At 40.2% G+C, this 57,671-nt stretch carries 54 protein-coding genes (2 of these 54 cut by a window edge); 44 read left to right on the top strand and 10 right to left on the bottom strand.

The genetic code is table 11. The features are described 5' to 3' along the window. Positions 1-1,227: the 3' portion of a sensor domain-containing diguanylate cyclase gene (locus IMZ31_RS14340; protein WP_242705570.1), read on the top strand. 663 nt of this gene lie to the left of the window's left edge; 1,227 of the gene's 1,890 nt are visible here — the last part of the coding sequence; the start codon falls outside the window, past its left edge; it ends in the stop codon at positions 1,225-1,227. A 142-nt stretch (positions 1,228-1,369) separates the two neighbouring features. Here IMZ31_RS14340 and IMZ31_RS14335 read toward each other — a convergent pair whose 3' ends face one another. Then, complete coding sequence (locus IMZ31_RS14335) at positions 1,370-1,849, bottom strand: GAF domain-containing protein (protein WP_207527997.1); 480 nt, start codon at positions 1,847-1,849, stop codon at positions 1,370-1,372. A 118-nt stretch (positions 1,850-1,967) separates the two neighbouring features. Here IMZ31_RS14335 and refZ point away from each other — a divergent pair, with 118 nt between their 5' ends. Beyond that, positions 1,968-2,606 (top strand): forespore capture DNA-binding protein RefZ, encoded by a 639-nt coding sequence (gene refZ / locus IMZ31_RS14330; RefSeq protein ID WP_207527996.1) that lies wholly within the window; start codon positions 1,968-1,970, stop codon positions 2,604-2,606. 90 nt (positions 2,607-2,696) lie between these two features. On the opposite strand, the gene hisJ is transcribed toward refZ, so the two are convergent. Further along, the gene (gene hisJ / locus IMZ31_RS14325) at positions 2,697-3,506 is read right to left on the bottom strand and encodes a histidinol-phosphatase HisJ (protein ID WP_207527995.1); all 810 of its coding nucleotides are present in this window, start codon (positions 3,504-3,506) and stop codon (positions 2,697-2,699) included. Between the two features lie 166 nt (positions 3,507-3,672). Between hisJ and ezrA the strand changes: the two genes are divergently transcribed. From ezrA to IMZ31_RS14295, 6 genes are all read left to right on the top strand, one after another. Further along, positions 3,673-5,370 carry a septation ring formation regulator EzrA gene (gene ezrA, locus IMZ31_RS14320; protein ID WP_207527994.1) on the top strand — a complete coding sequence of 566 codons (1,698 nt, stop codon included), beginning with the start codon at positions 3,673-3,675 and terminating at the stop codon, positions 5,368-5,370. Between the two features lie 9 nt (positions 5,371-5,379). Then, entirely contained in the window at positions 5,380-5,700 is a 321-nt protein-coding gene (locus IMZ31_RS14315; RefSeq protein WP_207527993.1) for a hypothetical protein, read from the top strand. Between the two features lie 715 nt (positions 5,701-6,415). Continuing rightward, complete coding sequence (locus IMZ31_RS14310) at positions 6,416-7,549, top strand: cysteine desulfurase family protein (protein ID WP_207527992.1); 1,134 nt, start codon at positions 6,416-6,418, stop codon at positions 7,547-7,549. 5 nt (positions 7,550-7,554) lie between these two features. After that, positions 7,555-8,760 carry a tRNA uracil 4-sulfurtransferase ThiI gene (gene thiI, locus IMZ31_RS14305; protein WP_207527991.1) on the top strand — a complete coding sequence of 402 codons (1,206 nt, stop codon included), beginning with the start codon at positions 7,555-7,557 and terminating at the stop codon, positions 8,758-8,760. Between the two features lie 89 nt (positions 8,761-8,849). Then, on the top strand, positions 8,850-9,053 hold the full coding sequence (locus IMZ31_RS14300; RefSeq protein ID WP_036786461.1) for an alpha/beta-type small acid-soluble spore protein: 204 nt from the start codon (positions 8,850-8,852) through the stop codon (positions 9,051-9,053). A 403-nt stretch (positions 9,054-9,456) separates the two neighbouring features. Continuing rightward, positions 9,457-11,043 carry an amidohydrolase gene (locus IMZ31_RS14295; protein WP_207527990.1) on the top strand — a complete coding sequence of 529 codons (1,587 nt, stop codon included), beginning with the start codon at positions 9,457-9,459 and terminating at the stop codon, positions 11,041-11,043. Positions 11,044-11,096: 53 nt separating this feature from the next. Here the strand turns inward: IMZ31_RS14295 and IMZ31_RS14290 are convergent, their stop codons facing one another. Continuing rightward, complete coding sequence (locus tag IMZ31_RS14290) at positions 11,097-11,900, bottom strand: NAD kinase (RefSeq protein WP_207530409.1); 804 nt, start codon at positions 11,898-11,900, stop codon at positions 11,097-11,099. 162 nt (positions 11,901-12,062) lie between these two features. On the opposite strand from IMZ31_RS14290, the gene IMZ31_RS14285 reads away from it, so the two are divergent. The 6 genes from IMZ31_RS14285 (at position 12,063) to IMZ31_RS14260 (ending at position 17,538) form a co-directional block, all read left to right on the top strand. Continuing rightward, positions 12,063-12,716: a DUF2953 domain-containing protein gene (locus tag IMZ31_RS14285; RefSeq protein ID WP_207527989.1), complete on the top strand. Its 654-nt coding sequence runs from the start codon at positions 12,063-12,065 to the stop codon at positions 12,714-12,716. A 21-nt stretch (positions 12,717-12,737) separates the two neighbouring features. Next, positions 12,738-13,292: a GerW family sporulation protein gene (gene ytfJ, locus IMZ31_RS14280; protein ID WP_207527988.1), complete on the top strand. Its 555-nt coding sequence runs from the start codon at positions 12,738-12,740 to the stop codon at positions 13,290-13,292. A 122-nt stretch (positions 13,293-13,414) separates the two neighbouring features. Next, positions 13,415-13,912: a thiol peroxidase gene (gene tpx / locus IMZ31_RS14275; RefSeq protein ID WP_207527987.1), complete on the top strand. Its 498-nt coding sequence runs from the start codon at positions 13,415-13,417 to the stop codon at positions 13,910-13,912. Positions 13,913-14,142: 230 nt separating this feature from the next. After that, the gene (locus IMZ31_RS14270; protein WP_207527986.1) at positions 14,143-15,129 is read left to right on the top strand and encodes a class I SAM-dependent methyltransferase; all 987 of its coding nucleotides are present in this window, start codon (positions 14,143-14,145) and stop codon (positions 15,127-15,129) included. 127 nt (positions 15,130-15,256) lie between these two features. After that, the gene (locus tag IMZ31_RS14265; protein WP_207527985.1) at positions 15,257-16,447 is read left to right on the top strand and encodes an acetate kinase; all 1,191 of its coding nucleotides are present in this window, start codon (positions 15,257-15,259) and stop codon (positions 16,445-16,447) included. A gap of 260 nt (positions 16,448-16,707) precedes the next feature. Next, positions 16,708-17,538 (top strand): EcsC family protein, encoded by an 831-nt coding sequence (locus IMZ31_RS14260; RefSeq protein WP_207527984.1) that lies wholly within the window; start codon positions 16,708-16,710, stop codon positions 17,536-17,538. A 68-nt stretch (positions 17,539-17,606) separates the two neighbouring features. On the opposite strand, the gene IMZ31_RS14255 is transcribed toward IMZ31_RS14260, so the two are convergent. After that, positions 17,607-18,053, bottom strand: coding sequence for a universal stress protein (locus tag IMZ31_RS14255; protein ID WP_207527983.1), 447 nt, complete (start codon positions 18,051-18,053; stop codon positions 17,607-17,609). 115 nt (positions 18,054-18,168) lie between these two features. Between IMZ31_RS14255 and IMZ31_RS14250 the strand changes: the two genes are divergently transcribed. After that, positions 18,169-18,327: a hypothetical protein gene (locus tag IMZ31_RS14250; RefSeq protein ID WP_156969168.1), complete on the top strand. Its 159-nt coding sequence runs from the start codon at positions 18,169-18,171 to the stop codon at positions 18,325-18,327. A gap of 20 nt (positions 18,328-18,347) precedes the next feature. Here the strand turns inward: IMZ31_RS14250 and IMZ31_RS14245 are convergent, their stop codons facing one another. Beyond that, complete coding sequence (locus IMZ31_RS14245; RefSeq protein ID WP_207527982.1) at positions 18,348-19,682, bottom strand: purine-cytosine permease family protein; 1,335 nt, start codon at positions 19,680-19,682, stop codon at positions 18,348-18,350. 77 nt (positions 19,683-19,759) lie between these two features. Here IMZ31_RS14245 and IMZ31_RS14240 point away from each other — a divergent pair, with 77 nt between their 5' ends. From IMZ31_RS14240 to IMZ31_RS14195, 10 genes are all read left to right on the top strand, one after another. Then, positions 19,760-20,527, top strand: a complete 768-nt coding sequence (locus IMZ31_RS14240) for an SDR family oxidoreductase (RefSeq protein WP_207527981.1) — start codon at positions 19,760-19,762, stop codon at positions 20,525-20,527. 169 nt (positions 20,528-20,696) lie between these two features. Further along, positions 20,697-21,815, top strand: coding sequence for an alanine dehydrogenase (ald, locus tag IMZ31_RS14235; protein ID WP_207527980.1), 1,119 nt, complete (start codon positions 20,697-20,699; stop codon positions 21,813-21,815). A 166-nt stretch (positions 21,816-21,981) separates the two neighbouring features. Continuing rightward, on the top strand, positions 21,982-22,491 hold the full coding sequence (locus tag IMZ31_RS14230) for a DUF4178 domain-containing protein (RefSeq protein WP_207527979.1): 510 nt from the start codon (positions 21,982-21,984) through the stop codon (positions 22,489-22,491). A gap of 19 nt (positions 22,492-22,510) precedes the next feature. Next, positions 22,511-23,179, top strand: coding sequence for a PspA/IM30 family protein (locus IMZ31_RS14225; RefSeq protein ID WP_207527978.1), 669 nt, complete (start codon positions 22,511-22,513; stop codon positions 23,177-23,179). Between the two features lie 81 nt (positions 23,180-23,260). Further along, positions 23,261-23,935 (top strand): DUF4247 domain-containing protein, encoded by a 675-nt coding sequence (locus IMZ31_RS14220; RefSeq protein ID WP_207527977.1) that lies wholly within the window; start codon positions 23,261-23,263, stop codon positions 23,933-23,935. 20 nt (positions 23,936-23,955) lie between these two features. Then, on the top strand, positions 23,956-24,351 hold the full coding sequence (locus tag IMZ31_RS14215) for a DUF350 domain-containing protein (RefSeq protein ID WP_036784388.1): 396 nt from the start codon (positions 23,956-23,958) through the stop codon (positions 24,349-24,351). A gap of 250 nt (positions 24,352-24,601) precedes the next feature. Continuing rightward, entirely contained in the window at positions 24,602-26,137 is a 1,536-nt protein-coding gene (locus IMZ31_RS14210) for a polyamine aminopropyltransferase (RefSeq protein ID WP_207527976.1), read from the top strand. Positions 26,138-26,192: 55 nt separating this feature from the next. Beyond that, positions 26,193-26,873 carry a metal-dependent hydrolase gene (locus tag IMZ31_RS14205; protein ID WP_207527975.1) on the top strand — a complete coding sequence of 227 codons (681 nt, stop codon included), beginning with the start codon at positions 26,193-26,195 and terminating at the stop codon, positions 26,871-26,873. 135 nt (positions 26,874-27,008) lie between these two features. Continuing rightward, entirely contained in the window at positions 27,009-27,245 is a 237-nt protein-coding gene (locus IMZ31_RS14200) for a hypothetical protein (protein ID WP_207527974.1), read from the top strand. A gap of 86 nt (positions 27,246-27,331) precedes the next feature. After that, positions 27,332-28,645 carry a DRTGG domain-containing protein gene (locus tag IMZ31_RS14195; RefSeq protein WP_207527973.1) on the top strand — a complete coding sequence of 438 codons (1,314 nt, stop codon included), beginning with the start codon at positions 27,332-27,334 and terminating at the stop codon, positions 28,643-28,645. 50 nt (positions 28,646-28,695) lie between these two features. On the opposite strand, the gene IMZ31_RS14190 is transcribed toward IMZ31_RS14195, so the two are convergent. Beyond that, positions 28,696-28,989 carry a YtpI family protein gene (locus tag IMZ31_RS14190; protein WP_207527972.1) on the bottom strand — a complete coding sequence of 98 codons (294 nt, stop codon included), beginning with the start codon at positions 28,987-28,989 and terminating at the stop codon, positions 28,696-28,698. 128 nt (positions 28,990-29,117) lie between these two features. On the opposite strand from IMZ31_RS14190, the gene IMZ31_RS14185 reads away from it, so the two are divergent. Further along, positions 29,118-30,071 (top strand): DHH family phosphoesterase, encoded by a 954-nt coding sequence (locus tag IMZ31_RS14185; RefSeq protein ID WP_207527971.1) that lies wholly within the window; start codon positions 29,118-29,120, stop codon positions 30,069-30,071. A gap of 260 nt (positions 30,072-30,331) precedes the next feature. Here the strand turns inward: IMZ31_RS14185 and IMZ31_RS14180 are convergent, their stop codons facing one another. The 3 genes from IMZ31_RS14180 to IMZ31_RS14170 all read right to left on the bottom strand — a co-directional run bounded on the left by IMZ31_RS14180 (position 30,332) and on the right by IMZ31_RS14170 (position 31,503). Beyond that, a complete protein-coding gene (locus tag IMZ31_RS14180) occupies positions 30,332-30,553 on the bottom strand; it encodes a YtzJ family protein (RefSeq protein WP_207527970.1) in 222 nt (73 codons plus the stop codon). A 99-nt stretch (positions 30,554-30,652) separates the two neighbouring features. Further along, the gene (gene ytrI / locus IMZ31_RS14175; RefSeq protein ID WP_207527969.1) at positions 30,653-31,171 is read right to left on the bottom strand and encodes a sporulation membrane protein YtrI; all 519 of its coding nucleotides are present in this window, start codon (positions 31,169-31,171) and stop codon (positions 30,653-30,655) included. Then, positions 31,171-31,503, bottom strand: coding sequence for a sporulation membrane protein YtrH (locus IMZ31_RS14170; protein WP_036784409.1), 333 nt, complete (start codon positions 31,501-31,503; stop codon positions 31,171-31,173). Before IMZ31_RS14170 ends, ytrI begins: the two co-directional genes overlap by 1 nt. Before the next feature lie 140 nt (positions 31,504-31,643). On the opposite strand from IMZ31_RS14170, the gene dnaE reads away from it, so the two are divergent. The 8 genes from dnaE to IMZ31_RS14130 all read left to right on the top strand — a co-directional run bounded on the left by dnaE (position 31,644) and on the right by IMZ31_RS14130 (position 43,486). Next, positions 31,644-34,976, top strand: a complete 3,333-nt coding sequence (dnaE, locus tag IMZ31_RS14165; RefSeq protein WP_207527968.1) for a DNA polymerase III subunit alpha — start codon at positions 31,644-31,646, stop codon at positions 34,974-34,976. Between the two features lie 818 nt (positions 34,977-35,794). After that, positions 35,795-37,039, top strand: a complete 1,245-nt coding sequence (locus tag IMZ31_RS14160) for an NADP-dependent malic enzyme (protein WP_207527967.1) — start codon at positions 35,795-35,797, stop codon at positions 37,037-37,039. Positions 37,040-37,094: 55 nt separating this feature from the next. Next, positions 37,095-37,724 (top strand): FadR/GntR family transcriptional regulator, encoded by a 630-nt coding sequence (locus IMZ31_RS14155; protein WP_207527966.1) that lies wholly within the window; start codon positions 37,095-37,097, stop codon positions 37,722-37,724. An 88-nt stretch (positions 37,725-37,812) separates the two neighbouring features. Beyond that, complete coding sequence (gene accD, locus IMZ31_RS14150; RefSeq protein ID WP_207527965.1) at positions 37,813-38,673, top strand: acetyl-CoA carboxylase, carboxyltransferase subunit beta; 861 nt, start codon at positions 37,813-37,815, stop codon at positions 38,671-38,673. Continuing rightward, complete coding sequence (gene accA, locus IMZ31_RS14145; protein ID WP_207527964.1) at positions 38,670-39,626, top strand: acetyl-CoA carboxylase carboxyl transferase subunit alpha; 957 nt, start codon at positions 38,670-38,672, stop codon at positions 39,624-39,626. Before accD ends, accA begins: the two co-directional genes overlap by 4 nt. Positions 39,627-40,097: 471 nt before the next feature. Further along, positions 40,098-41,057: a 6-phosphofructokinase gene (pfkA, locus tag IMZ31_RS14140; RefSeq protein WP_188654363.1), complete on the top strand. Its 960-nt coding sequence runs from the start codon at positions 40,098-40,100 to the stop codon at positions 41,055-41,057. A 74-nt stretch (positions 41,058-41,131) separates the two neighbouring features. Beyond that, complete coding sequence (gene pyk / locus IMZ31_RS14135; protein WP_207527963.1) at positions 41,132-42,898, top strand: pyruvate kinase; 1,767 nt, start codon at positions 41,132-41,134, stop codon at positions 42,896-42,898. Positions 42,899-43,093: 195 nt separating this feature from the next. After that, positions 43,094-43,486: an FxsA family protein gene (locus IMZ31_RS14130; protein ID WP_207527962.1), complete on the top strand. Its 393-nt coding sequence runs from the start codon at positions 43,094-43,096 to the stop codon at positions 43,484-43,486. Positions 43,487-43,564: 78 nt separating this feature from the next. Here the strand turns inward: IMZ31_RS14130 and ytvI are convergent, their stop codons facing one another. Continuing rightward, complete coding sequence (gene ytvI, locus IMZ31_RS14125) at positions 43,565-44,698, bottom strand: sporulation integral membrane protein YtvI (protein ID WP_207527961.1); 1,134 nt, start codon at positions 44,696-44,698, stop codon at positions 43,565-43,567. Between the two features lie 136 nt (positions 44,699-44,834). Between ytvI and IMZ31_RS14120 the strand changes: the two genes are divergently transcribed. The 10 genes from IMZ31_RS14120 to polA all read left to right on the top strand — a co-directional run. Then, positions 44,835-45,308 (top strand): DUF441 domain-containing protein, encoded by a 474-nt coding sequence (locus IMZ31_RS14120; RefSeq protein WP_036784426.1) that lies wholly within the window; start codon positions 44,835-44,837, stop codon positions 45,306-45,308. A 345-nt stretch (positions 45,309-45,653) separates the two neighbouring features. Next, the gene (citZ, locus tag IMZ31_RS14115) at positions 45,654-46,769 is read left to right on the top strand and encodes a citrate synthase (RefSeq protein WP_207527960.1); all 1,116 of its coding nucleotides are present in this window, start codon (positions 45,654-45,656) and stop codon (positions 46,767-46,769) included. Between the two features lie 143 nt (positions 46,770-46,912). Next, positions 46,913-48,184 carry an NADP-dependent isocitrate dehydrogenase gene (gene icd, locus IMZ31_RS14110; protein ID WP_207527959.1) on the top strand — a complete coding sequence of 424 codons (1,272 nt, stop codon included), beginning with the start codon at positions 46,913-46,915 and terminating at the stop codon, positions 48,182-48,184. A gap of 24 nt (positions 48,185-48,208) precedes the next feature. Beyond that, a complete protein-coding gene (gene mdh / locus IMZ31_RS14105; RefSeq protein WP_036784436.1) occupies positions 48,209-49,147 on the top strand; it encodes a malate dehydrogenase in 939 nt (312 codons plus the stop codon). 80 nt (positions 49,148-49,227) lie between these two features. Then, on the top strand, positions 49,228-49,713 hold the full coding sequence (locus IMZ31_RS14100; protein ID WP_371825507.1) for a MaoC/PaaZ C-terminal domain-containing protein: 486 nt from the start codon (positions 49,228-49,230) through the stop codon (positions 49,711-49,713). A 686-nt stretch (positions 49,714-50,399) separates the two neighbouring features. Continuing rightward, positions 50,400-51,107 (top strand): response regulator transcription factor, encoded by a 708-nt coding sequence (locus IMZ31_RS14095; protein ID WP_207527957.1) that lies wholly within the window; start codon positions 50,400-50,402, stop codon positions 51,105-51,107. Next, positions 51,100-52,851: a two-component system histidine kinase PnpS gene (gene pnpS / locus IMZ31_RS14090; protein WP_207527956.1), complete on the top strand. Its 1,752-nt coding sequence runs from the start codon at positions 51,100-51,102 to the stop codon at positions 52,849-52,851. Before IMZ31_RS14095 ends, pnpS begins: the two co-directional genes overlap by 8 nt. 217 nt (positions 52,852-53,068) lie before the next feature. Next, positions 53,069-54,022: an FtsH protease activity modulator HflK gene (gene hflK, locus IMZ31_RS14085; RefSeq protein ID WP_207527955.1), complete on the top strand. Its 954-nt coding sequence runs from the start codon at positions 53,069-53,071 to the stop codon at positions 54,020-54,022. Then, complete coding sequence (gene hflC / locus IMZ31_RS14080; protein WP_207527954.1) at positions 54,015-54,947, top strand: protease modulator HflC; 933 nt, start codon at positions 54,015-54,017, stop codon at positions 54,945-54,947. The genes hflK and hflC overlap by 8 nt, the downstream gene beginning before the upstream one ends. Positions 54,948-55,052: 105 nt before the next feature. Next, a protein-coding gene (gene polA, locus IMZ31_RS14075; RefSeq protein ID WP_207527953.1) for a DNA polymerase I crosses the window boundary here: on the top strand, positions 55,053-57,671 show its 5' portion. Its footprint extends 18 nt past the window's final position; only the first 2,619 of its 2,637 coding nucleotides appear in the window; it begins with the start codon at positions 55,053-55,055; its stop codon lies off the right edge, out of view.

Raw genomic sequence — 57,671 nt, 5'->3', positions numbered from 1 at the left:
GTGTATGATAGTGATGGGGCTAACAACTCTAGTGCTCAAGCTTATTTAACGGGAGAATTTCAGTTTGAAGATTCGTGGAATGAGCGACAGTCATGCTTTTATGCCCCACTTAAAGGAAAGCAAGGTGTTTACGGGGTATTACAAGTTGTAGCTCCAAAAACCGTTAAGTTTGTGAACGAAGATATTAACTTTATAACGCTACTGGCTAATACTGCGGGTAATGCACTTGAGAATGCGCGATTGTACCAACAGTCTAAACGATTAATTTCAGACTTGCAGTTAATTAATGAAACGACCCATAAGTTAAATTCTAATTTGAGATTATCAGATACAATATCGTTTCTCTCTAACCAAATACTTCATTCTTTTCATGCCGAAGAAGTAGGTGTACTTCTCTTTCAAGATGGAAATGTTGAAGATTACCAGGTTCTGCAAGAAAGCTCATCCTTCTTCTCTCAAGATCGGGCAGAGATGTTGCTTCAATACATTACGACTTCAATTGGTGAGCAAAGGGATGCGTTATTTATAGGGGACTTCTCAGCAAAGAACCTTTCTTTCAATAGTCCTTACCAATCGATTATGGCCATCCCGATGATTCAAACGGAATCGTTAAAAGGGGTAGTAATTGTAATGCATACAATGCCATATTTCTTCTCATTTGAAACGTTTAAGCTTTTGCAATCGCTTGTCCATCATTCCACGCTTGCCTTTGCAAACTCTATGCTTCGAGAAGAATTAGAGAGATTGGTCAGTACGGACTATTTAACAAAGCTTTACTCTAGGAAGCATTTAGATGAAACCGTTCATAAACATGTAGGCCAAGATCATGATGGGTCATTTATCATTGTCGATATTGATAACTTCAAACAAGTAAATGATACATATGGCCACCAAGAAGGAGATCGTATCATTGTTGAAGTGTCAAACTTATTGAGACGAGAAATAGGTGAAAAGGGAATTACCGCTCGTTGGGGCGGGGAAGAGTTGGCGATTTATCTTCCTGAAGTCGATGTAAATGAAGCCTATAAAATTGGTGAGGAGTTAGTCAGGAAAGTTAGAGACTATACAAAACCTCGCGTTACGATTTCTTGTGGTGTATCTTATTGGGATGCTTCAAGCGAAGGGGACGTCGTTGATTTATTCAGGCGTGCAGATAGAGCTTTATATGAAGCTAAAGAATCGGGGAAAAATTGTATAAAGCGTGAACAAACGATGGGGATCGAGTAAACTAAAGGGAAGTAAATGTATGAGGGTTACACCATGTGCTCTGTAAGATAAATAGACACTCATTATAGGTTAAATAGTGGACATATGAAAACGCAGAGATGAAAAATCTCTGCGTTTTTCTACATCCTTATAGGGTAAAGTGTTAAATGTATTGCTCAACAATTTTAGCGAATTGCTCGATATACTTCTCATCGGTTTCATCAAAGCGTTCTTTAACAGGGCTGTCAATGTCTAAAACGCCAAATATATTTCCATCTTTATACATTGGTACGACTATTTCTGACTGACTGGCAGCATCACAAGCGATGTGTCCTGGGAATTCATGGACATCAGCTACACGTTGAGTTTTACCCTCAGCAACTGCAGTTCCGCATACGCCTTTGCCATTTGGGATTCTCACGCAAGCTGGAAGTCCTTGGAAAGGACCTAACACAAGTTCATCTTGTTTCCAGATGTAAAAGCCAACCCAGTTTACTTGATCGAGAAACTGGTTTAATAGAGACGAAGCATTGGCGAGGTTGGCTACTTGGTCAGGTTCATCTTCAATTAGAGCTTTTAGTTGCTTTAACAATAAGTCATAATTTTGTTCTTTTGTTCCGTTGTAATGTTCGACATTAAACATCAAATATTCCTCCTATTTTGGCAAAAATCCTAAAAGTACGGGGCGAAAGTTGACGAGCGATTCATGCAGGATTCTTACCTTATTCAACGAATCTTTTCGAATAAGGAGGTCATGCGCTATGACAAAATCGTCAACAAGACAAAAAGTGATGGATGCAGCGTGTTTGTTGTTTTATACGAAAGGCTACACTGGAACCTCTGTTCGCGATATCGCCGCAAAAGCCAAAGTTAATGTTTCGCTTATCAGTTACCATTTTACAAATAAACAAGGCTTACTTGAACATCTCATGGTCCAATATTTTGAGCCTTATATAGAGTTATTAGAGCAACAACGAGATAGTAATCAACGATTATCTTCGCAAGAAAGACTCCGTAAAATGATAGAAGTAATTATACAGTATAAGAAAGAGCATCATCAATTTACATGCTTCATCCACAGGGAATTAACGCTTGATAACGTACTTGTGCGCGAGATGATGGTCACCTATTTGGCGAAAGAAAAGTATATCTTATTCAAACTTTTCAAAGAATCGTTGAAACATACCCGCGTAAAGCAAATGCAAACTCAACATTTGTTTCTTCAGTTCAAAGGGATGTTGATGATGCCATTTTTAATGCCTTATGAGATGAGAGAACATGTATTGTGGGATCAATCACCGGAATTTTTCGTGAAACAATATACAGAAACGATTATGCATTGGCTAGAACATGTGTATCAGTCAGGTGGCCTACCTCCGAAAAAAGAAAGCATTATGTAGTACTTGTACCTTTAGAAAAAACTGAACAAGTGACTCGAAATAGATCTACGAAAGGAATGCACTAAGAGCTTTGTAAGCTCTTAGTGCATTTTAATAGACGTTTGAAACGTATTGCTTTAGTTGAGAATAACCAGCTCCGAGATCTTCAGATTTATGAGCATCTGAACCGTAAACGAGTGGGATTCCTTTGCGAAATGCTTTCTCTAAAACGGATGGGTGAGGGTATGTGGATTGACAATAAGGTTTTCTCAAACCAGCGCTATTTATATCTAGTGAATAGTTTCTTTTTTTAATGCTTCCTAATATAGCATCTGTCTCTTCTGTAAAAGGTTCTTCTGTTGGAAATAGCTTTTGGAACTTATGCGAGAGGGTCATATGACCAATTCTTGTTGGCTTATAACGACCTAAATCTGCTTCTATGGAGCGGAGAAGTGTTTGGTAATATAGTCGGTGTACTTCATCAACTCCTCCATGAGCATCAATAAGCTTTCTGAAAGAATCAGGGCTGTAATCCAAGCACACAAATTCAGATGGCGTTGGGAGAAAATGAACAGATAAAATGCTATCTGTTAAAGAAGCTCCATATGCATTGAGAAATTTTTTGATTTCTTCTTCATACCCCTCAATGTAATCTACTTCTAAACCGATATGAATGGTGATGTCTTTCTCGTAGTTTTTTTTCAATTGTTGTAACGTGGAAATATAATCATCCATCATTTGTATTTCCATACCACTATCCTTGGTAGGTACAGGATCTGTGAAGGATGGGGGCAATGGTGCATGTTCAGTAAAACTAATAGATGAATAAGTTTGTAAAATGGCGTTTTCAATGTACTGTTTTAGGGTATCCCTTGATCCATGGGGGCAGAATGGGGTGTGTACATGCCCGTCAATAATCATAAGTGAACCTCCTTTAAAAAAGGTGTAGAAAAAAATGTAAAAAGGTTAATAAATTTGAAAAAATTTAGCCAAAATGACCGTTTACATGGTATCATAAAAACATTACTATATACATATTTTTACCTGGTATGACATAGATGAACTATTGACAGTTAGGAGGCTTTATATGGCGTATGGCATCGGTGCGATACTAGCAGTGATCGTTGGAGTTATTGTGGGGTTGATTTTTAGGAAGCAGGTTTATGATGAAGTCGACCGGCTTGAAGGTTGGAAGATGGATATCATGAACCGTGAAGTAACAGAAGAGCTTTCCAAGGTGAAATCTTTGAATTTGTCGGGTGAGACACAAGAAAGGTTTGAGTCCTGGCGCTCTGAATGGGACGACATATTATCCAAGCAACTTCCTAACCTTGAAGAGCAACTTTTTGAGGCGGAGGATTATGCAGATAAATACCGATTCGGTTCTGCAAAAAAAGTCATAAAAACGATTGAAGACCATTTAAAAACGATTGAGTCTTCAATTGATAAGATGTTTGAAGAATTAGAAACGTTACTTCATTCTGAAGAAAACAGTCGTAAAGATATTGAAACACTCCATCCACAAACAAAACAACTTCGTAAAAAGTTATTGCAACAACGCCATCGATATGGGAGTGCTGAGGTTCGTTTTGAAGTCCTAATCGACGCTGCTGAAGAGAAATTGCAGAGTTATTATCAGCTTGTCGAACAAGGTAACTATTTCGAAGCGAATGAACTTGTTCAAACCATGAAAGACGAGATTGATCAACTAACTGTCCAAATTGAAGAATTTCCTTCGCTTTATAAGATGTGTAAACAAGAACTCCCTTCACAAATCGAGGACTTGGTAAACGGATTGAAGCAAATGAGTGATGATGGGTATCGAGTAGAAGCGTATAATTTTGAGGAAGAACTTGCGGGCTTTCAGGAGCAGCTTAATCGATATTCCGAACAATTGGATCAAGCAGACATGGAAGAAGCTCGTTCAGGAGCGGTTGAGATTGAAGAACGCGTGAATGAAATGTTCGCCCAATTAGAGAAGGAAGCTATTGCAAGAAGTTATGTAGAGAAACATCAACCAAACTTATTATCTCAACTTCAATCTATTCGTGAAGATATCCGGTTGAGTAAAGAAGAAATCGAAGTATTGCAGCATACATACCAATTTGAGGATAAAGATTTGGAAATTCATACAAGTCTTGAGAAATGGGTTAATCTGCTATTAAAGCAATATAACGACATTATGGACGAACTTCAAGAGGGTCTGCCTCATTCCTCTATAAGAGAGGAATTAGAGCGATGGGCAGTTCAACTTCAAGAGCTTATCGAACAGCATCAACAGTTTAAGGAACGTTTACATGAAGTTCGTGCTGGGGAAAGGGAAGCGAAAGAACAGATAACAGTAATGAAGCAAAAGCTAATTGCTGTAAACCGCAAGTTGCAAAAGAGCAACATCCCAGGGGTGCCTTTGTATTTACAAAATGCAATTGAAGCAGCAGCCCATTCCCTATACCGTGTGCACGACTTGTTAGATGAACAACCGCTTGACATGATCAAGGTTAGAGAGTCGCTTGACAGTGCAACGAAAGAAACGGAGAGTGCTGCTGAGCAAACAGAGCTTCTCTTAGATCAAGCAACTTTAGTTGAGACAATGATTCAATATGGTAATCGTTATCGCAGTCAGTACCCATTTACTGCAGCAAAGTTATCTGAAGCGGAACGCTCGTTTAGGAACTATGAGTACGATCAAGCATTAGAGTTAGCAACGGATGCACTTGAAGAAGTTGAACCCGGGGCGCGTGATCGCTTGGGTGAATATATTGGAGTGAGTACGACGGTAGGATAGGAGGCAAGCATGAAGAATCGCTTAGTTATGAGTCTTTCCTTTTTATCAATCGGGATTTGGATTGTCGTAATCTTACTCTTGATGTTTCCTTCAGAAGAAAGCGCAATGGGACAGCACGGCGAACGAGTTCCACCTACTCTTCAGCTGAAGTCATCTGATAATATATCTAGAATGGCCTCTGATTATGAAGCTTTCAACATTGAAGAAGTGAACGAAAAGTATGAAAGAACATGGGAAGAGAAAGGTTTAACCCGTTCTTGGGCTAATGAGTGGAGTGAAGATGGCACGTTTTCGATTGATGATCTGTTAACAAAACTAGAGATTCAGTAAAGTCCTTTCCTGTTTGGAAAGGACTTTTTTTAGGTTATGTTAATGTTTATTGTGATTTTAAGTTTTTCATAAGCCCCTTATATGGAAGACTTAAAGTTGAGAGAATGCTTCCGTTTGCTCAAATTGAGAATAAGGTGGTTCGGGAAATCACTCGCTTTCCGCGGCGAGCTGGGAAGCCTCCTCGTTCGCTAACGCTCTCTGTGGGGTCTTCCCTATGCTCCAACTGCCGCAGGAGTCTCGCAATTTCCCGAACCACCTTTGCCATATAAGGAAGGAACGGAAGCATACTGTATAAAGAAGCAGGATTAATTTAGAGCCCTCGCCGAGCTAGAGCTGCGGGGCCGTTCTACAACTTCTGATAAGGGGTGTCTGGGGAACGGGGAGCCTCCTGCGGGAGAAAGAGGTCGACGAGATCCCGCAGGGTGGTTTTCCCGAGGAAGCTCGACAGCTCGCCCGCGGAAAGCGAGTCGTTCCCCAGACATCCCAAGCTCTCAACAAAATAACGGCCCCATTTACACTAACATGTCGCATCTTTGAGGCTTTAACAATCCTGCCATAATCTTGACCGACAGAGTATTTCTACAAGGGAAGGGTCTGAAACTTCTTCCTAATCATGTTATAGTAATGGTGACATATGAGAGTGATTGACAGATCGCTCAGAAGAAACGTATGATAATAGAATTGATTGCAATAAGAGAAAAAGGGGATCGGTGCCATGATTTACTTTGACAATAGTGCCACGACAAAACCATATCCCGAAGTGCTAAAAAGCTTTCAGCAAGTATCAGAGCGATATTATGGGAATCCTTCATCTATACACGCTTTTGGAAGTGAAGCAGAAAGACTTCTTCAACAGTCGAAAAAGCAAGCTTCTCAATTGCTGGGTATTCAATCAGATGAAATCATCTTTACCTCTGGAGGAACTGAAGGGAACAATTTAGCTGTAAAAGGGATTGCTTTACAACACCAAAATCGAGGGAAGCATATTATTACTACTTCCATAGAGCACCCTTCCGTGTTGGAGGCATGTCGTTCATTAGAGTCGCTTGGGTTCGAGGTTACCTATCTTTCTGTTAATGAGCACGGGCGTGTTAGTGTGGAAGATATACAAAAGGCAATTCGTGAAGACACTATTTTAATTAGTGTTATGCACGTCAACAATGAACTTGGAACAATTCAACCCATTGAAGAGATTGCTATGGTTGCTCGTCAGTATCCTAAACTTTATTTCCATGTCGACCACGTTCAAGGATTAGGGAAGACGGACCTGGACTTGTCCCTTATTGATTTGTGTACGATGTCAAGCCATAAAATACATGGTCTGAAGGGAACTGGTATCCTTTATGTGAAGCGGAATACCTCGTTATTTCCATTGCTGCACGGAGGGAGTCAAGAAGCTTCTTACCGGGCAGGAACCGAAAATCTCCCTGGTATTGTTGCAATGGTTAAAGCAATTCGCATGACAAAGGAAAACCAAAAAAACAAAATGGAACACTTAAAGGAATTGCATCACTATTTACGTGAAAAGATTTCTGAAATAGATGAAGTTGTTATGAACACACCTTCTGAGGGTGCACCACACATCGTGAACTTTTCAGTGCCTGGATACAAGCCAGAAGTGGTCATTCATGCTCTCGGTGAAGAAGGGATCTTTATTTCCACAAAGTCAGCATGTTCTTCTAAACATGCTGATGAGAGTGCTGTCCTTACTGCTTGTGGCCATTCACATGAACGGTCTTCTGCAGGACTTCGTGTTAGTATCACGTATGATAATACGAAGGAAGAAGGGGCGCGATTTATACACGTGCTTCAAAATGTATTAACCGAATTAAAAGAAGTAATGGGGTAGATAACATGCATTATGATCATATATTAATCCGCTACGGAGAAATGTCGTTAAAGGGTAAAAACTTAAAACACTTTGTAGCTAAGTTGTATGAAAATGTAAAAGCGAAATTGCACGATTACGAAAATATTAAGATTAAGCGAAACAGAAATCGTATGTATATCTTACTGAATGGTGAGGAACCACAACCCATTCTAGAAAGATGTAAAGATGTCTTTGGGATTCAGTCATTTAGCTTAGCGATTAAAGTAGAGAATGAAGAAGAACAAATGAAAGAAGCGGTTCAGTATGCATTAACGCATGCGAAGAACACGAAAACGTTCAAAATTTCTACTCGTCGTGTTGATAAAGACTTCCCTATTGATTCACAAGCTATGAACCGAGTTCTTGGTGGTTATGTTCTTTCGAATACAGAAGGATATACAGTTGATGTACACAATCCTGATATAGAGATTAACGTTGAAATTCGAAAAGATGGAACGTATATCACTTCAGAGAAAATTCTTGGTGCTGGGGGACTTCCGGTAGGTACAACAGGTAAAAGCCTTCTACTCCTTTCTGGAGGGATTGATAGTCCTGTAGCTGGCTATTTATCGATGAAGCGCGGAGTAGAAATCGAAGCAATTCACTTCCATTCACCTCCTTATACAAGTGAGCGCGCAAAGCAGAAGGTTCTTGATTTAGCAAAGCAATTAACTCGATATGGGCATAAGATTAAAGTTCATATTGTACCTTTTACCAAGTTGCAACAGACCATTCATCGTGAGATCCCTGAAGGCTATGGCATGACTGTAATGCGTCGTGTTATGCTTCAGGTTAGTGAGCGAGTGGCTGAAGAGAGAGGTATTCTTTCCTTTACAACCGGAGAAAGCCTTGGACAAGTCGCAAGCCAAACAATGGAAAGCATGAATACAATTAACGAAGTAACCAATTATCCAATTATTCGTCCCCTTGTATCCATGGACAAATTGGAAATAATTGATATTTCTAAGCGGATTGATATGTATGACATTTCCATTCGTCCTTTTGAGGATTGCTGTACAGTATTCGTACCAAGTGCACCGAAGACAAGACCTACTCGTGAAAAGGTTCTTCAATATGAAGAGCGAGTTGACTTTACTGATGAAATCGCAGAAACTGTTGCAGGAATTGAAACGGTTGAATTCGAAGAGAAGCACACGCAAGAAGAAGACGAATTTTCTGATTTGCTCTAATAGATAAACTTAGTTGAACTGCCAAAAACTGTTCAGGATGAGATCCTCCTTGTGACGCATGCTAGTAGTAACAAGGAGGTGAGACACACATGGCATATAACAACTCAAACGAACTTGTAGTACCTGGCGTACAACAAGCTCTAGACCAAATGAAATATGAAATCGCTCAAGAATTTGGCGTACAACTTGGTCCTGACTCTACATCCCGTCAAAACGGTTCTGTAGGTGGGGAGATCACTAAGCGTCTAGTTCAAATGGCTGAACAACAGTACAGCGGTGGGCAACAACAATAATTAAATAAATTGGTATCAAAGGGCAGTGGCGACACTGTCCTTTTCCTATGGGGTGAAAAGGAGACCGTTACATTTGATGAGTGCTAGGGCTTGCTCGGGGACAACTCGCTTTCCTGCGGGGAGCTTTGAAGCCTCCTCGTTCGCTGACGCTCTCTGTGGGGGTCTCCCCTAGGCTCCTTTTCCCGCGGGAGTCTCGCAGTCCCCGAGCAAGCCCTGGCTTTAAATAGGTGAACGGCCTCGCAGTTTTTCAGGCCCACCTTACACTCAATAAAAGTAAAACGGAAACATTCTCACAGCTTCGACTATTCACAATCCTGCCCCAATGGACAATAGAGAAGGTCAGGAAGTTGTGACTCCATCGGGAAATGTGATATGTTACATAAAAACAAGGGAGTAGGTACATATGGCAGAGTTATGGTATGGTGGAACGATTTACACGATGAGCCAAGAAGGAGAGCAGGTAGAGGCTGTTGTCACGAAGAATGGCCGTATTGAGATGGCAGGTGCTCTTGAAGATGTGATGAAGAAGTGGGAAGGTTCTATTGATGTGGAACATCACCTTCAAGGCCAGGTCATGTACCCGGGTTTTGTAGATAGTCACTTGCACATCATTGGTCACGGTGAGAGGTTATTGCGTTTGGATTTATCGTTTATGAAGTCTCCTGAAGAGGTGAAGGAAGCGGTATCTTCTCACGCCTCACAACTTCCACCAGGAGAATGGCTTATTGGTGAGGGGTGGAATGAGAATCAGTGGGCAGACCCCCGTATTATACATAAATCAGAGTTAGATGAGATTTCAACCGATCATCCGATCATGCTAACTCGAGTGTGTCGACATGCACTGTTAGCTAATTCGAAGGCAATGGAGCTTGCTGGAGTTACAGAAGACAGTGTAGACCCTCAAGGGGGAAAGATTGTAAGGGATTATCGTGGTGCAACGACTGGATATTTCTTGGATGCGGCTCAAGAACCCATTAAGGCAGCTATGCCCGATTATAGTCAGTCTTATCTTGAAAAAGCTGTATCTGTGGCTGTAGAGGACCTTACGAGGAATGGCATCGTTGGTGGTCATAGTGAAGATCTTAATTACTACGGTGGTTTTAAAAAGACATATGGTGCTTTTCAAAATAGTATAGGAGCTCATCAATCGAAATTCAGGGCTCATCTTCTTGTTCATCATGAGGTATTAGATGACATGTTGACAGAAGATTTGACTTACAAGAGTGGATCAGATTTCGTTGAGCTTGGTGCTGTAAAGATTTTTTCTGATGGGGCTATCGGTGGCCGTACTGCTCTCTTATCTGAAGGCTATGAAGATGACAAAGGGAATAAAGGGATGGCTATCCACCAAGAAGAGCATTTAGCTCAGATTGTTAAAAAAGCACGAAAGCACAATCTGCCTGTAGCTGTTCATGCAATCGGGGATGAAGCTGTTGCAATGATTACACGCATATTAAATGGGGTACCTGATGCTCCGCATCGAGACCGTATTATTCATGCACAGTTTATGCGAGATGAGCTTTATGACCAGGTGAAGACGACGAACTCCATTGTGGATATTCAACCTACATTTGTTTCTTCTGATTTTCCATGGGTTTTAGAAAGAATTGGTGAACATCGTTTAAAGAATGCTTATCCTTGGAAGAGTCTGTTACAAAGTGGCATACCTTGTGCTGGTGGTTCAGATGCGCCGATCGAGGAGATTAACCCACTTTTAGCCATTCAAGCAGCGGTTACCCGCAAATCTGTTCACGATCAAAAGATGTACGGTAGAGAACAGTGTCTGACTATGTACGAAGCTGTTTCTCTTTATACAAAGGGGAGTGCATATGCAATTCATGAAGAGAGCAGGAGGGGACAGATTCTTAAAGGGTACGATGCAGATTTTACTGTTTTTGATCGCGACCTCTTTGCACTTCATCCCGATCGTCTGCTAGAAGCAAATGTAACAAGAACCGTTGTTGATGGTACAGTCGTTTATCAGCGTTAATCTAAAATAAGATATAAATAAACCGTCTAGAGTTCTCCTCTAGACGGTTTTTATTATAAAAACGTCCTCTTAACACGTTCCCAATAAGAGTTATCTTTCAATTTAATTGTTTTAATGACCTTGTCGCTTAAGTTAATTTTTACGCTTCGAATATTGCGTATAGGAAGGGCTTCATTATCGATTCCTAAGATTGGATAGTCGTTTCCATCTTGCACTAATTGTAAATTCAGTGTGCGATCACCACTTAGAATGAAAGAAGAGCCAAGTGTCCGATAACGGTTACTATTTATGGAAGCAAGTTCAGATACTTGGAAGCATGGAAGTTTAGGGTCCACCACGGCTCCTTTTGTTGATTTATTATACCCTGTGCTACCTGTAGGGGTGGCGACGATCAAACCGTCTCCTCGAAACGATTCAAATTGAATATCATCGATAAATACGTCAATCTGAATCGTTTTAATAAGAGTCGAACGCATGCTTAGTTCATTTAAGCAATAGAATGAAGATTCATTATTAATATTCGCCTCAATTACAGGGAACCGTCTGACCTCTAAAGCTTCATGCATCATAGAATGAACCATTTCATCAAAATGGTCTAAGTTAAAGTCACAGTATAGGCCTGATTCATTCTCGGAAGTTGTAACTCCTGTGTACAAGCAATCTTCCCGGAAACCTGTTTTTCTTACAGATTGAAGAAACATCCCGTCCCCGCCAACGCTAATAATGATATTGGCATCTTTATGATCTTGAACAATCTCAAATCCATTCTGTTTAGCTAAATCAAATAAGGGATTGAGCTTTTCAATAAGCTCGTCCTTATGTTGGTAGTAAAAGAATAACTTATTACGATTCATCATCATCTTCAACACTCCTCTTCGAATAGCGATATCATCTTTATTACATTTATCCCTATGTTCACATCATATCAAAAACGAAAGCGTTTTCTAAACAAATTAATGTCAGATTGTTTAAATTTTAAGAAAGGGGATGAAACTAGATAAAAAAGGAGGGATGAAAGAATGGTCTGGGTGTTGGCAATTGTTATCTTCTTTGTTGTTAATATTATTATCGTTTGGTTCTCTAGACTCTACATCACACTGACCTATCTGCATTCTTCTGATCGGGATTTTTTAAAAGTCGAATTACGCTTATGGAAATGGATCAGAATTAAAAAGGAAGTCCCTATGATGGCTTTAGATAAGGAGGATCTTTCTCTAAAGACAAAAGAGAAAACAGAGGTTGGAAATAAAAATAAAGGAGAACAGGAAAAATCTTATACTCCTGAAGAAGTCGTCAATCGTATTCAAAGTATTCAAGATCTTATTACAAGGGTTGTTGGGTTACATAAAATTATAAGACGATTTTTGAGGAAAGTTCATGTTCATACATTACTTTGGGATACTCAAGTTGGCACATCAAATGCCAGCATTACTGGCATGGTGTGTGGAGGAATTTGGTCTTTGAAAGGGACATTGGTTGGTGTGATCTCCAATTATATGAAACTACAAGGTCCACCTGAGATATACGTAACCCCCTATTTTCAGCAAAAGCATTCTCAGACTCGTTTGGAGTGTATGATTTCGTTTCGTTTTGGGCAAGCTATATTCGCAGTATTACAAGTCGTTCGGTACTCTCGTGGAAATATACCGAAGTGGCGGAAGAAACCCGCGTAATCTATATGAGGAGGTACAATCATGTCAGAACATCCGATTCAAGGTCTGATGACCACTGCTATGGAAAGCTTGAAAGATATGATTGATGTAAACACAATCATTGGTGATCCTGTTGAAACGCCAGATGGCAGTACATTAATCTTAACGGTATCAAAAGTAGGATTTGGCTTTGCAGCTGGAGGAAGTCAGTTCAAGCAAGACGGTGGTAATAGTAAGAACGGGCAACAACAAGGAAATGGTTCTAACTCTGGATCTAATGGTGAAGAACTTCCTTTTGGTGGAGGAAGCGGTGGTGGAGTCTCCATCACACCAATTGCTTTTTTAATTGTAAACAAAACATCAGGAGTGAAAATGATTCACTTGGATGAAAGCACTCATTTATATGAGCGGATGATTGATTTGGCACCACAGGCCGTACAAAAAATTCAAGACATACTTAGTAAAAATGGAGATAAACAAAATGGACAATCTTCTGGTAACAGAGGGCAGAGCCAGGGACAAAATGGCGGTCAGAATCAGGGGCAAAGTCAAGGACAAAACCAAGGTGGTTCAGATGGACAGAACTATTCCTGGTAGGAAATGATTAGACAAGGAAAGAAACTGCCCTCATAATAGTATGGGTCAGGCTCTTTCCTTATTTTATACATAAAAAGGATTCTGAAGAGCTTTCATACAGATCATTAGAGGAGGAATGCATCATGGCATCTATTACATTCAAAAATAATCCTGTTACACTAGTTGGTGACGAGGTTAAAGTAGGAGACAAAGCTCCTAACTTTACAGTGCTTGCTAATGACCTATCAGAAGTTTCTCTAGAGCAATATGGCGGGATTAAATTAATTAGTGTCATTCCATCAATTGATACGGGAGTTTGTGACGCCCAGACTCGTCGTTTTAATGAAGAAGCTGCTCAGTTAGACAATGTAAATGTTCTAACGATTAGCATGGACTTACCCTTTGCACAGCGTCGCTGGTGTGGTTCAAACGGTATTGAAAACGTAGACACGCTTTCTGACCATCGTGATGCTTACTTTGGAGAAGCTTTTGGCGTTCTAATTAAAGAAATGCGCCTTCTTGCACGTGCTGTATTTGTAGTGAACAGCAAAAATGAAGTTGTGCATGCTGAATATGTATCAGAAGCAACAAATCACCCTGATTACGAAGCAGCAATTTCTGCAGCAAAAGACGCTCAATAGAATCTAGACGTGCTAAAAAGGGCTAGGCATCTTGGTTTCTTCTTTCTTTGTATACAAAGCTGTATGCAACTTAGGGGTAGCAAGACGCCTAGCCTTTTTGTTAATAGAAAGACTATGGAATAAGCTTGTCTCTTTACATAGCCTTAAATAAGATGTAGCCTCTAATTTGGTATTCTTACGATGCATTTGCTAAACTAGTAAAGTTGAACGTGATGATAGGAGGAATAAACATGGATCAGTCTCATGTTGAATTATTATATACATGGCTCGATGAAACGGCCGAATTAATCGGTAAGGAAATCGACCTTTCATATTTAGAATTGCTCCCCTTAGCGGGAGAGGTCCTTCTTGAAGGGTCACCGTCTACAGATTATAGTGAAAGCCTTCAAGGTCAACTATCCGAAAAGATTAAAGCCATCCAAATTGAAAACTTCAAAAAAGAAGAAATTCGTAAAGGCTTGCAGCTTGCCATCTTAAAAGGGATGAAAGGATCAACTCAGCAACAGCATTTGATCACTCCTGATTCTGTAGCTATTTTTATGGGTTATTTAATTCAGAAAGTGCTTGGGGAACAAGAAGCGGTTCGATTGTTTGATCCTGCAACAGGCACAGCTAACCTTCTTACTGCAATCATAAATCAAATGGAACAATCGGTTGAAGCATACGGAAGTGAAGTCGACCCTACTTTAATTCAATTAGGACTTTTAAACGCCAATTTACAAAAAGCAGAAGTGGAGTTTTTCCACCAGGATAGCCTACGCCCGTTATTACTAGAACCAGTGGATATTGCGGTGGCGGACCTTCCGGTAGGGTATTACCCCGACGATCTGCAAGCAGCTAATTACAAATTAAAGGCAGAAGAAGGCCATTCGTATGCTCACCACTTGTTTATTGAACAAACGTTACACTATGTTAAAGAAGGCGGTTACTCTTTATTCTTAATTCCGAACTTTTTATTTGATAGTGACCAATCAGAACAGCTGCACGCCTTCTTACAAGAGAACGTTCATATTGTAGGTGTCCTGCAACTACCTGAATCCATGTTCAAGAATGAGAAATTTGGTAAGAGTATCTTCATCGTGCAGAAAAAAGGTCAAGACACCAATGCGCCTAAGCAAGCTCTAATGGCTAAGCTTCCTTCGTTCCAAAATGCAAAGGCAATGAATGATATGGTTAACCAAATTAACGATTGGTTTAAGTCGGAAAGAACGTCGTAATTTTCAGAAAATAAAGATTTCAACCAGAAACCGTTTCCAATTCCTGAATTGTCTTGAAAAGCTTGATGGCGGGTGGTTAAATGGGAAATGGTAATCATGAACCTAGAGTATTAAGGGGATGAAATAAATGTCAAAAATTTTATCAATTAATGCGGGTAGTTCTTCTCTAAAGTTTCAATTAATCGAGATGCCTGCTGAAGAAGTTGTTACAAAAGGTCTTGTTGAACGTATTGGTTTAGATGAAGCTGTATTTATGATTGAAGTGAACGGTGAGAAAGAGAAAACCGTTACAGATATTCCGAATCACGAAGTAGCTGTAAAGTTGCTAGTAGACAAGCTAACATCAACAGGTGTAATCCAATCCCTTGATGAAATTGACGGTATTGGTCACCGTGTTGTACACGGTGGAGAGCGTTTTGCCGATTCTGCTGTCGTTACCGAAGAAGTCATTCAAGAAATCGAAGCGGTTTCTGAATTAGCTCCTCTTCATAACCCGGCGAACCTTACAGGAATTCGTGCATTCCAAGAAGTGCTTCCAAATGTACCTGCGGTTGTTGTATTTGATACGGCATTCCACCAGTCCATGCCAGAGCAGTCTTACCTTTATAGCCTGCCGTACGAGTACTATGAAGAGTATGGCATTCGTAAATATGGTTTCCACGGTACTTCTCACAAGTTCGTTTCAGAGCGTGCTGCTGAAATGTTAAACCGTCCAATTGAACAGCTACGCATCCTTTCTTGCCATATTGGTAACGGTGCATCAATTGCTGCGATTGAAGGTGGCAAATCTGTAGATACATCCATGGGCTTCACACCACTTGCTGGTGTTACAATGGGAACTCGTTCAGGTAACATTGACCCTGCACTAATCCCATATATCATGGACAAAACAGGTAAAACAGCTGAAGAAGTAATCCGCGTTCTAAATAAAGAAAGTGGAATGCTTGCTCTTTCTGGTTCTTCTAGTGATATCCGCGATATCATTGAGAAAGCAGACCAAGGCGACGAGCGTGCAGAATTAGCTCTTGAAGTATTCGCAGCGCGTATTCACAAATACATCGGTTCTTACGCGGCTCGCATGCACGGCGTAGATGCGATTGTCTTTACTGCAGGCGTAGGTGAAAACTCTTCTCCTGTTCGTGAACGTGTCCTACAAGGTTTAGAATTCATGGGCGTATACTGGGACCCATCATTAAACAAAGGAATTCAAGGAGACGAAGCGTTCATTAGCTACCCTCATTCTCCAGTTAAAGTAATGGTCATCCCAACGAACGAAGAAGTTGTCATCGCGCGTGACACGGTTCGTTTAACTCAATAGAATTTCTCTCTAAAATAACCTTTCCTATTTGGTTTCCAGATGGGAAGGTTATTTTTTAATTTTATTTTACCCTTGCCTGAGAGAGAAAATTGTATGTTCCCCGACCTTCAACTAGAAGGTGACTTTAAGCTCTTGAAGTTGAATACCCTAATTGTAAAAGATAGGGACCATGAGTTTCCTGCTTTTTGTAAACGCTCGCAATTTTTAGTGAATAAAGCTAAAATAAAGATGAAGCAACGCTACGGATAAGGGGTGGAGTAATGAGTAATGAGCGTGTCATGAGTGATATACAGGCCTGGGAGAAACAATGGGAAGATTATCAGTCGACTGATTTCACAGTACTATATGATCAATGGATGAAGCGATCGTTTCGCAATGTGAATCCTAAAGCGAAACAGACTTTTTTTAATCAGTTTGATCAGTGGTTGTTTCACACACATGCCTATATCCAAGGGTCTGCTTTTCAAACAGAGGCCAGGCAACGAATTTTAACGAGCGGACGAATTTTCCGATCTGACATTGAGTACTTAGAAGATATGCGAAAACTTCCAATTGATCAGCTCACCTATTTAGCTCATCAACAGATCGCAAAAGGAAAGTTATATTCTTTTGCGCAAGGAGGACTTACAGGTACAGGTGGTTGGTTGCTATTAGGAATTGATTTCCCTCTAATGATGATAATGAATGTAAGGGCTGTCCAATTAATCGGACTAACATTTGGATATGAAATCAATCATCCGTATGAAATGATGTTATCCTTGAAGGTATTTCACGCAGCTACACTCCCGAAACGATTACAGAAAGAAGCGTGGGAAGAATTGAAAGTTGAACTCTCCAATCATACATCTCCCTTTATATACGAAGGGGATGAGAAGCTGACTGATGAAACGTGGTTAGAACAGCCAATGAAACAAGGGATGAAATCTTTATTTATCCTTATGTTTAGAAAGAAGATCATACAGGGGCTTCCACTTGTAAGTATGGTCATCGGAGCGAACGCCAACTACCAACTAACGAAGCAGGTCACTTCCTTTGCTCTTCGTTTTTACCAATATCGCCATATTACAGAGTATCAGGGTTCTTCAACGTAAAAGCTCAGACATCATGTCTGAGCTTTTTTGTTTTGGTTAGTGTTATTTACTTTCACTTACATTAAGGCTTATGAGTTATCAGGACGAACAACGAGTACATCGCAGCTTGCATAACGGGTGATGTGCTCAGAAACACTGCCGATAAAGAAGCGCTCTACTGCGTTTAACCCAGTTGCTCCGCATATGATTAAATCCGCTTGAAATTTTGGTGCAACTTCTTTAGCGATCTTTACTTTAGGAGATCCGTATTCAACGTCTACAACAACTGATTGTACACCCTGGTCTTTTGCATGATTTTCGTATTTGGTCAAGATTTCTGTTGCATACTCTTCTGCCCTGATTGCAAGCGAACGATCATATGCTTCAACAGTGGCAAAAGCACGTGTATCTACGACATGAGAAAGGTATAATGTTGCATCATTTCGTTTAGCAATTTCAACGGCTTTTTCAAAAGCATACTCTGATGCATCAGAACCATCAACGGCTACGACAATTCGTTTGTATTCAAAAGACATAACACATCTCTCCCTTCTTTCCTTTATTATATCATGTAAGCGCACTCAATTGGTAAAAGGTGTGGGGAGGATTAAGTCGAAACTGTGACATACTACAATTGTGGAGGTGCTTGATATGCAAAACAAAGATAAGAAGAACAAATTAGGTTTAACTTATGATGCCGAAGGGGAAAACATGGTAGCGAGTCAGCTTCGTGACAGCTATCAAAGTGGCTATATTGATGAAAATGCTCAGCGTGAACGTGAGCAATTAAAAGGGATCAAACCTCGATAAAAAATGCCTCATCCTGAGTCTTACACGAACTCAGGATGAGGTTTTTTATTGCTTGCGGCAATCCAGTAACTAAACCCAACGGCTACGAATGTAATGAAACCAGGTGAAAAGGCGTCTGGAAGAAGGAAGTAAAGGGCGCTTCCTAATAAGACAAACCATAATGGAAGTTTATAGATCGCTTGCTCTTTTTTAATCTTTTGTAGGGATTCAAAAGGTAATACTCCTTTTTTTATCACTAAAAAATCTACAACAATAACAGCTGAAATAGGAATAATAAATCCGCCTAGTATAGAGATAAACTGCTCTGCCTCACTAACAAGGGTGGGATAAGAACTTAATAACACACCTAGAGATCCAAAAATCACGGCGCTTTTCACTCTCGATAACCCTGAGAAGGTATTCAGTAAACTATACCCACCTGTATAGGCGTTGCTGATATTAATCGAAATCATGGAGACCATGGCTGTAAGCGTGATAATCCCCAGAAACCAAGGTGAATTGGTAGCATTACTTGCTGAAACGTAAGGGTTTAATTCGTTAAATAGAATGGCTGAACTACAGCCGATGATGGCGGTAATAAGGAACCCTATACTATTCCCGATCCATAAGCCAAGAGCCCCTTGTCTGGGACTTTTAGCGTAGCGTGTCATATCGGCTGAAGCGCTAACCCCTGACACGTATTGTACGAAAGCTAAACTAGCGAAAAAGACCATCATGCTTATACTGCCGTGCCCTTGTTCAGGTGAAAGCGTAACGAGTGAACTAGAAGCTTTATTTGTAGTAAAGTATAAGTAAAGCATCACACCTTCTCCTACCAGCAATAGTGGTAGAAAGTAAGAGGTAGCTTTTTTGACAGCACCAAATCCTACAATAGCTAAGAGTACCATAAGGATGGAGAGGGGTAGCGAGAACATTAAAAATGGATATTGCTCTCCTGTCATACGTACAATTAATTGTTGAAGGACATACGTTCCTCCGATCGTTTGCACACTGAACCAATAGAGCGATGTTATACTACGAATAGGAGAAGAGATGTATCTGGCCCCTTTACCTCCAAGCATCGTACGAATTGCGTACTGAGATGGGATTCCATATAAAGAACCAGGATAAGATAAGAGTGATACAAAAATAAATCCTAAAATTGCACCAATACTTGTAGCGAATACAGCTGCAAGGAAAGATAAGTTTCCTTTTAGCACAGCCAAAGCAGGAATCAGAAAATTACCAGCGTTAGCGGATATGGCGATTTGAATAATGGCATATTGATACCAAGGTGTTGTTCTTTCAGAAGCAGGTACTGCATCTAAGCCAATTCTCTCTACAAAGGATTGCTTAGCTGAAGCTGCTTGATCCATAACGTCACTTCCTCTCTTAGCACATTAATTGTACATATATACAGAAGAAATTGTAAATATAAAAGGAGGTAGAGTACATGCGACACGCTATTATTACAGCAGGAGCGAAAGGGTTAGGAAGAAGAGTAACAGAAGAATTTTTAGAAGCGGGCTTCTCTGTTACCCTTACATATCGAAACAATTATGAGAAAGTTGAGGAGCTGTTAGAGCAGTATACTTCTATAAAAGAACGAATTCATGCTGTAAAAGCAGACGTAACAAATAAGGCAGACATTGAACACTTAGTGAATGAGGCAATGAGTAAGTACGGACGTGTTGACGTACTCGTTAACAATGCAGGACCATACATTTTCGAGCGTAAGAAACTAATGGATTACACAGAAGATGAATGGGATACAATGGTTCGTGGAAATTTAGACGCTGTCTTCTACTTATTAAAGGCTGTGGTTCCCATTATGAGAAAGCAACATTACGGCCGCATTATTAATTATGGATTTCAAGACGCGACTAACGCCCCTGGCTGGGTGTATCGAGCAGCTTTTGCTGCGGCTAAAACAGGGCTTGTTTCTCTTACTAAGTCTATCGCTTTTGAAGAGGCTGAGTATGGAATCACTTCCAACATGGTGTGTCCTGGGAAAATTGAAGGGGATTTAAAAGAAGCATCTATTGGAAAAGGGAAAGAAATTGTTGATCCAAAAACGCCTATTGGTCGCTCTGGAACAGGAGGAGATATAGCAAGGTCTATTCTATTTTTAAGTGATGAAAATGCAGATATGATAACAGGAACGATTATGGAAGTAACTGGTGGGGTAGATGTTATTCATAAGAACCGTCAATTTAAATAGTCCATTCTTGTATAAGGCAACTGTAATACAGTCCGCTAATTGCTGTAGTACTAGTGACTTAAAAAGTAGAGCTACGTAATGTAATTTTGTTACAATGAAAAGGCTTACAAAAATATTTGCTATTAAGTGAGGCAGTTTTTCACGCAAGAGCTCAATAGGAGGGTAAGGAATGAAAATTGGCGTGCCGAAGGAAATTAAAAACAATGAAAATCGAGTAGCTATGACACCTGCTGGGGTTATGTCGTTAAAGAGTGCGGGTCATGACGTTGTTGTCGAAGTTGGCGCAGGAATCGGATCTGGCTTCTTGGATAAAGAATACGTAAACGCCGGGGCTACACTTGTTGAAACAGCTTCAGAAGCATGGTCCCAAGAGATGGTTATGAAGGTGAAAGAGCCTCTTAAAGAAGAGTTTGAACATTTCCATGAAGGTCTAATCCTATTTACATACCTACACTTAGCTCCTGAACCTGAATTAACAAAGGCGTTAATTGATAACAAAGTAGTTGCTATTGCGTACGAGACAGTACAAGCACCTAATGGCACATTGCCTCTTCTTACTCCGATGAGTGAGGTAGCTGGGCGCATGGCTTCTCAAATTGGAGCTCAATTTCTTGAAAAGTCAAAAGGTGGTATGGGAATTCTATTGGGAGGAATTCCTGGTGTTAGAAGAGGGAAAGTGACAATCATTGGTGGTGGTGTTGTTGGAACAAACGCTGCAAAGATTGCTATGGGGCTTGGAGCAGATGTGACAATTATAGACTTGAGTCCTGTGCGTCTCAGGGAACTTGATGACATATTTGGGTCTTCGATTAATACGATAATGTCGAACCCATTAAATATAGCAAGGGAATTGCGAACATCTGACTTGGTCATTGGAGCTGTTCTTATTCCTGGTGCTAAAGCACCTAAACTCGTTACGGAGGACATGGTGAAAGAAATGATGGATGGCTCGGTGATTGTAGATGTAGCCATTGACCAAGGTGGAATATTTGAGACAACAGATCGAATTACTACCCATGATGCACCGACTTATGAGAAATATGGTGTTTTACATTACACGGTCGCGAACATGCCCGGAGCAGTTCCGCGAACCTCTACGATTGGGTTAACAAACGTCACCGTGCCGTACGCGTTGCAACTCGCTAATAAGGGATACAAAAGAGCGAGTCTCGATAACGAAGCTTTGTTGAAGGGGATCAATACTCTGAGAGGGTTTGTGACGTATAAGGCAGTAGCTGAAGCTCATGAACTTGAGTATTGTAATGTTCATGAACTTTTAAACGAATAGATCAGGTGAAGAGGGCAGGCTAAAAAAAGGTCTGTCCTATCGTGTACCATTCAACCGCTGTATGAATGAAATGAATAATCATTTTTTACCAGATAAATGAAACGCAAACCTTTTACGTCCGTATAAGAGGAGTATAGAACCAATCCAATAGATGAGGTGATGGAGCTTGGGGTTATTTTCAAAGTTGTTTCAGAAATCTAAGCCGAAGGAAAATGATGTGAAAGATAGAACGCCCCTAACGATACAAGTTGGGGATATCGTTACTTACGATTTAATGGATTATGAAGTGGTAGGCAAAATCACTTACAAGGATGGTTCTTATAAATGGTATGCATACCAACTTTTAGAAGGAAGGAATACGATATGGCTTTCTGCTGAAATGGACGATGAATTAGAGTTAGGTATTTATAAGACCGTTTCCTTATCGCTTGATGAACCTTTTCCTCAGAAGCTTGAATTTGAGGGCCAAACCTATCACTTAGAAGAGGAAGGTAAGGCGAATGTTAGTGGAGAAGGAAGAAGTGAGAATATCGATGGCCGTGTAACTCATTATGGGGATTATAGTGATGCAGATGGTGAGCAATTCTTAAGTGTAGAAACATGGGGAACAGGAACAGAAGTAAGCCTTGGGACTTCCGTTGAAGAATATGAGATCAAAATACTTGCGGGTTCATAATTAAAAGGAGGATTTTCTTATGTTTAAACTGTTTAAACGTGTAGGCACAGTTGTTAACTCTGAATTAAATGCAATGCTTGATAAGGCAGAGGATCCTGTGAAAATGTTAGATCAATTTATGAGGGATATGGAAAAGGATATACGTGAAGCAGAAAGCGCAGTCGCTAAACAAATTGCTAATGAAAAGATGTTAAAAAGAAAGTATGACGATGCACAAGCGCTAGTAGAGAAGCGTCAAGACCAAGCAGAAAAGGCCATTGAAGCTGGGAATGAAGACTTAGCCAAACGCGCTTTACAAGATAAGAAAAATCAGCAAGAGCAATATGATTCTTTGAAGGAATCCTGGGAAAGGGCTAAATCGGATTCTGAATCTTTAAGACAAAAGTTAGATGAAATGAAGAAAGAATATCAGGAAATGAAATTAAAGAAAGATTCCTTGAAGGCAAGAGCTGAATCGGCTAAGACACGTACGAAAATGAATCGTACCATGTCAGGTATTTCAAGTGATGAATCTAAGCGAGGGTTCGAGCGTATGGAAGAAAAGGTTATGAAGTATGAAGCAGAGGCGGAAACAAGTGAAGATTTGTCGAGTGAATCACGTTCCTTGGATGACGAATTTGAAGAATTAGAAAAGGATAGCGTCGATGACGAATTAGCTGAGTTAAAGAAGAAATTAGGGAAAGAATAAGGAGATGCTTTAGAGGCCTGCTTCTAATGGAGCTGGCCCTTCCTTTGTGAGGAAATTGTATGTGATGGAGGTGAATAAAAAATGAGGGGCGCTTTTATTCTTATTATTCTTTCTTTTGTTGCTTTATCTGGATGTAGCCAGGGACTGGAACCGTTTGATGAAGGTATTGGTGATTCGAACAGTGGGATGTCTGGTTCTCGTACATATACGTTTCCTGAAGAACCCCCTAAAGAAGAGATGCTAGAACAAATAAGAAACAAGAAGAATACTTCTCCTGAGGAACTAGTCAGTTCAGTATTTCCGCTTTTGGATGTGGTAGAAGGATCTTCTTCGAATCAAGAAGCTCGTATATACGTGACGCAGCAATTTACGATACAAGAATTAACTACGTCTTTAACCGATGCCTTCCCTCCTGATGAAGAGAGTGAGATCAAGAATGGGAAGCAGATATTAATTTATCCTGAACAATTCATAAGCTTTAAAGAAAGTGAACAAGATGAAGATGCTGTGTTAATCGAACTAGCCAGTGATCGATTTGTAAGGGATAATTATTCACCTAATTATTTTAACGGTTTCTTTGCCTTGTGGGTGTTAGATGAAGTTCTTGACGTCGACGACTGGGGGAAGAAGCGAAAAAGAATTTGTGCTAGTAGTGGATGTTATGGAGGCTATTCCAGCAGTAAATACCGACCGGGTCAGGCAGGAAGTTTACGTGGATCTAGTGGTCGAGGTGGCGGGCCAGGAACAGGAAAATAACCAAAGAAGGGTGATCATTCATGGAGCCATTTTTATGGACATTTTACTATTTTGTAGTAGCTATCGTAGTAGTGTTTATCGGACTTTTAATATTTGAGAAGATAACGAAACAATACAAGGATTGGGAAGAAATAAAAAACGGAAATACAGCAATCGCTCTATCCATTGCTGGTAAAATAATAGGGATCTGTATCATTTTATCATTTGCTATTTATCACTCGTTACAGCTGATGGATACATTAATTTGGGGAGCGTATGGGGTCTTCTTACAAATGATCGCTTATCTATTATTCGAATTCATGACCCGTCGTTTCTCTGTGGAGGACCAGCTTAAAGAAAATAATATAGCTGTTGGGATCGTTACGATGGGAGTATCCATTGGTCTTGCTTTTGTAATAGGAGCTTCGATAACCTAGACACGTACCCTTCGCTCCCTATGGGGTGAAGGATTTTTCTATTGGGGAGAATTGTTGAATACTCGAAACTGAGATAACGTGACTGTTTGCTGTAATTGCGCGTAAGGTGGTTCGGGAAATCACTCGCTTCCCAGCTCCCCGCAGGAAAGCGAGTGGTCCGCCAGCCAGCCCAAGCACTTTTATCGTGTCGGACACTGAGGCACAAAGTCGGTTTGGTCATTCTACTATTAAGCTGTTAGGAGGGATATGTGTGGAGGCGAAGGCGGTGAGGCAGAGTAAGCTCATTTATTGGGCCTCTGGGATTGTTTCAATCTGTGGCATTATTTTTGAAGTATTATTCGGAGCGCTTGGGTCCTACATACTAGGAGATGGTGTGAAACAGTATACGCTAACGATATCTCTCTTCCTGACTGGAATGGGGGTTGGGGCTTCGGTTAGTGAGCGGATTATGAAAGATTTAATTACGGCTTTTGTTCGTGTGGAGTTTGCGGTTGCCTTAATTGGAGGGTTTTCAAGCTTTCTTATGTTTGGAATCACTGCTTTTGCTCCAGAGGGGTCTGAAGCTTTGTTCTTGTATACAGTGACATTTAGCATTGGTGCTTTAACTGGTGTAGAACTACCTATATTGATACGTAAGGCAAATGAGATCGGTGTAGAACTTAATCGTTCCACAGCTCGTGTGTTGTTCTCAGATTATGCTGGTGGGCTGATTGGTGGATTACTGTTTGCTTTTTATCTGCGTCCTCAAATGGGAATGGTGAAAAGTGCATTTGTCGTTGGGGTTATTAACCTTTTTGTTGCTTTATTGGTTCTTTGGTTGTTTCGAAAAGAAATCTCTTATCTAAAGATACATATGGCGGCTGGCACGCTAATCGGTGTCATGCTTATCGCTGGTGTTTTATTTGGTGAGGAGATGGCTTTCTCTTTCGAACAAAAGCTCTACAAGGATCCAATTATACATATGGAGGACACTGCATACCAACGAATTGTATTAACGAAAGAGCAGGGAGATACAAGACTATACCTAAATGGAGCTTTACAATTTAGCTCAGCGGATGAATACCGCTATCATGAAACGCTGGTACACCCTGCAATGGCTAAAGCCTCCTCTACTGAAAACGTGTTGCTTCTTGGGGGAGGAGATGGGTTAGCGGTTCGAGAAATACTTAAATATGAGGATGTTCAAACCATTACAGTCGTAGACCTTGACCCTAGAATGACAGAACTTGCCCAAACAAATTTTCATTTGTTGCAACTAAACGAAGATGCTTTAAGTGATAGTCGAGTAAGTGTTTTAAATCGAGATGCCTTTAAGTATTTAAAGCAATCAGAAGAAATGTATGATGTTGTCATTGTGGATCTTCCTGACCCTAATAATGAGAGTTTAAATAAATTATATACATGGGAATTCTATTCTCTCGTTCGAAATCACCTCAAGAGTGAAGGCACCATCATGGTTCAGGCCACGAGTCCTGTATTTGCAACATCCGTTTATTGGACGATATCTGAGACCATTGCTTCAACGGGATTACATACAAAGAATCTTCACATTGATGTTCCGAGTTTTGGGAACTGGGGATTTGTACTGGCAAGCCGTACTCCGACAAGGATGGATCAGCTTTCCATAAAGGCTCCAACTCGTTACCTAACTCAAGATATGCTTGAAGCACTGACTGTTTTTGGGAAGGATGAAGATAGGGAGATTGAGGGTATTGAACTAAAACCAAATACATTAATTGATCCTCATTTAATTGAAAAGTATGAACAAGCATGGAAGAACTACTAAACGGGTAAAGACATAAGTGAAGGTACTATTAATTGATTAAAAGGAGAGGTTTTCTGTGAAGGTATCCTACCACGGACATTCTGTTGTGAAAATTGAAACAAACGAACATACGATTTTAATTGACCCTTACATTTCGGAGCAGGGAAACTGCGACCTTGATGCTAGTACAATTGAAGCGGACGTTATCTTATTAACCCATGGTCATAACGATCACGTTGGAGACACGGTGGAGATTGCTAAACGAAATGATTCTTTTGTTGTTGCTCCATTTGAACTCGCTACTTATTTGGGGAATAAAGGTTTAAACACTCACCCAATGTATATTGGAGGAGCGCATACGTTTGACTTTGGTACGCTTAAGTTTACACAAGCTTTTCATGGTTCTTCTTATACAGAGGAAGACGGAACGATTGTTTACACAGGTATGCCAACAGGAATCCTATTCACCTACGAAGGGAAAACGATTTATCACGCAGGTGATACCGGGTTATTTAGTGATATGAAACTGATTGGTGAACGAAATAACATTGATTTAGCTTTCTTGCCAATAGGTGATAATTTTACAATGGGACCAGAGGATGCAACATTAGCTGCGGAGTGGCTTCAAGCTAAACACGTTGTGCCCGTTCATTACAACACTTTCCCTCTTATCGAGCAAGACGGTGAAGCCTTTGCTCAAGGAATAAAAGGCGGAGCTGGAAAAGTCTTGCAAGTTGGTGAATCACTGACTCTTTAGAAAATAAGGATGCTCGGAGCCTATGTTATTTAATAACATAGGCTCTCATTGTTTTGTGAATCTCTTTCTTCCTACATCATGTTCTGCTTTGATACTTCATATAATTAGGACAAGAACACGGAGGTGGAGGACGAGATGAGACAACATGCATTATTAAGATTATTGTTAGCGTGCTTTCTGTTTTATGTAGCGTGGCCTTCCGTACAGGTACAGGGTAGTGCGGCAGGGTCTTATTTTTGGATGGCTTGGCTTATTTTTTTGTTTATGATAATTGGGGCAAACCTAGCGCTTTTACTAAATTTGCGGGTTCAGCTTGTGTATAGAGAAGAAGAAGTAAAAGAAGAAAAGCAGTTTTCTCTTGGTAAAAATTGAAGCCATGATCGTTCATCTGTATAATAACACTAAGAAGGAATATGACTAGTACAGTTTGTATAGTTCGGAAAGCATGGTGAATTAGATTGGCAACAAAGCATGAACAAATATTAAACCATATAGACTCCCTGTCGATTGGTACCAAGATTTCTGTCCGAGGCATTGCAAAAGCCTTGGAAGTAAGTGAAGGAACGGCATATAGGGCGATTAAAGAAGCTGAAAACCAAGGTCTAGTAAGTACGATCGAACGAGTAGGGACCATACGGATTGAAAGAAAAAAGAAAGAAAACATTGAACGCCTTACATTTGCTGAAATTATTAACATCGTGGACGGTCAAGTGCTTGGTGGAAGAGAAGGCTTGTATAAAACACTGAACAAGTTTGTCATTGGAGCGATGAAATTAGAAGCTATGATGCGTTATACAGAGGCAGGTTCCTTGTTGATCGTTGGGAATCGAACGAATGCGCATGAATTAGCTTTGAAAGAAGGGGCTGCTGTTTTAATCACAGGTGGATTTGACACAGAAGAACATGTGAAACGTCTGGCAGATGAGAAGCAACTCCCCATCATTTCAACAAGTTACGATTCCTTCACTGTAGCTACTATGATAAATCGCGCCATTTATGATCAACTGATTAAGAAAGAAATTGTTCTTGTAGATGACATTTACACTCCTTTTGAACACTCTTTTTATCTTCATCCAGACGATCCAGTAAGTCGGTGGCATGAATTTAACGAAGAGACGATGCACAGCCGCTACCCTGTTATTGATCAGCACATGCGTGTAGTGGGAATGGTGACGTCAAAGGACGTGATTGGAAAAGAATCTACCCTTTTTATCGATAAAGTGATGACAAAGCAGCCAATGACGGTACAAACGACGACCTCTCTTGCTAACGCTGCACATATGATGGTTTGGGAAGGTATTGAGATCATGCCTGTAGTTGATGCGTACCATAAATTCAAAGGGATTATCTCAAGACAAGATGTGTTAAAAGCGTTGCAACAATTACAACGTCAACCACAAGTGGGAGAAACCATTGATGATTTGGTGACAAGCCAACTACAAGAGACCTCAGATTTGTTTGAACAAACGATTTATGAGACTCGTGTGACACCGCAAATGACCAATCAGTTAGGAACCCTTTCGTACGGAGTGTTTACCTCTCTTGTTGTAGATGCTGGTAGTCGGTTGCTTCACCATTATAAAAAAGGAGATCTTGTCGTAGAGAATATATCGATTTACTTTATAAAGCCTGTTCAGCTTGATAGTACACTTGAAATTAAACCACGAGTATTAGAAGTGGGGAGGAAGTTTGCTAAGGTTGATGTGGAAGTCTTCAATGAGAAAGTCTTAGTAGGGAAAGCGATGCTTATGGCACAGCTCATAGATCGTTAAAAAAGTACCCGATCTCCTATAAATTAAATAAGGACACCGGGTACTTTTTATTAACTGCTCCGTTCTTTTAGTTGTTTCCCGTAAAATCGGGTGGTTTTATATCCGTAGACGAGTTGAGCGCCACCTAAGATAATAAACACAATGGTAATATAAAGAGCTAATTTCGTTTGATAAACGATATAAACGTTCATGGAAACCGACACCATAAATAATCCAAGAGCAATTCGTGCTTTCGAATTGGTATACACTTGTTTTAACGGGTCTTCCCCTAAACGTAGAATCTGTACTTTGTAGAGTAGATACATTGCTAAAGAAAGCACGATAATAATCGGGATAATCACCATTTGAATCGACCTTTCACCAAAAATGTAAGACTATTATTATTGTAACGATATTGGTAAAGTTATGCTACCGCTTTTTAAAGCGGTATGATTAAATAGTACATAAAAGTATTTAAGAAGGAGTTCTGTTCATGAGTAAAGCCGAAGTATTTCAATTAATCCAACAGTATCAAACCATCATTATACATCGTCACGTTCGTCCAGATCCTGACGCTCTTGGTTCTCAAGGGGGGTTAGCTGAAATCATTCGAGCAACGTTCCCTGAAAAAAACGTTTACCTTGTTGGTGATGACGATCCATCCCTCACCTTCTTGACTGAAATGGATACGATTGAAGATGGTGTATTTGAAAATGCGCTAGTCATCGTTTGTGATACAGCAAATCAAGCCCGAGTTGATGACCAACGATATTCAAAAGGGGACAAAATTATTAAAATTGATCATCATCCTAATGTGGACCCTTACGGGGACGTTCGACTTGTTGATACTGAGGCGAGCTCAACTTCTGAATTGATTTATGAATTTTACACCACTTTTAAAGAAGATGGTTTGAAAATGACAGATGAAGCTGCGCGATTAATCTATGCCGGAATCGTTGGTGATACTGGGAGATTCTTATTCCCGAGCGCAACAGGGAAAACGTTCAGTTATGCTGCTGAACTTGTTATGTATAACTTTAACCGACCAGCTCTATATGATCAGTTATATACTACGGAGCATGAGATTGCCAGGTTAAAAGGTTATATACTTCAAAACTTTACAGTCGCTGAAACAGGGCTCAGTACGGTTAAAATAACTAGAGATATCTTAGATCAATATAATGTAACGCCTAGGCAGACTTCTGCATTGGTCGGTACGCTTGGTGATATTGAAGGTGTATTAGCTTGGGCGATTTTTGTAGAAGAAGAGGATCAGATTCGTGTACGCTTACGCTCGAAAGGTCCAGTAGTAAATGAAATCGCAGCTAAATATAATGGTGGTGGTCACCCTATGGCTTCAGGAGCTTCAGTTAAGACATGGGCTGACACTGATAAAGTTGCTGCCGATTTAAATGAAGTGTGTATTCAATACAAGAAGGACCAGTAAACCAAAAAAGTCTGGAGATCACCCTCTCCAGGCTTTTTGATGGATTTGTTAATGTTTTTGAGATTATCTTCAGGTGAATCTTTTTTTGTAACTGAAGTTATGAGAAATAAGTCATGCGTCACTCTATCAAGAAAAACAAAAAAGCACGCCCATTTACTGTTTGGGGTGCTGACGCTATCGTTTACTTTAATTAAAGCATAAATAGAGATAATTGGAAGGTTGTATTCTATGTGGACGTTTCGCTTGTTTGAGGACGTAGGTTACATGTGTGCTATTTGTTCATCAGAGGGCGTAGTAGTATTCTCCTGAGGGATAAACCAACAACCGCTATCTGTTTCATCCATCAAGACGGAGATTTGACGGTTTTCGATTTCGCGTTTTACTAATCGAATAAGTTCTCTTGACTCAGCGTAGGCTGTTTGACCTTTCGTAAGACGATCCAACTTATCTTCTACCATACGCTTTCGGTTCATGATTAACATATTCATCACCCCTTTTTTGTCATGATGTGTTTCTATCTTTATTGTATAAAAATTCGGGCAATAACACTACAGATTTCAGAATTTTTCACAAATTGTTCATTAGTTTTTGACAAAATCAATCTTTAAACTCACTTTAAACGTAGGAGCGATGACCAACCGCTCAATCTTAACTTCATATGTCGAATCGTCCACTTTATAGCTTCTGTTTTCTATGGATGAGTAGACTAAGCTAGTGTTCTCTGATAAAGATGAAATGTTTTGCCCAATAATGTCAGGGAGTTGCTTTCTTACCATATCCCTTAATTTGTATACGCTGAGACGATCTAATTTGTGCTCAGAAAGTAGTTTTTTTTCATTTATAAAACTGATTTCGATACTTTGAACTGTAATTGATTTCTTTTGCTGTTCGTTTAATTCCTCTTTATCTTTGTTTAAGATCTCATAATTATCTTCTAGTGTAGTTAGCTCACTTTGTAAGCGCACGTTTTCTTCTATTCGTTGTTCCATAAGCGTTCCATACATGAATAAGAATACCGCGAAAGCTAATATGCCACCTATAAAGACTCCTGCAAAAAATCTCTGCCAGCTTGTTTTCTTGTAATAAGGAGGGATATGCATTAAGATACCTCCTCTTGAATAAGCCATTCAATAATTAACAAGGCTGTTTGGACACCACCCATTGCCGATAAAATTAGTATAATTTGTTTAAATATATCGATCGTAGACCCATCATAAAACCCTTTTTCAAAGTTTGTAATGGCATCGAATGTACCTCCAATGGCGGCTACTATTGCCCATATTCGAAGGCTTTTTGCCAGTCTGGCCATATAAGTGAAAGGGGCTTCTCCGGCAGCGAAAGCTCCAATCGTCCCGATTAAAGTGCCACCGATCATAACCCCAAGTGCAATGAAATAATACTGAAAAATCGCTGCAAAGAAACGTTCTTCCATACAATCCTCCCCTCCAGGATGGTACAACCTGCCTTATAGTAAATGTATGGAGAAAAAAGACGCAGTATGCCATCGTTTCGTTTGAGAGGAAGGATGCGCTATAATGAATAAAAGAATTTGACCATGAGGCGGTAGTTAATATGGATTTTGTTCATCTACAAGTACGTAGTGGATATAGTCTGATGAGAAGCACAAATACAATAGAAAAGTTAGTGGCAACAGCAAAGGAACAAGGTTTCACATCTCTAGCTCTTACAGATGAGGGAGTGATGTATGGAGCGGTATCCTTTTACCAAACGTGTATGAGGTATGGGGTTAAACCAATTATAGGTTTAACCGTTCCTGTATTTTACGAAGGTGGTACAGAAGAACTTGTATTGCTAGCCAAATCAAATCGCGGGTATGAAAAGTTAGTAGAGTTGAGCAGTTATCTTCAAATGAGTGAACAAGAAGGCTTAGATCGAAGAGAGATAAATGCTTATACAGAAGATTGTATTGGAATATTGCCTATATATGAATCTTCCCTTCATCCACTCATACTTCATAATGAAGAGCATCGGTTAAGTGAATCTTTAAATAATTGGAAGAAGGACTTTGAAGACGGTGATTTCTACATAGGGGTAGAGGATCATGGCTTAGAAGAAGAACGTCACCTTCACGTAGCTCTTGAGGAAGTGATGCCTGAAGGAGTTCCGATGGTTGCTTTGCAAGATGTATGGTATTTAAATGAAGAAGACGTCTATGCATACGACTGTTTACAATCCATTCGTTCGAATACTAAATGGGATGGGCAGCCGTCTGCTGATCGAAAGCATCATCATTTCAGGTCTTCTGAAGACATGTATAATCTATTCGGTGAGTGGAAGCCTGAACTTCTGACCGAAACAAGAAACATAGCTAACCGTTGCGGTGTTTCGTTATCATTTGATCGAATGATGCTTCCAAACTATCCTGTTCCGACAAAGGATACATCTGATCAGTATTTAAGATCTCTCTGTGAACAAGGTCTGGGCCAACGATATGGCACCCCCTCCGAGCATGTCAGGCAACGACTCAATTATGAGCTGAGCGTAATTGAGTCGATGCAGTTTAGTGATTACTTTTTAATTGTTTGGGACTTTATGGCGTATGCGCGGAAAGAGAAAATCATGACAGGGCCAGGAAGAGGTTCGGCAGCTGGTTCTCTAGTGGCTTATTTACTATATATAACAAATGTAGACCCAATTAAATATGATTTGTTATTCGAACGTTTCTTAAACCCTGATCGTGTTACTATGCCGGATATTGATATCGACTTCTCTGATGTACGACGAGATGAAGTCATTCAATATGTCGCTCAAAAATACGGGTCAGAACATGTTGCTCAGATTATTACTTTCGGGACGTTTGGGCCTCGCTCTGTTATTAGAGAACTCATTAAAACAATGGGGATCGATCAACAAGAAGCCGCATACTTAATGAAGTTCATCCCCCAACAGTCTTCAGGTTCTGTTGTTGAGATTGTTCAGGATTCTCCTGAATTAAAAGAATATATACAAGAATCAGATACGTTAAAGAGGCTTTTTAGAATTGCAACAAGGCTTGAAGGACTTCCTCGTCATGCATCAACCCACGCAGCAGGAGTTGTAATTAGTCAGAAACCTCTGATGAAGAATGTTCCGTTGACAAGTGGTCATGATGGTGTCCCCCTTACACAGTTTGCCATGAATGAATTAGAGGCAATTGGGCTACTGAAAATGGACTTTCTTGGTCTTAGGAACTTAAGTCTCATAGAGCGGATGACTGAATCCATTAAGAAGAAGGAGTCAGTCAGTGTTACGTTTGAATCATATTCGGACCCAGCTACATTTTCTCTCCTTCGAAACGGAAAAACTACGGGCGTTTTTCAGCTAGAATCTAAAGGGATGCGAGATGTTCTAGAGAGGTTACAGCCTTCACATTTTGAAGATATTGTGGCTGTAAACGCCCTGTATCGGCCAGGTCCAATGGAATTTATTCAGACCTATATTAATCGGAAGCACGGCAAGGAAGAAGTGACCTATCCTCATCCGGATCTACAACCGATTTTGCACAAGACTTATGGTGTTCTTGTATATCAAGAGCAAATTATGCAAATTGCTCATAAGATGGCAGGTTTCTCTTTAGGTCAAGCGGACTTACTTCGACGTGCTGTGAGTAAAAAGAAAGAACAAGCCATATTAGAACAAAAGAATGCATTTATTAAAGGTTGTAGTGTCAATGGTTATACAACAGATGTTGCAGAACAGATGTTTCAATGGATCATCAGCTTCTCAAACTATGGCTTCAACCGTAGCCATGCGGTAGCCTACAGTGTAATATCCTATCAGCTCGCTTATATAAAAGCTCATTATCCAGCGTATTTCATGGCAGCATTGATGAGCTCTGTTTCAAGTGACCGCATTCAATCTTATGTCAATGAGGCAAGAGAGTTGTCGGTGCCAATTTTATCGCCTTCTGTTAACAAAAGCTTTGGGAAGTATACAGTAGAGCGAGGATCCATACGAATTGGTCTTGGGAGTATTAAAGGAGTAGGAAGAAATGCCTTAAAGGAAATTATTCAGTCTCGTAAAGAAAAGCCATTCAAACATTTGTTCGACTTCTGCAGACGGGTATCGCTTACAGTCGTTAATCGTCCCGTGATTGAGTCTCTTATTCTGGCAGGGTGTTTTGATGATACAAATCGTAACCGTGCCTCTTTGTTAGCTAGTGTTGACCATGCTATGGAACAAGGTGAATTATTTAGCGAAACGAATGATCAGGAATCCTTTTTTACCGAGGAAATTGAACTTGGCGCATCCTATATTGAAGTAGAACCTTTCTCAAAAATGAAGCAGCTAGGGATGGAGAGAGAAGTGTTAGGGATGTATATTTCTTCTCATCCATTGGCTTCCTACCGAGAACAACTGAGAGAGAACGGTTTCTTGTCGCTTCGTGAAGCGAGTCAAGCAGCTCGCAAAAAGCAATTGAAGGCCAGTGTAGTCATACAAGAATTAAAAGTGATTCGTACAAAAAGAGGCGATCCAATGGCATTTCTAACGCTAGGGGATGAGCAGACGGAGATGGAAGCAGTTGTGTTTCCTGATTTATTTAGAGAAGTACGTCAGTGGCTTGATGAAGAACTGATCGTTTTTATAGTAGGGAGAATGGAAGAAAGGAATGGGAAACTCCAGTGGATCCTTGAGGAAATTGGGCCTTTCAAGGAAGAGGAGTTAGGGAGAGCTTCAGCAGATAGCCGTCGGTTGTTCTTAAAAATACAAGATGAGAAAGATTCAACCCTAAAAAAGGTGAAGGAGATTTCGACTCAGTATCCAGGGAATGTGCCGATTATTGTTCATTATCCGGTTCGAAAAGAGACCTATCAGTTAGGGATCTCGTATGCTATTGAACCAAAGCGAGAAGCCATCAAACTTTTAGAGGATGAGCTAGGGGACGCAAACGTTGTGTTGAAATAGCGGTCTGCGCTTTACTTGATCTAGCTCGGGCCTGCGGGATGCAGGTCAGTTCGGTGTTGGCACAGGACGTGCCGTGTTTAACCGAACTTCCTCTTTTTGCTGAACAGTCGCCTGCGCTTTTCTTGTCTAGCTCCGGCGGGTAAGGGCTAGCGAGATAAGCAATCTACCTGCAGTGGCTAATCGCCACTTCCGGCAGTTTGCTTATCCGGCCCCACACGACGTGGGGTCGTTCGACGTTGGCACAGGACGTGCCGGTCTTAGTCGAGCTTCCTCTACTTCAGCCCCCTTAAGCTTTTCGAGTGTCTAGCTCCGGCTCCTAGCCCCTAGCGTCATAAGCAATCTAACTCCAGTGGCCTTCTGCCACTTCCGTTAGCTTGCTTATGCGGGCCTGCAGGATGCAGGTCAGTTCGGTGTTGGCACAGGACGTGCCGGTCTTAACCGAACTTCCTTTTCTGCTGAACAGTCGCCTGCGCTTTTCGTGTCTAGCTCCGGCGGGTAAGGGCTAGCGAGATAAGCAACCTACCTGCAGTGGCTAATCGCCACTTCCGGCAGTTTGCTTATCCGTACGCCCTTGGTCGACCCGCCTGCGCTTTTCTTGTCTAGCTCCAGGGGCTAGGGCCTAGCGAGATAAGCAATCTACTTCCAGTCTGCTGCGCAGACTTGCAGCAGCTTACTTATCCGTACGGCCCTGGGCAAGCCCCTTGCGCTTTTCCTCTTTACACAACATATCGATTTGTTATAATGAAGTAGGTTAGTGGTCAGACCACTTTGTGAAGGTTTTTACAATACGTTTTTTTACAAAAAAGGAGCGGGTTTTGGTGACGAATTTACGTGAAGAGGCACTTCATATGCACCGGGTTCATAAAGGGAAGCTTGCGACGCATTCTAAGGTTCCTGTTAAAAATAAAAATGATTTAAGTTTAGCTTACTCACCGGGAGTGGCTGAGCCTTGTAAAGAAATCTATGACCAAAAGGAAGCGGTCTATGATTATACGATGAAAGGGAACATGGTAGCTGTTGTTAGTGACGGTTCTGCTGTGCTTGGTTTAGGTAATATTGGAGCAGAAGCTTCATTACCAGTTATGGAAGGGAAAGCGGCTTTATTTAAAAGTTTCGCAGGTGTTGATGCGTTCCCAATTTGCTTGGGGACGAATGATGTGGATCAAATTGTACAGACTGTTAAGTTAATGGAACCAACTTTTGGTGGGGTGAATCTCGAAGATATTGCTGCTCCGAACTGTTTCATTATAGAAGAACGTTTAAAGAAGGAAACGAATATTCCTATTTTCCACGATGATCAACATGGTACAGCAATCGTGACCGTAGCTGGTCTAATGAACGCATTGAAGCTATCAGGCAAGAAGTGGTCTGATATTAAAGTAGTGGCAAACGGTGCTGGTGCTGCTGGTATTGCGATCATTAAGCTCCTTTACCATTTCGGTGTTCGTGATATTATCATGTGTGATTCAAAAGGGGCCATTTTTGAAGGGCGCAGTTATGGGATGAACGATGTTAAAGATGAGATTGCTAAGATGACGAATAAAGACCGTATAGAAGGCGAGCTATCTGATGTCATGCAAGGGGCAGATGTTTTCGTAGGAGTATCTGTAGGAGGATTACTTTCTAAGGAAATGGTTGAGAATATGAATGATGACCCAATTATATTTGCCATGGCAAACCCAGAACCTGAAATTATGCCAGAAGATGCAAAGAATGCTGGAGCAAGCGTCATTGGGACAGGCCGTTCTGACTTCCCAAACCAGGTTAATAATGTTTTAGCATTCCCTGGTATTTTCCGTGGAGCTCTTGATGTACGAGCTACTAGAATTAATGAAAAAATGAAGATTGCTGCTGCGGAGGCGATCGCTTCTTTAGTTAGTGAAGAAGAACTTCACACAGACTACGTTATTCCTGCACCATTCGATACAAGAGTGGCCCCTGCTGTTGCAGCGGCGGTAGCTAAAGCAGCTATGGAGTCAGGTGTGGCTCGTCATCAGGTTGACCCTGAAGAAGTAGCAGAGAAAACGCGTCAGCTTGCTTTAATTGATGAAGAAAACGAATAGGTTTAGAAGTAAGCAATCTCTTATAGGATTATGATCAAAGGAGTGAGCCTGATCCGTGACAATACCATCTAAATCTAAAGTGTACGAAGAGGTATTGAAGGAAATCAGACGCTTAATCGATCTAAATAAACTCTCACCAGGAGATAAGCTTCCATCAGAACGAGAGCTCTCAGAACAGTTGGGCGCTGGACGCTCTTCGGTTCGAGAGGCTCTCCGTGCGATGGAGCTTTTAGGTTTAATTGAAACGAGAAGGGGAGAGGGAACGTTTTTAAGTTCTTATCGCCCTTATCATATGGTTGAGATCTTGTCTGCTTTTATACTTCAAGAAGCAAAAACGAAAGAGAATTTAAAGTCGACGAAACAATTAATTGAGAAAGAAGCTTCTAAAATCGCTATGGATCAATTAAGTGACCAGGATATCCAAACATTACAAGAGCATGTACGGCTATTTGAGGCTGGCTCTGAAACGTTTCATTACGACTTTTTTTATACGATCTTTGACGTTGGCGAAAACCAACTATTACTTAAAATATGGCGCTTAATGGAAGAGTTTTCACGTACATTCCACAAACCCGTTTACGATATAGATTTATATAAAGCACTTATTGATGCCCTTCAAGCCAAGGACGACAAACGGATAGAAACACTCTGTGCACAACTCTATCAGGAGAAAATGTCGAAATGATCAAGACAAAATTCTACAACACTTTTTAAAAAATTTCGTTAAAGTGAAAAGGTAGACAGGCTTTATATGTCCTAAAGGAGGAATCACCTTGCTTAAAGATTTTTTTAGCAAGAAGAAAAAGTACGCATCCATACCTCGGGAAGAAGCAAAGCAAGAGATCCCCGAAGGGTTGATGCAAAAATGTCCTAATTGTCATAAAATCTTTTACCGTAAAGAATTGAAAAAGAATTTAAATGTCTGCCCAAACTGTTCTTTCCATCATCAAATGACAGCGAAAGAACGAATTGATAGTTTGTTTGATGAACATACTTTTGAAGAATGGGATCAAAATATTATAACGGAAAACCCGCTAGGCTTCCCAGATTACCTAGAAAAGGTAGAGAAAGATCGTGAGAAAACAGGCCTAAACGAAGCTGTTGTTACTGGTAAAGGAAAAATGCAGGGCTTTGAAACGGCTTTTGCTGTTATGGACTCTCGTTTTCGTATGGGAAGTATGGGCTCTGTTGTGGGAGAAAAAATCGCTCGAGCTATTGAAAAAGCAAAAGAGCAACAGATCCCGTTTATTATATTTACAGCTAGTGGTGGTGCTCGGATGCAAGAAGGTGTTTTAAGCCTGATGCAAATGACTAAAACTTCTGTAGCTATTAAACGATTCAGTGAATCGGGAGGTCTAATGATCTCTGTTATGACCCACCCTACAACAGGTGGTGTGTCGGCAAGCTTTGCTTCAATTGGAGATTATAACTTTGCAGAACCAGGCGCTTTGATTGGATTTGCTGGCCGAAGAATTATTGAACAAACAATTCGTGAAGAGCTTCCAGAAGATTTTCAAACAGCAGAGTTTCTTTTAAAGCATGGTCACCTGGATCAGGTGATTGATCGTCAAGATATGAAAGAAGTTCTAACTACCTTATTGGACATTCATGAGGGAGGTGACCAACCATCGTGAAACAGGTTTTAGAGTTTGAAAAGCCAGTTATGGAACTAAGGGAGAAGATTGCAGAATTAAAAAAATTCACAACGGAAAGTGATATGGATTTAACTACTGAAATTGAAACCTTAGAACAACGGTTAGTAAAGCTAGAAGAAGATGTTTATGGAAACATGAAGCCATGGGATCGCGTGCAAATGGCTCGTCACGCAGAGCGTCCCACGACACTTGACTATGTGAAAGAATTGTTTACTCATTTCTTGGAATTCCATGGCGATCGTTTATATGGTGATGATGAAGCAATCGTATCAGGTGTGGCAAAGTATAAGGGCAAACCTGTCACAGTAATTGGACACCAACGTGGAAAAGATACGAAAGAAAACATTAGACGCAATTTCGGCATGCCACATCCGGAAGGTTACCGAAAAGCTTTGCGTCATATGAAGCAAGCAGAGAAATTTAACCGTCCTATCATCTGTTTTATTGACACGAAGGGTGCTTACCCTGGTAAAGCAGCTGAAGAGCGAGGACAAAGCGAAGCAATCGCTAGAAACTTGATGGAAATGGCAGGTCTACGAGTACCGATCATTTGCATCGTTATTGGCGAGGGCGGAAGTGGTGGAGCCCTTGCGCTAGGAGTTGGCGATCGGATTCATATGCTTGAAAACTCAACTTACTCAGTTATCTCCCCGGAAGGCGCGGCTGCTCTTCTTTGGAAAGACTCGGGATTAGCTCAAAAAGCTGCAGAAACGATGATGATTACGTCTTATGATCTGAAGAAGCTCCAAGTTATTGATGATATTATCCCTGAGCTAAAAGGTGGAGCCCATCGTGATGTAGCTGCTCAAGCAGCTGAAATTGATCAAGTCCTAGATCAGTCTTTACAAGACCTATCTGATTTATCAAAAGAGGAATTACTTGAGAAGAGATGGGAAAAATATAAGCAGATTGGAGACTACTCAACGTTGTAGTCTTTCTGTATGGTGGGGATGTCTAATGAGGCGTAACGTCTTAGGTAACGTTACGGTCTTAAGTGGAGAGGCATCCCTTTTCATATTCTAAAAGGTTCTCTTTTGGGCTATGATCGACAAATTTCGTGAAGAATGGTAAAGTAAGTTCTTGCCTACTGACTTATGTATGTTACTGAGAGCTCATTCAATTAGCGGTTATGGGGGATATAACCCACAATTTTCGGCTAAATTTAGTTTTATGCCCTTTTTTACGTAAAAAGGGTTTTAGATATATGATACATATGGGAATACTATTTTCAGAAGATTCCTGATGTTGAAACTTTTATTCAAGGTAGGTTTATGGTTGTCAAACGTCAGGTTTAGCAGTATCTTTGAATAGGGAGAAAGCTACACACGTTTCGACAATATATGAATCATACTTACTACATTCAGTGCTATTAAAAACATTGATCGTTATATGAGGTGATCGCAATGAAAAAAATAGGTGTGTTAACTAGTGGGGGAGATGCTCCCGGAATGAACGCTGCGATTCGTTCAGTCGTTCGTAAAAGTATCTACCATGGTATTGAAGTTTATGGAATCTACTATGGATATCAAGGACTAATTGACGGTAATATCGAGAAAATGGAACTGGGTTCTGTTGGTGATATTATTCAACGGGGTGGTACAATGCTTTATACCGCTCGTTGTGATGATTTCAAGACACCAGAAGGCCGTCAAAAAGGTATTGATCAGTTAAAGAAACACGGTATTGAAGGGTTAGTTGTCATTGGTGGTGACGGCTCATTTATGGGTGCTAAAAAACTTACAGAAGCAGGTTACCCATGTATTGGTGTGCCTGGTACAATTGACAACGATATTCCTGCTACTGATTTTACAATTGGTTTTGATACAGCTCTAAATACTGTAATTGAGGCCATTGATAAAATTCGTGACACTGCTACATCACATGAGCGTACTTACGTTATCGAAGTAATGGGAAGAGACGCTGGTGACATTGCCCTTTGGGCTGGATTAGCAGATGGAGCTGAAAGTATTATTATCCCTGAGGTGGATGATAACTTTGAAGATATTGTCGAGCGTTTAAAACGTGGCCATGAACGTGGCAAGAAACACAGTATTATCTTAGTAGCTGAGGGTGTTGGTTCAGGCTTTGATTACGGACAACGTATCAAGGATGCAACTGATCTTGAAACACGAGTTACGGTTCTTGGACACACGCAACGCGGTGGTTCACCAACAGCGTATGATCGTGTGTTAGCAAGTCGTTTAGGAGCAAAAGCTGTTGATCTTCTTATTGAAGGAAAAGCTGGACGCATGGTTGGGATTCAGAACAATAAGCTAGTTGATCATGACATCATCGAAGCTCTAAACACGAAACATGAACTTGACTTAGACATGTATAAGCTATCTCAGGAATTATCAATATAGAAATATCCTCGAGGGCTGTGGGAACGATCTCAGTTTGAACGATAAAATGAAGACTTTTGAGGAGGACCATTGCAATGAAAAAGAAAACAAAGATTGTATGTACAATTGGACCAGCGTCTGAGAGCGTTGAACAATTAACGGAGCTAATGAATTCAGGAATGAACGTGGCACGTCTTAACTTCTCTCACGGAGATTTCGATGAGCACGGAGCACGTATTCAAAACATCCGTGAAGCTGCAAAGCAAACAGGAAATACGGTAGCCGTTCTTTTGGATACAAAAGGACCGGAAATCCGTACAGGTAAACTTAAAGAGGGCGAGATCCACCTTGAGAAAGGTTCTGAAATCAATGTATCTATGGATGAAGAGCTTGAAGGTGATGAAAATCGTTTTGCTGTAACGTATCCTGGACTAATCAACGATGTTCACGTTGGAGGAAAGATTCTTTTAGACGATGGATTAGTTGAATTAGAAGTACTTGAAGTGTTAAAAGAGCAAAATGAGATCCGTACTCGTATCCTAAACTCTGGCCCACTTAAGAACAAAAAAGGTGTAAACGTTCCAAACGTGAGCGTAAACTTGCCTGGTATCACAGATAAAGACGCAGCTGACATCGTATTTGGTATCGAACAAGGTGTAGACTTTATCGCGGCATCTTTCGTTCGTCGTGCATCTGATGTTCTTGAAATTCGTGAACTATTAGAAAAACATGACGCTAATCACATTCAAATCATTCCAAAGATTGAAAACCAAGAAGGCGTAGACAATATCAAAGAAATTCTAGAAGTAAGTGACGGTCTTATGGTTGCACGTGGTGACCTAGGTGTAGAAATCCCTGCAGAAGAGGTGCCTCTTGTACAGAAAGAACTAATCCGTCAATGTAATACAGCTGGTAAGCCAGTAATCACTGCTACACAAATGCTTGATTCTATGCAACGTAACCCACGTCCTACGCGCGCAGAGGCAAGTGACGTAGCTAACGCGATTTTCGATGGTACAGATGCCATCATGCTTAGTGGTGAAACAGCTGCAGGTAGCTATCCGGTAGAAGCTGTAACGACAATGAATAATATTGCGTTACGTGCTGAATCTGCAATTGATCACCAAATGATTTTAAGTAACCTTTCTCGTACAAGCGATATGACGATTACTGACGCTATTAGCCAATCTGTTACTCATACAGCTATGAACTTAGATGTAGCGGCAATCCTAACTCCAACAGAAAGTGGCTATACGGCTAAAATGATCTCTAAATATCGTCCAAAAGCACCGCTTGTAGCTGTTACTTCTGACGAGCGCGTACAGCGCATGCTTTCTCTTGTATGGGGAGTTCATGCTGTATTAGGCGACCGTTCTGAGTCTACAGACGACATGCTGACAAAAGCGATCGATAACGGTCTTAAGACTGGGGCGTTCAACCGTGGTGACCGCGTAATTATCACTGCTGGTGTACCAGTTGGCGAAAGTGGTACAACAAACCTTATGAAAGTTCACGTAGTAGGTGATGTTGTAACGAAAGGTCAAGGAATTGGCAAGAAATCAGCTTTCGGTAAAGTAGTTGTTGCTAAAACAGCAGAAGAAGCAAACAGCAAAGTGGAAGAGGGAGACATTCTTGTTACAATTGGTACAGACAAAGAAATGATGCCTGCGATTGAAAAAGCAAGCGGTCTTGTTACTCAAGAAGGTGGACTAACTTCTCACGCAGCTGTAGTAGGATTAAGCCTAGGAATTCCAGTTATCGTTGGAGTTTCAGATGCGACTACAATTGTGAACGATGGAGATGAAATTACAATTGATTCTGCACGCGGTGACATCTATCAAGGTCATGCTAGCGTACTATAAGATTGAATTAAAGAGACCCGGGTTTCCGGGTCTCTTTTTTGTGGGGATTTATGAGTCAGGTTCATAATTAGTAGCGACTATAGCCAAGCGAGCTTGTCATCTGATTATTAATGAAGAATGAGCACGTTAGGATTACAAAAGGTTTTAATGTATAATAAAGATAAAGTTTAAGTTTTAGGTGAAAGGGAGATTTTTGTGTTTCGATGGCTATTACTATTTATTTTAGTTGTACCTGCACTTGAGATTGGTGTCTTGGTTTGGGCTGGCAATCTTGTTGGGCCTTGGTGGGTCATTCTGCTTATTATTGCTACCGGCATACTTGGAGCGTTCTTAGCTAAAAGGCAAGGGATGGAAACGCTCAATCGAGCAAGAGATAACGTTCAAAGAGGTATAGTTCCGCAGGAAGAGATCTTTGATGGAATTTGTATATTAATTGGTGCTGTTGTGTTATTTACTCCCGGTTTTATAACGGATGCAATTGGCTTTATCCTCCTTCTCCCAATCACTCGTACCCCATTGAAGCGCTCATTGCAAAAAGCTGTGAAGCGAATGATGGAGAATGGAACGATTACAATCTTCAGAAGATAAAACAATAAGATTTTAATAATATACTTTAAAAAGTCCAGAGACAGACTCTGGACTTTTTTCATTCTATTAGCCCCCAAATTATGAAGAAGTGGTTTTTCCGATTATATAAGCCCATACCTCTTTGAAAACGCCGCTTTGGTGGAGGGTATTTACCATAACAAGCGAGACGGGACCTATGATCAATCCTAAGAATCCAAAAAGTTGAAAACCCACAAATAAAGCCATTAACGTTGCAAGTGGATCTAAGCCAATATTTGTAGATAAGACTTTTGGCTCCATCATTTGTCGCTGTACAATGACAATGGTATATAACACAGATAAACCGATTGTTAAGAAGTAATTTCCAGTAAAGAACATATAGACAATCCATGGAACAAATACAAAACCTGTACCCAAATAAGGTAATAGATCAACAGCACCTGTTAGAATGGCGATGGTTACCGCATATTCAACGCGAAGAATAAGAAGACCAATCAGCACGATAAAGGCCGTAATGGATATAAGTGTGAACTGTGCTTTTATAAAGCCTAATAGAGCTTTTTGTAGGCCATTAAAGACGCTCACGCTTGATTCTGCTACCTTAGATGGGGTGAGTTGTTTAATTCGTAAGGTGAGCTTATACCAGTCCTTACTGATAAAGAAAGTTCCTAGCAAGGAAAAAATTAATACAGTAGCAAAGTTCGGTAGCTTCTTTAGGTAGGATGGAATGGCATTTAATACATCTCCTAGCAGTTCTGCCCCGCTTTGAGCAATGTTAGCTCCAACATTTTGAATTTGTATGATAATCTCTTGTTGTTGGGTTGCGTCTAATGTATTCATAATAGAAGTTATTCGTTCGTATAAAGGGACAATTTGATAGGTCAGGAGATTTTCAAGATATGAAATTAAGGTTCTAAAGTGTTCTGGAAGCTGCATTCCTAAATAAGTGAAACCATCAATAAGTTCAACGACAAGCAGTGTTATGATACCAATGATGGCTCCTAACATAAGCAAGATGGCGATAAACACTGCCAAGCTTCGAGGAGCATGGGTTTTGTCTTCTAAAATAGTAACCAAAGGATTAATCAAATAAGCAATGGTTAAAGCAATAATAAAAGGATAGAGGTACGTCCATAATAATATTGTGGTAAAGATACTTGCGGCCACAATAAACCCAACTACTAGACTTCTTATGATACGTGAGAGTAAAAGCCACGCCTGGTCCTTGTCCATTCCTTTAACTTGCCTCCTTTATAGTGAGTTGCATCTGACTGTAGTGATGAACGAACGTGACACTTTGTTCAATTTAATTAGGGTGTGATAAGATTACATTTGGTTTTTGCTGAAAAGTAAATTTGGAGGGGAACAAATGGTTATATCACAGTCTACTATTTTCTTACTTATATTATTCTTATTAGGACTTATTGGAAAAAATCAATCTATAATGATCGCTGTGTATGTATTAGCTGGATTAAAGCTATTTAAGTTAGATGAAAAGGTGTTTCCGTTCTTTGAATCAAAAGGAATGAGCATCGGTGTTACCATTATTACAATTTCTGTTTTAATTCCAATTGCCACAGGAGAAATCGGCTTTAAGGAGCTTGCTGGAAGCGTAAAGTCATATTATGCGTGGATCTGTTTAGGTGCAGGTATGTTCGTGGCATTTGTGGCACGTGATGGATTAAGTTTGCTCGCTAGTGACCCACAATTAACTACTGCGTTAATTATCGGAACGATTCTTGCTGTCGTTTTCTTCAATGGTGTAGCTGTAGGCCCCCTTATCGGTGCGGGGATTGCATATATGGCAATGAGATTAGTGGATGGGATTGTTAAATTATTCTAATAGCTAGCAACATTCGGGAAGTTCTTGTACACCAAGAACTTCCTTTTTTATAGTCTTATGATAATGGAGTCCTATATCAGGATTTTTTGTTTGGCACAAATAAAAAAGTAGAAATATAAGGAAAATAGATGTTTTAACCACTTGATATAGAGGAATTGTTACCATATCCGTTTTAGATTTTTTCAGAAAATTAAACGGTTTCATTTCACAAAAATCTGATATTTGTTTATAATTGTTTATGGGGATGATATCCTGAAAATTTTTTAATAAATATGTTAAGCGTTTTCTCGGGTTTACATAGAGAACGTATACGGGGAAAAATTAGGGAAAAAGGAGAGAGTATCAATGGCAGCTACAAAAGGTTTAGAAGGGATTATTGCAACGGAATCCTCTATTAGTTCAATTATTAATGATCAGCTTACCTATGTGGGGTACAACATTGATGATTTAGCTCAGAACTCTAGTTTCGAAGAGGTTATTTACCTTCTTTGGAATAAGCAGTTACCGACTAAAGATGAGCTGGATCAGTTTAAAGGTGAATTAAATAGAGAGATGGCGATTCCTCAATCCGTAATCGACCATTTGAAATCATATGATCTGGAATCGGTTCATCCTATGGCAGCATTGCGCACAGCTGTTTCTATTTTAGGTCTGAATGATGAAGAATCAGATGTGATGGAAGAGAACGCTAATAAGCGTAAAGCGATTCGCATACAGGCTAAAATGCCAGCAGTCGTAACCGCGTTTGCTCGCATCAGAAGAGGACAAGAACCTGTTCAGCCTAAAGAAGGCTTAAGCTTTGCAGCGAACTTCTTGTACATGCTAAATGGAGAAGAGCCAAAAGATCTGGAAATTGAAGCGATCAATAAAGCATTAGTACTTCATGCTGACCATGAGTTAAACGCTTCTACCTTTACAGCTCGTGTATGTGTAGCGACACTTTCAGATATTTATAGCGGTATGACAGCAGCGATCGGTGCTTTAAAGGGTCCATTACACGGTGGAGCGAATGAGCGCGTAATGAAAATGTTAACAGAGATTGGTGATGAAGATCATGCAATCGATGCTATTAAAGAGAAACTTGAAAACAAAGAAAAGATTATGGGTATGGGGCACCGAGTCTATCAAAGTGGTGATCCACGAGCGAAACATTTAAAAGAAATGTCACGTGAACTTACTGAACTTACAGGTAATTCAAAGTGGTATAACATGTCTGTGAAAATCGAAGATTATATTAAAGAGCACAAAGGGCTTCCAGCAAACGTAGATTTCTATTCTGCGTCAGTCTATCATAGTCTTGGAATTGATCATGACCTGTTCACGCCTCTATTTGCTGTGAGTCGTACGTCAGGTTGGTTGGCACACATTCTAGAGCAGTATGAAGACAATCGCCTGATTCGTCCACGTGCTGATTACACAGGTCCAACTGGGCAAACGTATACAGCAATTGAAAATCGCTAATCTATGAAAATAGCATAAAGGGCGGGCTTAGAGTGGTTATACTCATATAAGTCTACCCTTTTGAACTTTTTATTCTTTGATTATAGAATTCCTGTGATATGATTATAGTGAGAATATTTGCAATGATTTAGGAGGGGTTATCAGTGACACAAGCTGAAAAAATTACGGTAGAAAATGGCGAAATGAACGTACCAAACCATGCAATCATTCCATACATTGAAGGTGATGGAATCGGTCCAGATATTTGGGCTTCGGCGAGCAAGGTAATTGAAGCAGCTGTTCAAAAAGCATATGGCGACAGCAAGTCAATCGAATGGAAAGAAGTTTACGCAGGTCAAAAAGCTTACGATAATACTGGAGAGTGGCTTCCTAAGGAAACGCTTGATACGATCCGTGATTATAAAATCGCAATTAAAGGTCCACTTACAACACCAATTGGTGGAGGAATTCGTTCATTGAATGTTGCATTGCGCCAGGAGTTAGACTTATTCACTTGTCTTCGTCCTGTGCGTTGGTTTGAAGGTGTACCATCACCTGTTAAGCGACCACAAGATACGGATATGGCGATTTTCCGTGAAAATACCGAGGACATTTATGCAGGAATTGAGTGGCAAAAAGGAACGCCTGAAGCGAAAAAAGTAATTGATTTTCTACAGAATGAAATGGGCGTACATAATATTCGTTTCCCTGAAACGTCTGGAATTGGAGTTAAACCAGTTTCTGAAGAAGGAACTAAGCGTCTAGTACGCTCTGCAATCGAATACGCTCTTCGTGAAGGTCGTCGCAATGTAACGCTTGTTCACAAAGGAAACATCATGAAGTTTACTGAAGGTGCATTTAAAGCATGGGGCTATGAAGTAGCTGAACAAGAATTTGGCGATAAAGTCTTCACTTGGAGACAATATGATGAGATTGTAGAGAAAGAAGGAAAAGAAGCTGCTAACAAGGCACAAGATGCAGCTGAAGCTGAAGGTAAAATCATTGTAAAAGATGCAATTGCCGATATCTTCTTACAGCAAATCTTAACTCGTCCAAAAGAATTTGATGTTGTAGCAACAATGAACCTTAATGGTGATTACGTTTCTGATGCGCTTGCTGCACAGGTTGGTGGAATTGGCATTGCTCCTGGTGCTAACATTAACTTTGAAACAGGGCATGCGATCTTTGAAGCTACACACGGTACAGCTCCAAAGTATGCAGGAATGGATAAAGTTAACCCATCTTCTGTTATCCTTTCTGGTGTACTTATGCTTGAACACCTTGAGTGGAGAGAAGCGGCAGATTTAATTACAAAATCAATGGATAAAACAATTGGTAATAAAACAGTAACGTACGATTTTGCGCGTATGATGGATGGTGCTACTGAAGTGAAATGTTCTGAATTCGGTGATGCACTTATTAAAAACATGGACTAATCTTAGTATTGGAAGGGGATTAATATGGCCATTCAAAGAAGGAAAGTATCCGTTATTGGTGCTGGCTTCACAGGAGCAACAACAGCCCTTATGATCGCACAGAAAGAGCTGGCTGATGTAGTGCTTGTAGATGTGCCTGATATGGAAAAACCAACTCAAGGGAAAGCGCTAGATATGCTAGAGGCTAGCCCTGTACAAGGTTTTGATGCTGATATTAAAGGGACTTCTAACTATGAAGATACTGCTGGTTCTGATCTTGTTATTATCACCGCTGGAATTGCTCGTAAACCAGGGATGAGTCGTGATGATTTAGTAGCTACTAACTCAAAGATCATGAAGAGTGTAACAAAAGAAATTGTACATCACTCTCCTGAAACGACGATTCTTGTGTTAACAAACCCAGTTGATGCCATGACGTATTCTGTCTTTAAAGAGTCTGGTTTCCCTAAACACCGTGTCATTGGTCAGAGTGGTGTGTTAGATACAGCGCGTTTCCGTACATTCATCGCGCAAGAGCTGAATTTATCGGTAAAAGATATCACAGGCTTTGTGCTCGGTGGACACGGAGACGATATGGTACCACTTATTCGCTATTCCTATGCAGGTGGTATACCGTTAGAGAAGTTAATTTCTTCAGACCGCCTCGAAGAAATTGTAGAACGTACTCGCAAAGGTGGCGGCGAAATCGTTGGTCTGCTAGGGAATGGAAGTGCTTATTATGCACCGGCAGCGTCCCTGACAGAAATGGCAGAAGCTATACTGAAAGACCAGCGCCGTGTATTGCCTGCTATTGCCTACCTAGAAGGAGAGTACGGATACAAAGATATCTATCTTGGTGTGCCGACAATCCTTGGTGGTAATGGTATCGAAGAGATTATTGAACTTGACTTAACAGATGATGAAAAAGCTCAGTTAGATCAATCTGCTGACTCTGTAAAAAAAGTCATGGAAGTAGTACAATAAAAGTAGGATTATGAAAAAGGCTGTCCTTTAATTAGGGCAGCTTTTCTATAAATCAAAAGAAAACGCTTACATTTTTGGAGGTGGAGATTTTGCTTGGAAAACGTAGAAAGCTTGGTAAAAAAATTGGAGATGTTACGGTAGGAGAAGTGTATACAAAAACGATGTCGATTGAAGATAAGGATATCCTACTTTACTTGGGTTTAACAAATGATGCCAACCCTTTGTATATTCAACATGATTATGCTTCCCAGACTCCTTATAAACGCCCTCTAGTTCCGTCAGTTATGCTATATGGTATGGTTTCCTCCATTGTTTCTTCTCACTTACCTGGACCAGGAAGTCATATTACAGAGCAAATGCTCCAATACCCAACACCCTTACATCACTATTCAGAAGTAACCCTAACAATCAAGGTTATAGAAGTGAAAAGCGATCAACATCAAATAAGCCTTTCTGTAAACGGAGTGAATGAAGAGAAAGAAGAAGTGATCACCGGAACTGTGCAAGTTACCCCCGCTTATGAGCCAGAATCCATGACAGCTCGCTCATTAGAGAATTTCTATTAATATTCTTCTCAACAAGCCCCTCCCTTACAAGGAGGGCCTTTTTGTTGGCACCGTTAAATCTTAATGTGATTATTATTCTATTTATAGGGTGTTCTCTTGCCCGGGGACAACTCGCTTTCCTGCGGGGAGCTGGTGAGCCTCCTCACCTAGATTTAAGATTGCAGGCGTGGTGCCTAGGGATAAAAGGAAGTTCGACTAGGATCGTCACATCCTGTGACAACATCGAACGACCCCACATCTGATATGGCAACGTTTTTGTTTAACACAAACACGGTAAGGTGGTCCTTTGAAAATGCGAGACTCCCGCGGAAAGACGGGCTTTAGAGATCCCGCAGGGAGTGAAGCGACTGAGGAAGATCTGGAGTTCGTCCGCAGGAAAGTGAGTGTTTTCAAAGGACCACCTTCCTCTTACTAAAGCAAACAAAAACGTTATACTTTATTGATCCCAAACCCGTTTAACTCTAATTTCAAGCCTTTCATATAAGTGGGCTTATATGGAATAAAACAAGGGAAGCATAAATGAATAACAATGACTATTAGGTAGAAAAGATGTAAAGTTAATGGAAGAAGGGTAAAGTAATTGTTAAGTTCTTGTAAAGAAGACCATGAACCCTATAAATGTCTTTTAATAAAACTGCCGTTCATTGTATGATGAAGATAGAAAAAGATGCAGAGGTGGATACGAGATGGCTCAAAATATATTAATCGTGGATGATGAAGAATCTATTGTAACGTTATTAAAATACAATATAGAACAATCTGGATTTGAAACAGAAGTAGCTTATACTGGCGCGGATGCACTTGAAAAAGCCAATGAACAGTTCTTTGACCTTATTGTTCTGGATGTCATGCTTCCTGAAATGGATGGGATGGAAGTGTGTAAGCAACTTAGACAGAAACAAGTACAGACGCCGATTCTTATGTTAACTGCTAAGGATGATGAGTTTGATAAAGTTCTTGGTCTGGAGCTAGGGGCTGATGACTATTTGACGAAGCCTTTTAGCCCGAGAGAAGTTGTAGCACGAATTAAGGCAATCTTAAGACGGTCAACCATCCGTGAATCTAATGACCTTGAAGGGGACCTTATCCAAATTGCAGATTTAAAAGTATTCCCGGAGCAGTATGAAGCAACAGTCAAGGGAGATTCTCTTGTTCTGACACCTAAGGAATTTGAACTTCTTCTTTATTTAACAAAGAATAAAGGTCGTGTCCTGTCCCGTGACCAACTACTAAGTGCTGTTTGGAACTATGATTTTGTTGGGGATACACGTATTGTTGATGTTCACATCAGTCACTTAAGGGAGAAAATTGAACCTGATACGAAGAAGCCGGTATACATCAAAACAATAAGAGGTCTTGGTTACAAGATGGAGGACCCTTCAAAAGATGCGTAACAAATACGGTTCAAGGCCATTTTTAACTTATTCCATACTAGCAATTCTTCTAATGCTAGGTCTTGGATTGGTTTTGGCCCAATTAACAAAAAATTTCTTCGTTGATGTAATAGAAGAACGAGTTGAAAATGAAGCCGTATACTTAACAGATTTTGTTGAGGATGCTTCCGATTTAAGTACTCTTGAAGACCTTAGTAAGCAGCTAGATATTGGATTAATTTATCTATCAGAAGAGCAAACACTCTTAAATACGACGCAGCAGGTCCTTCAATTAACCCCGGGGGAAGCGGAAACTGTAAATTCTTATATGAACACTCACCAAGAAGGTTTTAGTACTACTCACAAAGGTTTTTTAAAGGAGCATATGTTCTTTTACCCTTTTGAGGCGGCTAACAGCGCTTTAAGTGGACAACTGGTGCTTGTGCTCCGTATTGATTCTTTAACTCACATAACGAGCAACATATGGGTCCTTATAGGGATTACTTTGTTCGTCGGGATTCTCATCATGGCAACCCTAGGGCGCAATATTTTTGAGAAATATATTAAGCCGATTCGATCAGCCTCGAATGTAGCGGATGAGTTAGCTAGAGGCAATTACAGGGCGAGGACCTATGAAGGGAACTACGGTGAGGCTGCTATATTAACATCTTCTATTAATGTGTTAGCGCGTAACCTTCAAGAGATGACGATGCATCAAGAGATGCAAAAGGATCGGTTAGAGGCGGTTATTAACAACATGGGAAATGGCCTGATGTTAATTGACGAGAAAGGTTACGTAAATCTAGTCAATCGTGCCTTTTTAGAACATTTTGGAGGTCAGGAACATCAATACTTAGGTCATGTGTATTATGATGCAGTAGCTGAGGTTGAGATTCATAAATCTGTAAAAGAAGTATTTATGACAGAAGATAAAGTAAGGCATTCGTTTACCTTACCCCTTCAAATTGAGAGAAGATTCCTTGAGGTATTGGGCGCACCAATCTTTAATGAAGCTAATCAGTGGAAAGGTGTAGTACTTGTTTTTCATGATATTACAGAGTTAAAGAATTTAGAGCAAATGCGAAAAGACTTTGTGGCAAATGTGTCTCATGAATTGAAAACACCAATTACATCAATCAGAGGGTTCTCCGAAACGCTTCTAGATGGGGCAATGGCAGATGAGGGGTTACGCGAACAGTTTATAACAATTATTTTGAATGAAAGTGAGAGACTTCAATCTCTAATCCATGACCTTTTAGAACTATCAAAATTAGAGAAGGAAGAGTTTACTTTAAATATTGAACACATTTCGGTGCCATCTTTAGTAAAAGATATCATTCCAATTGTAGAGCAACAAGCAAATCAAAAAGGCATTGGGTTAGAGCAAACGATTGATACTGAAGGCTATATTGATGGAGATTCTGCTCGTTTAAAGCAAGTAGTAATTAATTTGGTTACCAACGCGATCAATTACACTCCAAGCGGTGGCACTATAAAGCTTGAATTAAAGAACCAAAAGGACTCCTTTATGATTTCGGTTACGGATAGTGGGATTGGTATTCCAAAAGAAGATGTACCCCGAATATTTGAACGTTTCTATCGAGTAGACAAAGCGCGAAGTCGTAACTCTGGTGGAACAGGTCTTGGTTTAGCTATTGTAAAACATATTGTAGAAGCGCACGGTGGAAGTATTGATGTAGAAAGTGAATATCAGCAGGGAACAGCGTTTCATATTACATTACCTAAAAAATTTACGAAACGTTAACATTAAGTTAATTAAATGCAAATAATTCCTTGATATAGTTCTCTATGAAACCCTTTCATCCAAGGTGTTTTCTTATTTGACGGAGGTCAACCCGCCTCCGTCTTTTTTTTATGCTTTTTTATCCCCATTTTGTTATCGATATCCATTTATTTGAAACGTTTTTAACGTTTGTTCGTAAATAGATTGTTAAGAAAATGAAATAGGGGGAGAAATACGAGTGACTCTAAAACAGATCTATACATGGATTGCTGTAGGGGTAGCGGCGATCGTTCTGGTTATTGTCGGAATTACAAGTTGGTATACTGTGGACGAATCAGAGCAAGCTGTAATCCTTACATTTGGTAACGCTGAAGAGAGCATAACAGAACCTGGGCTGCACTTTAAAATGCCTTGGCCAGTACAAGAAGTAGAGAAGCTCTCGAAAGAAACGTTTAGTTTGAACTTTGGTTACTCACAAGATGATAAAAGCAATAAGAAACAAGTGCAAATGATTACAGGGGATGAAAATATTGTTCTTGCTGATCTGGTTGTACAGTGGAAGATTGTAGACCCAGCAAAATACTTGTACCAATCTCAAGATCCCAAACTAGCGTTAAATAACGCTACTTCTGCATCATTAAGAAGTGTTATTGGAACTTCAGAGATTGATGAAGCATTAACCTCAGGTAAAGCAGAAATAGAGAATGAAGTGCGTGAAATGCTAATTGGACTAGTAGAAAGTTATAATATCGGGATATCAGTCAGTGATGTGAAGCTTCAAGAGGTAGACCTTCCAGATGCAGAAGTACGGACTGCTTTTACAAAAGTAACGGACGCCCGAGAAACTAGTAACACGAAACGAAATGAAGCAGAGAAATATAGGAATGAAAAATATGAAGAAGCACTAGGTGAGAAAGATGCGATTATATCTCGTGCAGAAGGGGATAAAGTAGCCCGTATTGAACAAGCCAAAGGAGATGTTGCGAAGTTCAATGCGCTATATGAAGCCTATAGTAAATCGCCAGATATAACGAGAGAGCGATTGGTTATTGAAACGCTAGAGGATGTTCTTCCTAAAGCTAATATATATATCATGAATGACGATGGAAATACGCTTAAGTACTTACCGATTGGGCAACAACAAGCACCTCAACCTGCACCGACACAAGGGGGGGCAAATGACGATGAGTGATGAGAATGTAATAGAGGAAGGGAACGAAACAAACTCCAATTATATAAAGCGCATGATAAAGATAGGCTTAAGTTTACTGGTACTAGTCTTGTTACTAGTGGTATTTATAAGTAGTGTGATGATTGTGAAAGAAGGGGAGTATAAAGTTGTTCGTCAATTTGGTGAGATTGTAAGAATTGAGAAAGAGCCAGGGCTCAAATTTAAAGTACCACTTATACAGAATGCCAGCACCCTTCCAAAGAAAAAAATGGTGTATGATGTTAATGAGAAAGAGATCAACACACTTGATAAGAAGCGAATGATTATTGATAACTACGCGATCTGGCATATTGTTGATCCGGATAAGATGATTAACAATGCAAGAACGATGATTGGAGCTGAAGCACGGATGGGGGAATTCATTTTTTCAGTTATCCGTACAGAGCTTGGTCAAATGAACTATGAAGAGATTATAAATGATGAGCAGTCATCTAGAGGAGATTTGCACAAACGTATTACTGAAAGAGTGAATCAATTACTAGCACGCGATGAGTTTGGTATTCGGGTGGATGATGTACGTATTAAACGAACAGATTTGCCGGATGAGAACGAAAAAACGGTGTTTCGTAACATGATTTCAGAACGAGAATCAAAAGCTCAGGAATACTTATCTAAAGGGGAAGCTGCGAAAAACCGTATTATTGCTCAAACAGATAGAGAAGTAACAGAAATGCTTTCAAAAGCTGAAGCGGAAGCGGCCCAGGTTCGAGCTGAAGGGGAACAAGAAGCGGCTAAAATTTACAATGAATCATTTTCAAAGGACGAGTCATTTTATCAATTGTATCGTACTTTAGAATCCTATAAGAAAACGATTGATGGAGAAACTACGATTATTATTCCGCAGGATTCTCCGTACGCACGAAGTTTAACTGGCTATTTTGATTAACAAAAAGGCGACTTTTTCCTTCTATTATGGAACATGATAGAATAAAGGAAACAAGTCGCCTTTTCTCATGGAAAGGGTATGCTTATGAACGAAGGAGTGGAAAACATGACAAACAAACTGGTTCTTATTGATGGAAACAGTATAGCGTACCGAGCTTTTTTTGCTTTGCCGTTATTAAATAATGACAAAGGTGTACATACAAACGCCGTATACGGATTTACCACTATGCTATTGAAGATCTTAGAAGAGGAAAACCCATCTCATATGCTTGTGGCCTTTGATGCGGGGAAAACGACCTTTCGTCATAAGACATATGAAGAATATAAAGGAGGTCGTCAAAAGACTCCTCCTGAGCTTTCAGAGCAGTTCTCACTTTTAAGAGAGTTGTTAGATAACTTCCAAATTAAACATTACGAGCTTAATCAATATGAAGCGGATGATATTATCGGAACTTTTGCCAGAAAAGGTGAGCAGGAGGACTTTGAAGTTAAAGTAATTAGCGGTGACCGAGATTTACTGCAGTTAGTTTCAGATCAGGTCTCTGTGGCGTTAACAAAGAAAGGCATTACAAATGTAGAAACCTATACTCCTTCTTTCTTAGAAGAGAAAATGGAGGTTCGTGCTGATCAAATCATAGATCTAAAAGCCTTGATGGGAGATAGTTCAGATAATATCCCAGGGGTTCCAGGCGTCGGTGAAAAGACAGCTGTAAAATTACTAAAGCAGTTTGAGACATTGTCAAACGTCTATGAAGGTATCGATGATGTGAGCGGGAAAAAGCTAAAGGAAAAGCTTGAAACAAATAAAGACAATGCCTTCATGAGTCAGCAATTAGTTACCATTAACGTTGAAACGCCTGTAGAGATCGGTCTTGAAGACGTGGTTTATAAAGGGTACGAATATCCAAAGGTTAGCGCGTTTTTCCGTGACCTTGGATTCCAATCTCTTCTTAGCCGCATTGGAGGAGAAGAGGAGGCTGAACAAGTTCAAGAAGCCCTTCCAGAATTAAAGGTCGAGGTTCTTGATGAGGTTACGGACGAGCATGTAAACAACTCGTCAGCTCTCGTTGTAGAAATGCTTGGAGATAATTATCACACAGCCGATATCGAAGGGATTGGCTTAGTGCATGACAAAGGTACTTACTTTATACCTAAAGAAGTAGCATTAGGGTCGGATGTGTTTAAAGCATGGGCTGAAGATCGTCAAAATAAAAAAGCTGTTTTTGATGCTAAGAAAACATATGTGGCTCTTAAACGTCATGGTATTGAAGTTACTGGGATTGATTTTGACATGTTGCTTGCATCTTACTTAACAAACCCAAGTGAAAACCATCATGATATACCATCGATCAGTCATCGCATGGGATATAAAGGTATTGCGTTTGATGAAGAAGTTTATGGTAAAGGTGCAAAGATGAAAGTGCCAGAAGATATCAATGATCTAGCTAGCCATGTAGGTCGAAAAGCGAACATGTTATTTGAGCTTAAGCCAGAGATGGAAGACCAATTGAGAGAGAATCAGCAATGGGAGTTATATGCTGAGCTAGAGATGCCGCTTGCATTAATACTAGGCGAAATGGAACATACAGGAGTTAAAGTAGATGTGGACCGTTTGAAAGAAATGGGTACAGAGCTTGAGGAACGACTTAATCAGCTTGAATCTGAAATTCATGAATTGGCTGGTGAAACCTTCAATCTAAATTCTCCTAAACAACTTGGGCCTATACTGTTTGAGAAATTAGAACTTCCTGTAATTAAAAAAACGAAAACAGGCTACTCAACTTCAGCTGATGTGTTAGAGCAACTGAGTGATCAACATGAGATTATTCCTAAACTCTTGTTATACCGTCAATTAGGTAAATTGAACTCTACTTATATTGAAGGGCTTTTAAAAGTTGTTCACGAAGATGATATGATTCATACTCGTTTTAATCAAGCTTTAACTCAAACAGGTCGTTTAAGTTCAACAGAACCTAACTTGCAAAACATTCCGATTCGTCTTGAAGAGGGCAGAAAGATTAGGCAAGCGTTTATCCCTTCAAAAGAAGGATGGTATATTTTCGCGGCGGATTATTCTCAAATTGAACTTCGTGTTTTGGCTCATATTGCTGGGGACGAAAAACTAATTAAAGCCTTCAATGAGAATGAAGACATTCACACACAAACAGCTATGGATGTTTTCCATGTGGAAAAAAATGAAGTAACGGATCAAATGAGAAGACAAGCCAAAGCGGTTAACTTCGGTATTGTATATGGAATTAGTGAGTATGGACTTTCTCAAAGTCTTGGGATTAGTCGAAAAGAAGCCAAACAATTCATTGAGCGCTATTTAGATAGTTATCCAGGTGTAAAGGAATACATGGATGAAGTGGTACAAGATGCAAAACAAAAAGGGTATGTTTCAACACTCATGAATCGCAGACGCTATTTACCGGATATAACAAGTCGTAATTTCAATAGCAGAAGCTTTGCTGAACGTACAGCGATGAATACGCCAATTCAAGGTTCTGCTGCTGATATTATTAAGAAAGCAATGGTTGATTTGCATCACCGTTTAGAGGAAGAAGGTTTAGAGGCTACGGTTCTATTACAAGTGCATGATGAACTGATTCTAGAGTCTCCTGAGGAAGAGTTAGAAAAGCTTGAAAGAATTGTTGCGGAAGTCATGCAAAATACCGTTAATCTTGACGTGCCACTTCTTGTTGATTCTGCTAAAGGGTCGACT

Source organism: Pontibacillus sp. ALD_SL1 (assembly GCF_017355605.1).
Note: the sequence above shows the minus strand (reverse complement) of the source record. Positions and strands in the feature narration are given on the sequence as shown.

What these genes read in the sequence shown, in the direction of transcription:
- ytrI (WP_207527969.1), bottom strand. Translation starts at nt 31,171, where the DNA reads ATGCATATCCCTCCTTATTACAAGAAAACAAGCTGGCAGAGATTTTTT.
- ytfJ (WP_207527988.1), top strand. Translation starts at nt 12,738, where the DNA reads ATGTCAGAACATCCGATTCAAGGTCTGATGACCACTGCTATGGAAAGC.
- IMZ31_RS14300 (WP_036786461.1), top strand. Translation starts at nt 8,850, where the DNA reads ATGGCATATAACAACTCAAACGAACTTGTAGTACCTGGCGTACAACAA.
- IMZ31_RS14255 (WP_207527983.1), bottom strand. Translation starts at nt 18,053, where the DNA reads ATGTCTTTTGAATACAAACGAATTGTCGTAGCCGTTGATGGTTCTGAT.
- ald (WP_207527980.1), top strand. Translation starts at nt 20,697, where the DNA reads ATGAAAATTGGCGTGCCGAAGGAAATTAAAAACAATGAAAATCGAGTA.
- IMZ31_RS14220 (WP_207527977.1), top strand. Translation starts at nt 23,261, where the DNA reads ATGAGGGGCGCTTTTATTCTTATTATTCTTTCTTTTGTTGCTTTATCT.
- IMZ31_RS14310 (WP_207527992.1), top strand. Translation starts at nt 6,416, where the DNA reads ATGATTTACTTTGACAATAGTGCCACGACAAAACCATATCCCGAAGTG.
- IMZ31_RS14215 (WP_036784388.1), top strand. Translation starts at nt 23,956, where the DNA reads ATGGAGCCATTTTTATGGACATTTTACTATTTTGTAGTAGCTATCGTA.
- IMZ31_RS14170 (WP_036784409.1), bottom strand. Translation starts at nt 31,503, where the DNA reads ATGGAAGAACGTTTCTTTGCAGCGATTTTTCAGTATTATTTCATTGCA.
- IMZ31_RS14190 (WP_207527972.1), bottom strand. Translation starts at nt 28,989, where the DNA reads ATGGTGATTATCCCGATTATTATCGTGCTTTCTTTAGCAATGTATCTA.
- IMZ31_RS14335 (WP_207527997.1), bottom strand. Translation starts at nt 1,849, where the DNA reads ATGTTTAATGTCGAACATTACAACGGAACAAAAGAACAAAATTATGAC.
- pfkA (WP_188654363.1), top strand. Translation starts at nt 40,098, where the DNA reads ATGAAAAAAATAGGTGTGTTAACTAGTGGGGGAGATGCTCCCGGAATG.
- ytvI (WP_207527961.1), bottom strand. Translation starts at nt 44,698, where the DNA reads ATGGACAAGGACCAGGCGTGGCTTTTACTCTCACGTATCATAAGAAGT.
- IMZ31_RS14290 (WP_207530409.1), bottom strand. Translation starts at nt 11,900, where the DNA reads ATGATGAATCGTAATAAGTTATTCTTTTACTACCAACATAAGGACGAG.
- IMZ31_RS14185 (WP_207527971.1), top strand. Translation starts at nt 29,118, where the DNA reads ATGAGTAAAGCCGAAGTATTTCAATTAATCCAACAGTATCAAACCATC.
- IMZ31_RS14095 (WP_207527957.1), top strand. Translation starts at nt 50,400, where the DNA reads ATGGCTCAAAATATATTAATCGTGGATGATGAAGAATCTATTGTAACG.
- refZ (WP_207527996.1), top strand. Translation starts at nt 1,968, where the DNA reads ATGACAAAATCGTCAACAAGACAAAAAGTGATGGATGCAGCGTGTTTG.
- IMZ31_RS14285 (WP_207527989.1), top strand. Translation starts at nt 12,063, where the DNA reads ATGGTCTGGGTGTTGGCAATTGTTATCTTCTTTGTTGTTAATATTATT.
- IMZ31_RS14270 (WP_207527986.1), top strand. Translation starts at nt 14,143, where the DNA reads ATGGATCAGTCTCATGTTGAATTATTATATACATGGCTCGATGAAACG.
- citZ (WP_207527960.1), top strand. Translation starts at nt 45,654, where the DNA reads ATGGCAGCTACAAAAGGTTTAGAAGGGATTATTGCAACGGAATCCTCT.
- hisJ (WP_207527995.1), bottom strand. Translation starts at nt 3,506, where the DNA reads ATGATTATTGACGGGCATGTACACACCCCATTCTGCCCCCATGGATCA.
- IMZ31_RS14260 (WP_207527984.1), top strand. Translation starts at nt 16,708, where the DNA reads ATGAGTAATGAGCGTGTCATGAGTGATATACAGGCCTGGGAGAAACAA.
- IMZ31_RS14240 (WP_207527981.1), top strand. Translation starts at nt 19,760, where the DNA reads ATGCGACACGCTATTATTACAGCAGGAGCGAAAGGGTTAGGAAGAAGA.
- pyk (WP_207527963.1), top strand. Translation starts at nt 41,132, where the DNA reads ATGAAAAAGAAAACAAAGATTGTATGTACAATTGGACCAGCGTCTGAG.
- IMZ31_RS14120 (WP_036784426.1), top strand. Translation starts at nt 44,835, where the DNA reads ATGGTTATATCACAGTCTACTATTTTCTTACTTATATTATTCTTATTA.
- IMZ31_RS14250 (WP_156969168.1), top strand. Translation starts at nt 18,169, where the DNA reads ATGCAAAACAAAGATAAGAAGAACAAATTAGGTTTAACTTATGATGCC.
- IMZ31_RS14225 (WP_207527978.1), top strand. Translation starts at nt 22,511, where the DNA reads ATGTTTAAACTGTTTAAACGTGTAGGCACAGTTGTTAACTCTGAATTA.
- hflC (WP_207527954.1), top strand. Translation starts at nt 54,015, where the DNA reads ATGAGTGATGAGAATGTAATAGAGGAAGGGAACGAAACAAACTCCAAT.
- IMZ31_RS14295 (WP_207527990.1), top strand. Translation starts at nt 9,457, where the DNA reads ATGGCAGAGTTATGGTATGGTGGAACGATTTACACGATGAGCCAAGAA.
- IMZ31_RS14315 (WP_207527993.1), top strand. Translation starts at nt 5,380, where the DNA reads ATGAAGAATCGCTTAGTTATGAGTCTTTCCTTTTTATCAATCGGGATT.
- dnaE (WP_207527968.1), top strand. Translation starts at nt 31,644, where the DNA reads ATGGATTTTGTTCATCTACAAGTACGTAGTGGATATAGTCTGATGAGA.
- mdh (WP_036784436.1), top strand. Translation starts at nt 48,209, where the DNA reads ATGGCCATTCAAAGAAGGAAAGTATCCGTTATTGGTGCTGGCTTCACA.
- IMZ31_RS14265 (WP_207527985.1), top strand. Translation starts at nt 15,257, where the DNA reads ATGTCAAAAATTTTATCAATTAATGCGGGTAGTTCTTCTCTAAAGTTT.
- IMZ31_RS14200 (WP_207527974.1), top strand. Translation starts at nt 27,009, where the DNA reads ATGAGACAACATGCATTATTAAGATTATTGTTAGCGTGCTTTCTGTTT.
- pnpS (WP_207527956.1), top strand. Translation starts at nt 51,100, where the DNA reads ATGCGTAACAAATACGGTTCAAGGCCATTTTTAACTTATTCCATACTA.
- IMZ31_RS14180 (WP_207527970.1), bottom strand. Translation starts at nt 30,553, where the DNA reads ATGTTAATCATGAACCGAAAGCGTATGGTAGAAGATAAGTTGGATCGT.
- ezrA (WP_207527994.1), top strand. Translation starts at nt 3,673, where the DNA reads ATGGCGTATGGCATCGGTGCGATACTAGCAGTGATCGTTGGAGTTATT.
- tpx (WP_207527987.1), top strand. Translation starts at nt 13,415, where the DNA reads ATGGCATCTATTACATTCAAAAATAATCCTGTTACACTAGTTGGTGAC.
- thiI (WP_207527991.1), top strand. Translation starts at nt 7,555, where the DNA reads ATGCATTATGATCATATATTAATCCGCTACGGAGAAATGTCGTTAAAG.
- IMZ31_RS14245 (WP_207527982.1), bottom strand. Translation starts at nt 19,682, where the DNA reads ATGGATCAAGCAGCTTCAGCTAAGCAATCCTTTGTAGAGAGAATTGGC.